We start from the raw sequence: 57,671 nt of genomic DNA, 5'->3' as shown, positions 1-57,671 counted from the left end.
CGCCGGTGCGGGACCAGCAGCATAGTTCTGACCAAGAACGGCATAGGTTGCAAACAGGATCGCAAAGATGAGGCAATCGCTCATCAGATAGATCCAGAAGCCAAGCATCGTCCCCGTTTCCGGGTGATGCTCTTCTTTCAGGTAGAAGACCGGCGCTTCGGTCTGAGAGGCAGTTGTATTCGCCATTGTCATTCCCTTACGCCTGCTGTTTTGCCAGAAGGGCGGTACGTTCTTCTTCGGTCTTCACAACTTCGGATGCCGGGATGTGATAATCGCGGTCATAGTTGAAGGTGTGAGCAATGGAACCGGCAATCAGAACGATGAAGCTTGCCGCAACAAGCCACCAGATATGCCAGACCAGTGCAAAGCCAAGAACGAGCGAGATCGCAGCCAGGATAAAGCCAGCGCCGGTGTTTTTCGGCATATGGATATCCAGGAAGCCCGACGTCGGACGGACGTAACCACGTTTCTTCATGTCAGCCCAGGCGTCCAGATCATGAACAACCGGGGTGAAGGCGAAGTTGTAGGCCGGGGGCGGCGAGGACGTCGACCATTCCAGCGTACGACCACCCCACGGGTCACCGGTTTCATCACGCAGCTTGTCGCGTTTGATCACCGCAACAACGATTGACATGATGAACGAACCGATACCACCGGCAATCAGAAGCGCACCAAAGGCCGCAATGATGAACCAGATCTGAAGCGACGGATCGTCAAACTGGCTCATACGGCGGGTAACGCCCATCAGGCCAAGAACATAAAGCGGCATGAAGGCAAAGTAGAAACCAATCGTCCACAGCCAGAAGGACATCTTGCCCCAGAACTCATCGAGCTTGAAGCCGAATGCTTTCGGGAACCAGTAAACGATACCGGCAAACATCCCGAAGACCACACCACCGATAATCACGTTATGGAAGTGGGCAATCAGGAACAGGCTGTTATGGAGCACGAAGTCAGCCGGCGGAACGGCAAGCATAACACCGGTCATGCCACCGATCACAAAGGTCAGCATGAAACCAATGGTCCACAGCATCGGGACATCAAAGCTGATGCGGCCCTTATACATGGTGAACAGCCAGTTGAAGACCTTGGCCCCCGTCGGGATCGAGATGATCATCGTGGTGATACCAAAGAAGGCGTTCACACTTGCACCCGACCCCATGGTGAAGAAGTGGTGCAGCCAGACGATGTAGGACAGGATGGTAATAACCACGGTGGCATAAACCATCGAGCTGTAACCAAACAGACGCTTGCGGCAGAAGGTCGACACAACTTCGGAAAACACACCAAACGCCGGCAGGATCAGGATGTACACTTCCGGGTGACCCCAGATCCAGATCAGGTTGATGTACATCATGGCGTTACCGCCAAGATCGTTGGTGAAGAAGTTGGTGTCTGCGTAACGGTCAAGACCGAGCAGAACCAGAACCGCGGTCAGAACCGGGAAGGCTGCAACAATTAGGATGTTGGTGCAAAGCGCTGTCCAGGTAAAGACCGGCATCTTCATCATCGACATGCCCGGTGCGCGCATCTTTACGATGGTCACAATCAGGTTCACACCCGAAAGAAGCGTACCGACACCGGCAATCTGCAAGGCCCAGATATAGTAATCAACCCCGACCCCCGGACTGTAGACAATGTCAGACAGCGGCGGATAGGCCAGCCAACCGGTCATTGCGAATTCGCCGACGAACAGCGACGCCATGATCAGCGCGGCACCACAGGTGGTCATCCAGAAGCTGAAATTGTTGAGGAACGGGAAGGCAACGTCGCGCGCACCGATCTGCAGCGGCACAACGAAGTTCATCAGACCGGTCACCAGTGGCATCGCAACGAAGAAGATCATGATCACGCCATGGGCGGTAAAGATCTGGTCGTAGTGGTGCGGCGGAAGGAAACCTTCGGCACCGTTGAATGCGATGGCTTGCTGGGCACGCATCATGAGGGCATCGGCAAAGCCACGCAGAAGCATGATAATTGCCAGAATGATGTACATGATGCCGATCTTTTTATGGTCGATCGACGTGATCCACTCGCGCCAGAGGTATCCCCACAGACGGAAGTAGGTCAGACCACCGACAACGGCGATGCCACCCACAACCACACCCAGAAACGTCACAAGAATGATCGGATCATGGAGAAACGGGAAGGAGTCGAGGGACAGCCGGCCAAATATAAAATGTAAAAGGTCCGGATTGGAGAACATCGGATTACTCTTCTTTCAAATGCAGAATGGCACCGCAACCGATGCCGAAACTGCGAAGGGCCGGTTGGCATTCACCAACCGGCACTGCTTTTAGAACCCTGTCGAAACACCTGCGGGTGCAACACTCATCGCGCGCGAGACCGGCCCGTTGTCAAACAACGGAAGGTTCGCGATTTCGCCAGACAAGCCACCTTCCGGGGTGGTGCACAGCGTCGCAACGAACGACTTGCTATCAGGCAACGGCTGGCTGCCGCGCATCTGCGGAACGTCATAGGTCAGTGACATGACGTTGTAGACACCGGCAAGACCGCCACCGCCATTTTCGTCAATGTGCATCATCTCGTTCATGCACATTTTCGACTGGTCAACGCACATGTTGAGAATGGCCTGATAGAGTTCCGGGTCCACAGAGCTGTAATAGCGGACCGGTTCCTTCACACTCGGCTTTTCAAGTTCGAGATATTGCGAACGGCCCAGGAAGTTCTCGTCGGACTTCACATCATTGACCCAGGCATCAAAGCCGTCCTGGCTCAGACCATGGAACTTGAAGCGCATGTGAGAGAAGCCCTCACCGCTATAGTTCCCGGAGAACCCGTCATACACGCCTTCTTCGTTGATCACGGCATGGAGCTTGGTTTCCATACCCGCCATCGAATAGATCTGCCCTGCAAGGGCCGGAATGAAGAACGAGTTCATGATGCCCGAAGATGTAATCTTGAACTGGATCGGCGTATCAACAGGAGCTGCAAGCTCGTTGACCGTCGCAATGCCCTGTTCCGGGTAGATGAACAACCATTTCCAATCGAGGGAAACGACTTCAACCACCATCGGCTCATGATCTTTGGGCAATGGACGTTCAGCATCAATACGGTCGAGCGGACGATACGGATCAAGCGTATGGGTCGTGACCCAGGTAATCGCCCCAAGAGCAATAATGATCACCAGCGGCGCGGACCAGATGACAACTTCCAGCTTGGTGGAATGGTGCCATTCGGGATCGTATTCAGCATCCTTGTTACCCTGGCGGTATTTCCAGGCAAAGAATACCGTCAGTGCCATGACCGGAACGATGATCAGCAACATCAGGATGGTCGAAACGATAATGAGGTCGGCCTGCTGGGACGCAATATCACCCGATGGATCGATCACAACCAGGTTGCAACCGGCCAGAAGCGAGAACATCGAGGTCAAGGCGACGCCACGTACAAGTTTTGAAAGCATGCGCTTCATACTTCCTCAGTCTCTGGAAGATGTTCTCACAGACAACCATATGCCTGCGAGCCGCATAGCGACCCACCAAAGATCGCCACGCGTCGTACCCTGCCGCACACGCATATAGGAATTATAATTCCAGACATCCACGGAAAGGGCACAAAGAAAGCAATTTTTTTTCAAAAAAATGCCAAATCGGAAATTCGCGGGAATTGCTATAGCTGCGTTGCAGCAATGTCAAGCTACCCGCGGCGCATAGCAGGGTCGTAATGACAATTATCATTCGGATGTAAACCACGCGTTGTGCGGTGCATCACAATAATTGACACTGACGTTTGCAATTCACATGTCTATAATTAGACTCGATCCAAAGTCGTATCGTTCTTTGATCCGAATTTGTGATCCAATCAAAAGCAGTTAGGGCCAAAAGGCCCGACCAGTGAATAAGGGAGAACGGCGTGACCCAAACAACAGAACACTACGCGACCGCCACCTCTTCGGGTTTGGAACGCGATGCGCGGCATCACAATGCCGACGCCACCAATGATCCGGGACAAATCGCGCTTGGCGTGATCATCGGCCGGACATCAGAGTTTTTTGACTTCTTCGTCTATTGCATCGCATCGGTACTGGTTTTTCCACAATTGCTGTTTCCGGGTGAGACCGCACTCATGGGCACCATGTATTCGTTTGCCATCTTCTCTCTGGCCTTTATCGCCCGCCCTGTCGGGTCGCTTGTCTTTATGACCGTTGACCGGCAATACGGACGCGGCGTGAAACTGACGATTGCCATGTTCCTGCTGGGCGGTTCAACCGCTGCGATGGCATTCCTGCCAAGTACGGCTTCGGCCGGGATCCTTGCGATTTACCTTCTGTGTGCCTTCCGGTTCTTGCAGGGTCTTGCATGGGGTGGCGCATGGGATGGTCTGGCGTCGCTTCTGGCCCTCAATGCACCCGATAACCGCAAGGGCTGGTACGCGATGATCCCGCAGCTGGGCGCGCCGCTTGGCTTCATGCTGGCATCTTCGCTGTTTGCTTATTTGCTACTCACACTTCATCCCGACGACTTCCTGGCCTTTGGCTGGCGCTATGCGTTCTTCGTTGCCTTTGCAATCAACGTTGTTGCGCTGTTTGCCCGCCTGCGTCTGGTGGCAACGTCCGAATTCGGCCATCTGCTTGACAAGAACGAGCTTGAGGCGGCCCGTGTCATCGACACGCTCAAACATAATGGTCGTACCGTTGTGCTGGGTGCGCTGGTCCCGATGGTCAGCTACGCGCTGTTCCATCTGGTAACGGTGTTTGCGCTGACTTGGGTCTATCTTTATGCCAATGGCAATCCGGGGCAGTTCCTGCTGACCCAGGGTGTTGGCGCGGTGCTGTGTGCCTTTGGCATCATTGCATCGGGCTTTATTGCCGATCAGCTCGGCCGTCGTCGTTTGCTTGGTTACAGTGCCGGGATCATCCTGCTGGGTGCGATCCTGACACCGCTGCTTTACACCTATAACATCATCAATGAAGGCATGATTGTTCTGGGTGGCTTTGCGGTTCTTGGCCTGTGCTTTGGTCAGGCGGCCGGTACGCTGGCATCGAACTTCAAGCGTGAATACCGCTACACTGGATCGGCCCTGACATCTGACCTTGCATGGTTGCTAGGCGCTGGTTTCGCGCCGCTGATCGCACTTTACCTGTGTGACAAGTTCGGTCTGGCCGGTGTTGGTGCCTACCTGCTTTCGGGCGCGGTTGTAACCCTGCTGGTGTTGCAATTCAACAAGCAGTTCGGGGCAAAAACCACCGACTGATTGTAAAGACATACGCATCAAAGCAAACACCCCGGCCAGATTGGCCGGGGTGTTTTCGTTTGCAGATCCGTTTCGTCGGCTTATGAGTAGTTCGACGGGAACATGGCGCGTTTTGCGTCTTCGTCCATTTCCGTCTTAAAGGTGTGGTCCTTGCCAACCTCGCGCGCACTGACCGCTGCCGGCAGGCGATTGATCGCATCAAACCAGCGTTTGATGTTGGGATACTTGTCCCAGACATCCGGGTTCTTGTGCACGAACGGGGCCTTGTCGATCCAGCCCCAGGCCGAGATATCAACAATCGTCATTTCATCGCCGACGATGAACTGGCGACCTTCCATATGGTCTTCCAGCACCTGATAGTGGCGGGCGATCTCGTTGCGATAACGGTTTACGCCATAGTCACTGCCCTCAGGTGCAACATGCTGGAAATGCACTGCCTGCCCAGAAAACGGACCCAGACCGGTGGCAATAAACATCAACCACGACAGGAACTCACCGCGATCTTCAGGCTTACCCAGGAACTTGCCGGACTTTTCGGCGAGATACAGCAGGATCGCGTTTGAATCAAACACGCGCACTTCCTTGCCCCCCGGCCCGTCAGTATCGACGATCGCCGGAACCTTGCCATTCGGGTTGATCGCGCGGAAGGCCGGGTCATGCTGCTGACCTTTACGGGTATCAACCGGCAGGACCTCATACGGCAAACCGGATGCCTCAAGCATCATCGAGATTTTCTGCGGGTTTGGGGTCGGATGGTAATAGAAGCGGATCATGACACGTCTCCTTGCCTGGCATCGCCGTTACACAATGGCGTGACCGGCTCTTGCATTTTGGAATGATCGTTTTAAATTGACCGATAACAACCTGATTGGCAAGCTTCGATTATCGAATTCGCCATCACGAATAGTTTAAAGGAGCCTTTGGCCCATGATTGATCTGTACTACTGGCCAACCCCGAACGGCCATAAAATCACACTGTTCCTCGAAGAAGCCGGACTGGACTACAAGATCGTGCCGGTCAATATCGGCACCGGCGATCAGTTCAAACCGGAATTCTTGGCCTTTTCACCCAACAACCGCATGCCCGCGATCATCGATCACGATCCGGCCGATGGTGGTGAGGCCATTACGGTGTTTGAGTCTGGCGCCATCTTGCAATATCTGGCCGAGAAAACCGGAAAGTTCATCCCGACCGATGTGCGCGGACGCAAGACCGTGATGGAATGGCTGTTCTGGCAGATGGGTGGGCTTGGCCCGATGGCCGGTCAGAACCATCATTTCGGCACCTACGCGCCGGAAAAGATCCCGTATGCGATCACCCGTTATGTCAACGAGACCAACCGTCTTTATGGCGTTCTGAACAAGCGTCTCGAGGGCCGCAAATTCATTGCCGGTGATGACTACACGATTGCGGATATGGCCTGCTATCCATGGATAGTCAGCCACGAAAAGCAGCAGCAGGACCTGAATGAATTCCCGAACCTGAAACGCTGGTTCGAAGCCATACAATCCCGTCCGGCAACGATTGCCGCCTATAAGGCGGGCGAAGGTCTGCGCGCTGGCGAAATGAGTGAAGAAGACAAAAAGATCCTGTTTGGTCAGACGGCAAAAAGCACCCAGAAATCCTGACCAGATGAACCAAGCCACAAGATCATGAAAAACCGCCAGCCCTGTTACAGGACTGGCGGTTCTGTTTTGCGCGATCGTCTCAGGCTTAGGCGTTACGCACTTCGGCAAGGAACGATTCAACTGCTTCGTTCAGAACAGCTGCCTGACGTCCAAGACCCTCGGCAAGGCCAAGCACCTCGCCCGAAAGCTTTTCGGCGTCATTTGCTGCCGTCGACACGCCCGAGATATTTTCAGATACATCGCGGCTGCCGTGTGATGCCTGTTCAACGTTGCGCGCGATTTCCTGGGTTGCGGCCCCCTGCTCTTCAACAGCGGACGCGATTGTCGTCGTCGCCCCGTCAAGGCTTCGGATGGTTTCGGCAATCTCGGCAATCGCGTTAACGGCATTGGATGTGGCGACCTGGATGTCGCTGACCTGGGAGCGGATATCCTCGGTTGCCTTTGCCGTCTGGTTTGCAAGGTTCTTGACCTCGTTGGCAACCACGGCAAAGCCCTTGCCCGCATCACCGGCACGTGCGGCCTCGATCGTTGCGTTCAGGGCCAGAAGGTTCGTCTGTTCGGCAATGTCGGTGATCAGCGAGACAACTTCACCGATCTGGTTTGCCGCCTCTGCCAGCAATTCGATTTTCTGGTGCGTTTCTTCCGAGGTTTGAACGGCACCTTTGGCGATGGTTGCGGACTGTGCGACCTGATTGCTGATTTCGGCAATAGACGTGCTCAGTTCCTCAGCCGCCGAGGCAACTGTTTCCACGTTAGTCGACATTTCCTGCGATGCTGCCGAAACAACCGTTGAACGTTCGCCGACCTGCTTGGAGGTATCGGTCATCGCATTGGCAGAGCTTTGCATATTGCCCGATGCCTCGATCACCTGGGCGACAACTTGCCCGACACTGGCTTCGAAACTGTCGGCCATTTTGCGAAGGGCCGCACGCTTGTCTTCTTCGGCGATGCGTTCCTGCTCTTCACGCTGGGTGCGCATTTCTTCCATTTCGATGGTTTTCGATTTGAAGATATCCATCGCACGCGCCAGATCGCCGATCTCGCTTTTCTGGTGGGTGTAATTGACTTCGATATTGTGATCGCCCTGCGACAGACGCAGCATGTTTTCCGAAATATCGAAAAGCGGGCGGGTAATGCCGCGACTGATCATCAACGAGACGCCAACAACCGCGACCAGGATCGCCAAGGCAACACCACCCATCACCAGCATGATTTGCATGAAAACAGCGTTTACATCATCGATGTAAATACCGGTGGCGACGATCCAGCCCCATGGCTTGAAATCCTTGACGAATGAAAGCTTCGGACGAAGATCATCCGAATTCGGCACCTTGTAGGTGTAGTCGACAAAACCCTCGCCCTTCTCTTCGGCGACGCGCACGAACTCGCGATAAAGGAATTTGCCCGATCCATCGACATTGTCGGTCAGATTTTTGCCGACAAGATCCTTCTTAATGTCATGGATCAGAAGAACCGGCGTGTGATCAAACACAAAGAAATAGTTCTTCTCATCATAACGAAGGGATGCAACAGCGCCTTTGGCGGCATTTTGCGCCTCTTCGGTGGTCATTTCGCCGGACTGTTCCAGCGCATGATAATGACCAATCAAATTGATTGTGGATTCAACAAGGTTTTTCGTTTTTGTTTTACGGTCTTCAAGCATGTTTTGGCGCAATTCGGTCAGACCGAACGCCCCGACCAGCAACACCGCAAGAACCGCGCCCGCGACAATAATCAGCATACGTGTGCCGATTTTCACCGAACTCAGTGACAACATGGCATTCCCCTTCCCCTTGGATATTCCTTGCCAAGGTAGCGGCAAGGTTTTCTTGTTTTAGAACCACTTCATAAACACTGAAGTCGGCAGCCCGTGACCATGTCACAAATCATCATACCAATTGAATCGCATATATTATGCATTATCTCTTTGCTGTGACGGCCGTCACAGCTGCTTGCCATTTCAGCTTGGCATCCGATAATCTTCCTATCGCTATCCGGGCACACCAACGCACGATAAGACGCCCCAAACAAGTGATCTGCAGTGCGCCGTTTGACGTAGCCATTTCAGTGATTTACATAATTTCTCAGCATCATGGCCAAAGGACATCTCATGCGCCCACTTCGCACAATCCTGTTGGCCCTGATCCCGGCAAGCCTGCTTGCGGCCTGTGCATTCCCGCCGGAAAACGCGCTTTATGATCAGTCACCCGATATCCCGCCCTACATGCAGGATAATTTCGAGGATTACGTATCTGAAACGCGTGACTGGATCGCCTCCCATCGGGTTTTTCTGACCGATGACCACGAAATGGAGATTGCGCGCAATATTCCATTTGAAGTTCGGCCAGAACCAATGGACGCAAATAAGCCCAGCCGTGGGGTTTTGTTCGTTCATGGTCTGGGATCAAGTCCGTGGTACTTCCACGATATTGCAGTGGCAATGGCAAAGGATGGCTGGCTTGCGCGGTCGATGTTGCTGCCCGGCCACGGCACCCGCCCGGGGGATCTCAGCCTGCCCAATTATGATGACTGGACTGGATCGGTCGCGCATCAGGTTGCGCTCCTGGAGCGCGAGGTGGATGAAGTCTGGCTGGGCGGGTTTTCAACCGGCGGCAACCTTGTCACCAGCTATGCTGCGCGAAACCCGGACATTGACGGGCTTTTGCTGTTTTCGCCGGGCATCGAGCCGGGCAGTGACCTGTTGTTCCTGACACCACTGGTCCAGTATCTGTGGGATTGGGTCGATGCCGATCCGGAAGACAACGTGATCAACTATCAGTCCCTGTCGACCAAGGCATCGGCACTTTATTACCGCAGCGTCACCGACGTTAATGATGCGCTTGACGCAAAGCCGTTTGACCGCCCCGCTCTTGTTACCATGAGCGCGGATGACAGTGTGCTCGATCCAATAGCAATGCTTCGTCGCTTTGAGACGCATTTCACCAACCCGGCTTCACGCCTGGTCTGGTATGATGAAGTCAATGCACCAAGCAACGACAGCCGGATTGAGAACCTCAACAGCAATCTGCCCGATCAACAGATCAGCAGTTTCTCACATCTGAGCGCGCTGTTCTCGCCCGACAATCCGTATTACGGTGCAAAGGGAAGCTTTGTCTTCATCGAGAACGGCCAGGAAGACATCGAACGACCAGCGGATCGCGAACTGCTCTGGCGCAGTGCATGGGGATATATGGAGCCGGGCAAGTATCATGCCCGCCTGACCTGGAACCCCTATTTTGATGCGTTGATCGACGCAATCGGCGACGTCACCAACTAGGCCAAAGGACCCGTCAACACCATGACCAACAGCGAACAGGAAACGATGAGTGCAGGGCACATTCATCACCCCAACCATCGCACCCGTGTCTTTGCCCTGATTGCGTTTATAGTGTTGTGTCTGATCATATCGGCATTTGGTGGGGCGGTGACAGCCACCAGCGTCAATGACTGGTATGCGGCACTGAACAAGCCGTTCTTCCGTCCACCCAACTGGGTTTTCGGCCCGGTATGGACCGTCATTTATTTCATGATCGCCTTTAGCGGCTGGCGCGCCTGGCTTAAGGTGGGCATCGCCAATGCCAAAGGCGCCTTTGGCCTTTATGCAGGCCAGTTGACGCTTAACCTTGCATGGTCGTTTTTGTTCTTTGGCGCTCAGTCGCCCCTGCTTGGACTGATTGATATCGTCATCCTGCTTGGCCTGATCATCGCCAACATGGTTGCGTTCTGGAAGATTGACCGTCTGGCCGGGATGCTATTGGTGCCCTACGCCCTTTGGGTGGCTTTTGCCACCCTGCTCAATGCCGCGATCTGGCAGCTTAATTAACTGCTTGGTTCTGCGGCGACATCAATTGCCGTTTCCTTGGCCGCACGATCACTCTTGGGCTCCGAAGCTTCGGTTGTCTGCGCAACACTATCCATGCCCAAGCGACCGATGGAGGGCAAACGCAGTGCCGGACGGTTGAAATCAATCCCGAAGTTCAGACCCAACAGGTTAAGCTCGATCCCCTCTTCCAGACCAAGTGACATACCGAGAACGCCCAGCAAGTTCGCCTGCACGCCCTGCCCGCTTGAAGAAAGCCCAACCGGATTGGTGATCGGGCGATAATCCTTGCCGATCGCATTGGCCGGCATATCAAGGTTAAGCCCCGGCACTTCACGGCCGATATGGGCGATGAAAGTGTTGCTGTTCGGGCCCGGATAACTGCGATATTCGCGCGGGAACGGATAGGATTTGATCGCCTGTTCGATTTCGGGGATCAGCTTTTCGGCCGCCTCGCCCCGATGAGCCGCCAGGAGTTCCGGCTTCGAGCCATACCAAAGACCATCCGGGATCGCGTAATTCTGGCGCACGACATTGCCACTGCCCCACCCCACCACGTCATAGCGGGTGTATCGGGTTTCACCGGCACGCTTATAGATGATCCATGGATGAACCGCGAAATAGGCGCGCCAGCCAAATGTTTCAGCCGCCATCACCATGACAATCGCCTGATCCCGGTTGGCAACCGCATCAGGCGCCACACCCGAAGAATGGCGCGGCGCATTGCGCCACGTATAGCGTTCCTTGGCTTTTTCACCCGGTGGGTCTTCTGCCAGGCTGATGCCAAACGGCAGAACAAGAACGGCCAAAAGACCAAGAAACAGGGTTTTGCCTTTACGCAAGGTCGATCCAATCAAACTAACAGGTCATGACTTTATTGTTACGGTTAAAGCAGACAAGTAGGATCAAAAAAAGGCAACGCAACCTTCTATCCTGAGGGGAATCCATCTGTATTCCGCCTGAGGCGGCCAACGCGGGCCTAAGGCCAGGCAGCAAAAGTATTATCGCGCACACGCTCGTGCGCGCGCCGCAACCGGCGATAGGCGCCGGGTGCCTCCCCCATATAACGTTTGAAAAACCGGCTGAAATAAGCCGGATCGCGAAAGCCCAAACCATAGGCAATCTGCGCCACACCAAGCGGGGATTGCTCCAGACGCATGCAGGCCTCGCGCAGGACACGTTCATGGATAATCGTTAAGGGCGGCTTGCCGGTTGCGCGCAACACAGCAGACCCCAATCTGCGTTCGCTGACACCAAGGGCCTTTGCATAATCTGCAACATTCCAATGTTCGCGAAAATGCAGCTCCAGCACCTGCAAAAATCGCTGAAAGGTGATCGAGCCCGGCCCGTGCTGGTTGCGTTGTGCCATCACGCCTTCTGCCAGACGCAGAACCATGGTCAAAATGATCTGTAAATGCGCGCCAACCACAAGACTGGCACCAAGTGCATTGCCCATCAGCTCAGACCGGATGGCTTCAAAGCTGCGCTCAAGCAACACCAGATTTCCAAGGCCCTCTTGCAGAGTAACATTATGGACGGTGTCCGCAGCAAAGCGCAAAGGCAAGCCACCGCCAGCAGAATTACCACCGGCGATCCCGCTGCCATCACCGCAATGGCGCGCCACCAGATCATCCGCAACTGACAGCAAATAGCCATTGCTGCCAGCACTCACGCCAAAGCGCTGCGTTTCGCCCAACGGCAACCAAACGAGCGCTGGGGCCTTGCAGGTTATCGTTCCCTGACGCAAACCAACCTCGGCTCGACCACCAAGCAACAATATGGCATGGCAACGGTCCCGACGTGCCTGATCATTCATGACCCAGGTCTGGGTCGATAATGGATGATCAAAACGGTCCATAACCGCATGAGTGGTTACGGGAAGCAGATCTTCGAACGGGTTATCGGAAAGCTCAACGGCGCTTGAGACCGGAATCTGACGGGAAGGTTGATCGGTCATGCCTTTTTGTCACACATCTATTCCAAATGGTTATATGTAAAAATGTACAATTTTTTGTCCTAAATTGTCAATTTCAGCATCTTTACATTAGAAACGTTCCATCGCTTACTAGAAACACGGTCAAAGAAACCGTCACAAGCAACAATACATACAAAGAATGCGTTCCTATTATTTTGCATCTGCGAACTAATAGGCGGGAGGTTACGCCGGAGATTTACTTCACACTGTGAAGTAAGTAACACTAAATCTTTGCCTAAACTCCTGAAACTACGCGCAAACGGGAAAACCGTCTCTGCAAAAGAGATCAGGAGGAAAAGCATGCAAATTTCAGCGAAACTGCGCTTCGCGACCATTGCAGCGGCCACAACCGCCGTCATGAGTACCGCGACGCTGTTTGGGGCCAATGCCCAGGAAACATTTCGTATTGGCTATGCCATTTCGAAAACCGGTCCGGGTGCACCGGGCGCGGCCACCAGCACAATTCCGAACTACGAAATGTGGGTTAAGGAAATCAATGATGCCGGTGGCCTTAAGATCGGCGACAAGCAGCTTCCGATTGAAGTTGTCGAATATGATGACCGATCCAGCTCGGAAGAAGCGGTACGCGCGATTGAACGCCTGATCAACCAGGACAAGGTTGATTTCATCCTCTCCCCCTGGGGCACGGGTATCAACCTTGCAGTAGCACCAATCCTTGACCGCGCGGGCTACGCCCACCTTGCGGGCACGGCCGTGACCGACAAGGCACCCCAACTGTCGCAGCGCTGGAAAAACTCTTACTGGCTGCTGGGTACTGGTGAACAATATGCCGTTGGACTGGCTGAATTTCTTAAGGGACTTAAGGACGAAGGCAAAATCAACGACAAGGTTGCCATGATCGCCGTTGCTGACGGATTTGGCATCGAGCTTTCCAAGGCTGGTCGCGAGGCCCTTGAAGATCGTGATTTCGATCTCGTCTATGACAAGACTTATCCGCTGGGTTCCCAGGATCTGGCAACCATCGTCAATGATATCAAATCGCTTGGCGCGGACACCTTTGTTGCCTTCTCTTACCCGCCCGGCACGCTTGGCTTGACCGAACAGTCTCGCGTTCTGGGCTTTAATCCCAAGGTATTCTATGCCGGTGTTGGTACCGCCTTCCCGCTTTACAAAAACCGCTTTGGCGATAATGCCGAAGGTGTCGTCAGCCTTGGCGGCGCAAGCGAGGACGATCCCAAAATTGCCGATTACATCAAACGCCATGTCGCCTTTGCCGAGCGTGAGCCGGATCGTTGGGCATCGATCGTGAACTGGGCGACACTGCAGTCCTTGCAGCAGGCCATCGAGCGTGCCGGCACGACCGACCGCGAAGCGATCAATGCCGAACTGGCCAAAGGCGGTTTTGACACCATTCTTGGCACCTACAAGCCGGGCGATCAGACGTTCTGGCAGGTTGGTCAGTGGCAGGGTGGCAAGTTTGTCGGCCTCGCACCGACCAGCATGGAGGGCGCTGCAGAACTTGTCTTCCCGAAACCTGAGTGGAAAGCCGCGCAGTAAGCGCGCCACATAAGGACGTCGGGGTTCCTAAGCCAACAGAACTCCCGGGAATCCCGACGCCCCTTTTGGATGGAATTAATGTTTAGCTACGCAATTTTTTCCGGGATTACTCTTGGCGGGATGTACGCCCTTGTTGCCATGGGGCTGACCCTGCAATATGGCGTTTCGCGCATCATGAATCTCGCCTATGGCGAGTTGGTGATTGTCGCGTCATTTATTGCCTTTGTTTTCATGACCTCGCTTGGTGTCAATCCGATTGCCGGTCTGTTGATCATCATTCCGGCAAGCTTTGCCCTGAACTGGGTGATTTATCGCATCCTGCTGACCCCGCTGGTCGCACGCGCAAAGAACCGCGGCATGCTTGAAGTCGACAGCATCCTGGCTACCTTTGGCCTGCTGTTTATCGTTCAGGGCGTGCTGCTGGTCTGGTTTGGTGGCAATTATTACAGCTATGATTTCCTCAACAACGCCGTTGACATCTTTGGGGCAACGATTGCAGCAAACCGGCTTGTCGCACTTGGTTTCGCAGTTGTCATCGGACTGGGTTTCTATCTGATCCTGACCCGCACCCGGATGGGCACGGCCCTTCGTGCGGTCGCTGTTGACCCGACCTCTGCCCGTCTGGTGGCAATTGATGTCAATTTTGCATCCTGCTTTGCTTTCGCCCTTGGTGGTGCTATGGCCGCTGTTGGTGGTGTTCTGGTCAGTATGTTTCTGACTTTCTCCACCTCGATGGGTGTTGTCTTTACCATGAAAGCATTGATCGTTGTGATCATGGGCGGGGTTGGCAATATGTTGGGCGCGCTGATTGCGGGCCTCATCCTTGGTGTCGCGGAAAGCCTGGTCGCGACCTATATCGATCCGGGCCTGACCATCGCCGTGACCTATGTGATCTTCCTGCTGGTCTTGCTGATCAAGCCTTCCGGCCTGTTCGGGAGGGCCGCGTCATGAGCATCCTGAAACCCGACTTTATCAAGCCTGTAGGCCTTGGTGCGGTGATCTTTGCAGCTCTTGCCTTCCTGCCGTCACTCGTCGACAGCTATTACATGTCGCTTGGCATCAGTATTGTCAGCTTTGCGGTTCTGGCAACCGCATGGTCGATGTTCTCTGGACCGACACGATATATATCGCTTGCGACCGTGGTGTTCTTTGGCATTGGTGCCTATACGGTGGCAGTTCTGGGTGAAGTTCTGCCCTTCCCGCTGGTGCTCGTTTGTGCCGGGCTTGCGGGCACCGTGATTGCCCTTCTGGTTGGCTTTTCCACCCTGCGTCTGGCAGGTGTGTATTTCGTGATCTTTACCTTTGGCCTGACCGAACTGGTGCGCCAAGTCGTCAGTTGGTACGAGGTCAATGTCACCCGCGAAATGGGCCGCTATGTCTTTCTTGATATCACCCAGAACGACATTTACTGGCAGCTGCTTGCCCTGTTTGCGGTTCTTCTGCTGACCGGCTTCATTCTGGGCCGTTCGCGTCTTGGCTTTGCGCTGCGCATCATTGGCGAGGACGAAACCGTTGCCAAGCATTGCGGCATTGATGTCACGCGTGTGAAAGTCGCGCTGTTTGTTCTGTCTGCCCTGTTCATGACCCTGACCGGGGCCATCATGGCACCGCGCTGGACCTATATTGATCCGGTCATTGCCTTTAACCCGATGCTGTCGTTCCAGGTTGTCATCATGGCACTGCTTGGCGGACCACGTCGCCTGCTGGGCCCTCTGCTTGGCGTTGTCCCATTGACCCTTCTGTTTGAAATCCTGACCGCGAACTTCCCGAACCATTTCAGCATCCTGCTTGGCTGCGTGTTCTTGGTAATTGTCTATCTTCTGCCGGGCGGGGTTGTCGATTTGTATGAAAAATACAGCGCCCCCAAAAAGCGCGTACTTGCAACCGAACAAAACGCCAAACCCGGGGGGAACGCAGCATGACGAATGAAATCCTTTTGTCGATTTCAGGTCTGCAGAAGGCCTTTGGCGGCCTGATTGCCGTCAATCAGATGCAGTTCGATGTCCATGGAGGCGAAATCCTTGGCTTGCTTGGCCCCAACGGATCGGGCAAGACCACGGTGATGAACCTGATTTCAGGTGCCCTTCAGGCGAATGAAGGCAAGATTGTCATCAGCGGCAAGGATATCACCAATCTCCCTGCCCACAAAATCAGCCATTCCGGCATTGCGCGGACTTTCCAGTTGGTGCGTGTTTTACCCGATCTTGATTGCGTGGAAAATATCGAAGCGGGTCTTGCCTACCGGACCAAGCCGCTCTGGGGTGATGCCGCGCATGCCGCTGCACTTGAATTGCTTGAACGGATCGGGCTTGCCAAACAGGCCCATACGCCCGCAGGCGATCTGACCTATATCGATCAGAAACGCCTTGAACTGGGACGGGCACTTGCCCTGCAACCGAAACTTCTGTTGCTTGACGAATGGCTGGCCGGATTGAACCCGTCCGAATTGCAGGATGGTATCGCCCTTGTTCGCAAGCTCAAGAACGAAGGGCTTACGATCATCATGGTCGAACATGTCATGGATGCGATCAGAAGTCTGTGTGATCGTTGTGTGGTAATGAATGCCGGGGCCAAGATTGCCGATGGCACCCCCGACGAAGTTCTTTCTGACCCCGAAGTCGTCCGCGCCTATCTGGGAGACAGCCATGCTTGATATCAAAAAACTGTCTGTGTCCTATGGCAAGCACACAGCCCTTCGCGAAGTCGACCTTGCTGTCGACCGTGGCGAAATCGTTGTCATGCTGGGCGCCAATGGTGCAGGTAAAAGCAGCCTGCTTAAGGCCTGCGCAGGTCTGGTGCCGGCCCACGTTAACACGCGTATCACCCTATCTGGCAGTGAGCTGACCGAACTTTCCGCCCATAAGATCGTTGAGGCGGGACTTGCCCTTGTCCCGGAAGGGCGCGGCATTTTCGGAGAATTGACAGTGCGTGAAAATCTTGCGCTTGGTGCCTTTGCCAAACGTGCAAGGGCAGCTGAACAGCAAAATCTTGATCGCGTGATTGATTTGTTCCCCAAACTTGCTGAACGACTTAATCAAGCGGCTCGCACCATGAGTGGTGGCGAACAGCAGATGGTGGCCATCGGCCGCGCGCTTATGTCCAATCCCGATATTCTTTTGCTTGATGAACCGTCTTTGGGGTTGTCACCAATCATGACCGGGGAATTATTCAAGGCCCTTGCGGCCATTCGCAAAACAGGCGTTGGTGTGCTTCTGGTCGAACAGAATGCCCACCAGTCCCTCGCCATATCAGATCGAGGTTATCTGATCGAAAACGGGGCCATTACCGGGCAAAATACTGCCAAGGCCCTGCAATCCGACCCAGCTGTGCAGAAGGCATTTCTTGGCCTTGGGGCCGCGTGATGCAGTCTTTCGCCAAGGCACAGCAAACTACAAGAAAGTCAGGAGAAACGTCATGAACGACACCAAATTGTTGATCAATAATCAGGACGTCAATGCGTCCAACAACCGCACTTTTGAACGCAAGAACCCGGTCACCGGCGAAGTCGCGACTGTCGCAGCAGCCGCCAATGCCGCCGATGCCCGCAAGGCCGCCGATGCAGCAGCCGCGGCCTTTCCGGAATGGTCGAAAATGGGTCCGGGCGCACGGCGCAAGATCCTGCTTAAGGCCGCCGACATCATGGAAGCCAAAGGCGATCAGTTCGGTCAGCTGGTTCTTGATGAAACCGGCAGCACGCGCATGTGGGGTGGATTTAACGCCCATCTTGCCGCCAATATGCTGCGTGAAGCCGGTGGCATGACGACGCAAATTCAGGGCGATGTCATTCCGTCTGACACGCCGGGCCTGATGGCTATGGGCATTCGTCAGCCGGTTGGTGTTGTTCTGGGTATTGCGCCCTGGAACGCCCCGGTAATTCTTGGCACCCGCGCGATTGCCATGCCGCTTGCCTGTGGCAACACCGTCATCCTCAAGGCGTCTGAACTGTGCCCGGCCCTGCATCGCCTGATCGGGGATTGCCTGGTTGAAGCCGGTGCGCCTGAAGGTGTTGTCAACGTTGTGACCAACGCGCCTGAAGATGCGCCGGAAATCGTTGAAACCCTGATTGCCCATCCGGCCGTGCGCCGCATCAACTTTACCGGTTCAACCCGCGTTGGGCGCATCATCGCCAAGCTTGCGGCGGAACACCTGAAACCGGTTCTGCTTGAACTAGGTGGCAAGGCACCATTCCTTGTTCTGGATGACGCCGACCTTGATGAAGCGGTCAATGGTGCGGCCTTTGGCGCCTATATGAATCAGGGCCAGATTTGCATGTCGACCGAACGCCTGATCGTTGACAATGCGGTTGCCGATGACTTTGTCGCCAAACTGGCGGCCAAGGCGAAAACACTCACCGCTGGTGACCCGGCCAAGGCCGAAAACATCCTTGGTGGTGTTGTCAGTGTCGAGGCGGTCAATCGCATCGAGGAACTGGTCGAAGACGCCGTTTCCAAGGGTGCGAAACTGGTTGCCGGTTCGGGCAAGGCCAAGGACGGCGTTCTGATGGATGCCACCCTGCTTGATCACGTCACCCCGGCAATGAAGATCTATTCCGAGGAAAGCTTTGGCCCGATCTGTGTCGTCATTCGTGCAGGCGACCAGGACGAGGCCGTTCGCATCGCCAATGACAGCGAATATGGCCTGTCTTCTGCGGTCTTCTCGACCAACATTCCGCGTGCCATGGAAGTTGCCAAACGCATTGAAAGCGGCATCTGCCACATCAACAGCCCGACCGTTCAGGACGAGGCACAGATGCCGTTTGGCGGTGTGAAGTCGTCCGGCTATGGCCGCTTCGGTTCACAGGCATCGATTGATGAATTCACCGAAATGCGCTGGATCACGATCCAGAGCGGCAAACGCCACTACCCGTTCTAAGACCAAACGAACACAAGGCCGTTGCGCAGCATCCGCGCGGCCTTAATGGAATTAAAAGATACGCAGGGGGGAAGCCTGATTTCGTGAGAACTGTTCCCTCACCAAATCAGGACCTGTGTGCAGGCCGTCAGATTTTCATCTGGCGGCCTGCGTCTTTTTGGAAAATGAAGTGATCTGATCAGCCGCGCAGAACGGCCTGCACCAGAACTTCCAACGCGCTTGAAAACTTCGATCGGTCTTTCTGGGTAAAGGCGGCATTGCGCCCCTGCTCGCCGGTGACTTCGCGCATGTGGGCGGCAATTTCACGGCCCGCTAAGGCATTGCCAATATTGGCCTCGGTAAATTCCTGACCGTTGGCTTTCAGGACCCGCGCACCGATTTCAATCCCGCGCGATGCCAGCGGAATATCATTGGTGATGATCACATCACGTTCGCGCGCGTTTTCCGCAATCCAGTCATCGGCGGCATCGGGTTCCGGCGGGACAATAACGATTCTGATCAACGGATTACGCGACGGGCGAATGCCGCCGTTTGATACCATGATCATCTCGATCCGGTGGCGTTCGGCCACACGTTCGCACTCCGCCTTCACCGGGCAGGCATCGGCATCAACAAACAAACGTGGGCGGGTATTTTCAGTATTTTCGTTCATGGCGCGATAATCGCCGGGACGCGATCAAAGTCAAGCCATCATGAACCCTGCCCGACCGGCGCAGAATGCTTTGCATCGCGCATGACCGCCAAAACCACCGCCCCGACAAAGGCAAACGCACAGGCCATCAAAACGGTCGTCTGGAAATCAAAGGCACTGGCCACCACCCCGGTCAAAAGATTGCCGATCAGGCCCCCGACAAACAGCGTACTGACATAGTAACTGGTCGCAACACCGGGCTGATCGGGGGCGAAGTTTTGAACGAACGTCATGCTGATACCGGCAAAGATACCGTAATAAAGCCCATCAATCGCGGCGAGTGCCAACACATCGACAAGTGTAGTGGCGTGATAAATCAGGCCAAAGAACACCGCCCCCAGAAGGGCCGCGATCAACATGCCTTTGCGTTCGCCCACCCGTTTGATCAGCGTTGCGCAGAAATAGATCACCACCACTTCAACAAAGCATTTCACCGTTAAGGCAAATCCCGCCGAGGACGCGACCAGCCCCAACTCGGTTGAGAAATAAAGCGGCATTGCCGAAACAAACACCACATTGGCCGCCCCAATGAAAAATACCGGCACACAGGCAGACAACAGGCCAAAGTTGAACGGTACTTTCTGCCCGGTTTTCAGGCTATTGGGATGATGGGTTTTAAATGCGCCCGGCACAATCACCAAACAGGTGACAAACCAGATCGCAGCAAGCCCCGCAATTGCGTAATAGGTCGGCGCAAAACCATAGACGCCATAAAAGGACAAGGACGCCGCCGGCCCCACCATCCAGCCAAGCGATGTCTGGATGCGAAGGAAGCCGTTGAACTTGACGACATCGCGCCCGGTCTGTTCGGCAAACAGGCGCCCGAACGAATACATCACCGAAAGCGCACCGGACCCGATACCAAGCAGGATCGATGCAATGCCAAGATAAACCCAGTAAATCTGAAACAGACCCAGCAGGGTCATACCAATGCCAAAGCACAGAATACTGGTCACCAGCAGGAACTTGACGGGTATGGCCCGATCAATCGCGCGACCAAATGTGCGGTTTACAATCAGGGTCACACACACCTGAACAATCGCCACCAGACTAAGCTTCCAGGGTGCTTGCCCCAAACCTTCGACAACATAAAGCCCGGCCAGGGGTGCCGCACTCGACGAGGCAAAAGCCCCAACGAGGAGTAAGCCAAGCACAAGAAACGGATAGCGATCCAGAACCGTCATGATTGGCGACAGCCCGGCCTTTTGGCCAGCCCCAACATCGCTTACGCCGTTACCTGCCCCATCACCCTGCATCGAAACCGTCCCCTAAGCTGTCATGGCATCACGGGAACCGTTCTAGCGCTTCAACCTGAAATCGTTAAACATTTCCGCGCCTTGCGCATCAGATGTCATAAAAGCATCACGAACGACGCGACATGGATCAGGCAAGACCGCCAACGAAACTTGAAAGTTCTGGCGTTTTTGGATTGGAAAAGACTTCTTCCGGGTCGCCAGTTTCATGAATGCGGCCCTGATGCATAAAGACCAGCTTGTCGCAGACTTCACGCGCAAAACGCATTTCGTGTGTGACCATGACAAGCGTCATGCCTTCTTCGGCCAGTTGGCGGACAACCGCCAGCACCTCGTTGACCAGTTCGGGATCAAGTGCCGATGTCACTTCGTCACACAAAAGAACCTTTGGCTTCATCGCCAATGCACGGGCGATCGCCACACGCTGTTGCTGCCCGCCCGACAATTGATCGGGGTAATGCATCATCTTGTCCGCCAAGCCGACCTTGGCCAGCATTTCCTCAGCGATTTGTTTGGCCTCGGCCTTGGATTGCTTTTTGACGACCTGCGGGGATAGCATGACGTTTTCAAGGGCCGTGTAATGCGGGAACAGGTTGAACTGTTGAAACACCATGCCGACCTGAAGCCGAAGGCCAAGCAGATCCGCATCACGGTCGCTGATCTTTTTGCCGTCAACAATGATCACACCATCGTCAATGACCTCAAGCCCGTTGATTGTGCGCAACAGCGTGCTTTTGCCCGATCCGCTTTTACCGATCAGGGCAATAACCTGCCCCTCGTCGATTGAAAGATCAATGCCCTTGAGAACTTCGAGCTCGCCAAAGCTTTTGTGGATGGCATGTAATTCAACGAGCGACATGGCGGAACTTTCCTTCGAGGTGGCGGGCAAAAAGCGATAGCGGATAACAAATCAGGAAATACATCACCGCCACACAGCCATAGACCGTAAACGGTTCATAGGTGGCATTGGTGATCATGGTCCCGGCCTTGGTCAGTTCAACAAAGCCGATAATTGATGCCACGGCTGTTCCCTTGACCACCTGAACCGAAAAGCCCACCGTTGGTGGGACGGCAATGCGAAGCGCCTGCGGCAAAACGATATAGCGCATCTGTTGGGTAAAATTCATGCCAAGGCTTGCCGATGCTTCCCATTGACCCTTGCCAATCGATTCAACACATCCGCGCCAGATTTCGGTCAGAAACGCACTGGTAAACAATGTCAGGCCAAGGGTCGCCGCCACCCATGGCGACACATCAAGCCCGATCAGTGGCAAGCCGAAAAACACAATGAATAACTGCATCAAAAGCGGCGTGCCCTGAAACAGTTCGACATAACCACGCACCAGTCGGATCACCCACGGATTGCCAGCCGTGCGCACCATCAAAAGCAACAAGCCAACCAGCCCGCCAAGCACAAAGGCCGTAAGCGACAGCAACACCGTCCAGCGCGCGGCAAGCAACAGGTTATAAACAATATCCCACAGGGAAAATTCAGACATGACGCCGCCGTTCAAACAGGAAGTTACCGAGAACCTTCAAGCCCATCCGAAGCAGGATCGACATCACAAGATACAAACCCGTCACCACGAAATAGACCTCAAACGCCCGGAAATTAAGCGCCTGGATATAGTTCGCGCCGAATGTCAGTTCCTCGGCCGCGATCTGCGAACAGACCGATGATCCCAGCATGACAATCACAATCTGACTGGACAGGGCCGGCCAGATTTTCTTGAGCGCGGGTAAAATCACGACATAGCGGAAAATTTGCACCCGGTTCATTGCAAGACTTTGGGCTGCTTCGATCTGGCCTTGCGGGATGGCCTGAATGCCAGCCCGGATAATCTCGGTTGAATAGGCACCAAGATTGACGATCATCGCCAAAACAGCCGCCTGAAACTCCGTCAGCTTCACGCCAAGTGCGGGAAGCCCGAAGAAGATAAAGAAGAGTTGCACCAGAAACGGCGTGTTGCGGATCAGCTCCACATACACGCCGACAATCTGGCTGATCACCGGGGCGCGCGACGCACGCGCCCACGCCCCCATGATCCCGAGCCCGACGCCAACCACAGCACCGATGACTGTTAACTCCGTGGTCAGAATGACCCCGTCAAACAGCAGTTGCCAATGCGGCACGATGGCCCCGAAATCGAATTTATATGCCATTGATCTATAACGATCCTGTCAGTCAGCCAAAAAGCCTAGAGTTTTTCCGGAAGCGGAATACCAAGCCACTTTTCGGCAATCGCATTCAAACGACCATCGGCGATTGAAGCGGCAATGATCTCATTGACCTTGGCCATGAGTTCCGGCTCATCCTTGTTCAGGCCGACATAGCAGGGGGAGTTTTTGATCAGGAATTTCGGCTCCGGCTTGCGCGGCGGGTCGCGTTCGATGATGGCGGCTGCCGTCACGTTCCCAGTCGCGATCAGATCTACCTGACCCGACAGGAAGGCCGAAATCGTGCCGTTATTGTCTTCGTAGCGTTTGATATCAACGTCAGACGGCGCAATCTTGGTCAGTTCAAGATCTTCGATCGCACCACGGGTTACGCCAACCGACATACCCGCAAGGTCGGCTGCCTTTTCGACCGAAAAATCAGCCGGGCCAAAGACGCCGTTATAGAACGGTGCATAGGGATCACTAAAATCGATCACCTTTTCACGGTCCGGGTTCTTGCCAAGGCTGGAAATAACCAGATCGACCTTGCCGGTGTTGAGATATGGGATGCGGTTGCTCGAGGTGACCGGTACCAGTTCAAGCTTTACACCAAGCTCTTCGGCAATCAGGGCCGCCATATCAATGTCATAGCCCTTTGGCTGCATATCGGTCCCGACCGAACCGAATGGCGGAAAGTCCTGCGGCACGGCAACCTTGAGAACACCGGCCTCGGAGATGCTGTCGAGCGCGCTGGCCGACGCTGCCCCAAGCGGAGCGGCAAGCATTGCCACCGCAGCAATCGCAGTTTTGAAGAATTGTTTCATGAGCCTCTACCCGTCTGTCTAATCGTTTCTGAAATTATGTGCGTTATTTTTAGCCTGATTTTGACGCTGCACATTTTTTGATCTTTTGTCTATGAATAATTTTTTCTTCAGCGTAAATTCAGCATGTGATTGATCATAATCCTTTAAAAATCAGCATTTTTTGAATATCAAAACCCATTTAACTGGTCTGACCAGATGCGGGACAATATATGACACGCAGTGAAACCACCCCGGAACGCGCCGCACGTGACATTCGGAACCTGATAAAAAACAAGGGCCTAAAGGCAGGTGACTCGCTGCCAGCCCAGCGCAATCTGGCGAGCGAACTGGGCATCAGTCGCACCAGCCTGCGCGAAGCTCTTGCCACACTCGAAGCGCTTGGACTGATCCACATCCACGCCGGAAAAGGCGTATACATTACCGATCGCCAGAACTTGCCGCCGATTGGTCAGGACCGAAATCGCCAGGCCGGACAGGTTTATCAGTTCCGACTTGCGATCGAGCCCTATGTTGCCGGCCTTGCGGCCCAGATGCGCAGCAAGGATCACCTCGATGCGCTTGAGACCAGCATCACCGATATGCGAAACGCGTTAGAGACAGACGACCTGATTGCCGCCGCCACCGCCGATACGGAATTTCATGAAGTTCTTCTTTTGGCGTCAGGCAATCCGATGTTTGCCAAGGCCATGCATCCCGCAGCCCAGATCATTCACGAGAACCAGATGCTGCCCTTTGCCAACGCCAAGGCGATTGCCGCCCCGCTTGCCGAACATGAACAGGTCTTGCGCTATGTGCGTGAACACAATCCATCCGGCGCGCGCGATGCCATGCATTTCCATGTCCTGAGTGCTGCCACCCGCGCCAAGATCGCCTTCTTGCGACCTTAAGCACAACATTCGGGCAAAACAAAACCCCCACCCGGTTTCCCGGATGGGGGTTTCGTTAATACGGTGCCCTTCACAAGGAAGGACAAGCCGAATTAGGCAGCGGTCAGATCATCTGCCGAAACGCGGCCCGAACGTGAGTCGGTGCGCAGTTCGTAGTTGATTTTGTCGCCTTCCTGCGGGTGGCCCATGCCAGCGCGTTCAACGGCGCTGATGTGCAGGAATACGTCATTTCCGCCTTCGTCCGGCTGAATGAAACCAAAACCTTTAGTTGCGTTGAACCATTTAACGGTACCAGTTGCCATCTTTAGATCTCCTATCGAGTATTGATTGGCGTTTCGACACACCCCGCGTGGGTGCGCCTATAGGGGTTTGAAAAACAATCAGGCGCGTTCACGCCTCGGCTGTTTTCCAGAAGTGTTTTCGCGGCCCGCACCACCCGGCTGCCCGCCGGACTGTGCGCCACGATGATTGCGATTGCGGTTTACACCGCCGCGCTTGCCTTGCGGTCCGGTATTTCGGGCACTATTGCTCCCGTTACCAGTCGCGCGGCGTTCCTCGGCACTGCCCATAAAGGACAAACCGGAAGAAATTGAATTGTCAGCTTTCGCCCCGTCGCGACGATTTCCATTGGAATCAACGCGTTTCGTCGGGCGCTTGCCACCATCATTCTGACGGGGGCCATTTTCAGGGTTCCCGCCACGACCATTGGCAGGTTTCGACTTCAGGCCACCCTTGTAACGGCTTTTGGATTTCTCCAGCGCCGGGTTCGAAGGGGCCTTGTCAGCCGATGCTCTTGAAGCATTGTCTGCGCCATCGCGGCTTTGGGTCGTTTGTTTACGGGCATCGTCACGATCACGACGCGGCGCAGAAGTGCGCGCATCACTGCGATCCGAACGATCATTGCGGGCATTCCGGCCATTGGCCGGGCGACCACCGCGACCATTGCCGCCCGATGCACCACGTCCGCCATTTCCGCGCGACTGACCGCCACCATTGCCACCACTAGTGCGGCGGCCACGGTTGCTTTCACGCGCTTCGTCGGAAAGTGCTTCCTGCTCGGCTGCGGCCTTTGCATCACGGCGATCAATCACCGGAATGCTTTGGCGGGTCGTTTTTTCGATATCGCGCAGCAGACCACGTTCTTCTTCATCACAAAACGCAATTGCCGATCCGCTGGCACCACCGCGGGCCGTACGGCCGATACGGTGAACATAGCTTTCGGGCACGTTCGGGAGTTCGAAGTTCACAACGTGGGTCACGCTATCGACGTCAATACCGCGCGCGGCGATATCGGTTGCGACAAGCACGTTGATCTGACCATCCTTGAAGGCGTTCAGAGCACGTTCACGCTGGTTCTGGCTTTTGTTGCCATGAATGGCAGCCGCGCTGATTTTATTGGCTTCAAGATGGCGCGCGACACGGTCGGCACCGCGCTTGGTCCGGGTAAAGACCAGGGTGCGCTTGAAAGCCGGATTATCAAGAAGCTCTGCCAGCAGCTGACGCTTGCGCGTGCGTTCGATCAAATAGACCGACTGTTCGACACGTTCCTGGGTGGTGGCAACCGGGGTTACCGACACCTTGACAGGATCAGACAGCATGTCCCCTGCCAGCTGACCAATCTGGGTCGGCATGGTGGCAGAGAAAAACAGGTTCTGGCGATCACGCGGCAACATCTTGATGATGCGCTTGATCGGCGGCAAGAAGCCAAGATCAAGCATGTGGTCGGCTTCATCAAGCACCACCACTTCAACATGTTTAAGGCTGAGCTTGCCGCTATCAACATGGTCGAGCAAACGACCAGGTGTTGCGACAAGAACCTCGACGCCGGGGGTTATTGCCTTGATCTGCGGACCAGGGGCAACACCACCAACAACGACAGCCGTGCGCACATTGAGAAAGCGGCCATAGGCACGGAAACTTTCGCCAATCTGGGCGGCAAGTTCACGCGTCGGCGCAAGAACAAGTACACGGCATGCCCCTTTGGGCGTGCGGGTTTGGGATTTGGAAAGGCGGTCAAGGATCGGCAATGCGAACGCTGCCGTCTTGCCGGTACCGGTCTGTGCGATACCAAGTAGGTCCTTACCGTCTAGAAGAGAGGGAATGGATTGTGCCTGGATCGGGGTCGGCGCGTCGTAGCCTTCTTGGGCAAGCGCGCGAAGGACCGGCTCGGCGAGGCCGAGTTCGGAAAACTGGGTCAAATAAGGGTAACTCGTAAATTGGAGGCTGCAGACAGCTGGGACTTCGCCCGGTGAAAATTAGTAATCAGGTCTGCGCCTTGCAGTTCTGGAAGCACCCGCGTAGCTGGATACTTCAATGCGTTCTTGGGTTAACCACTCGACAGTAGGGGCGTTAATTCCCCTCTACGCTTCTGGAGCGATCAAATAACAGCCACACCATGCGCAGAGTTTTATCCCCTTGTCAAACAGCTTATTTTTGACAGCCCCGCGTTTTACGCACAACGGCACAGCAGAATTGCGCTGCCATGCCGTTGTGATTTCAAATGCATACTGCCTTTGGCGACATCAATACGCCGCACACGGGTTCCCTGCCCCGCACGGATTATAGGCCGCACACGGATTGCTGGCAGCACATGGGTTACTTGCCGCTGGCGCGCACGGAGACGCAGCACAGGGCGACGCAGCACACGGGTTATAAGCGGCACACGGATTTCCTGCCGCACATGAGTTGGAAGCGCCGCACGGATTGAATGCGGCGCAGGGATTGGCGCTGCATGGTGCAGCGGCGCAAGGGTTAGCCGATCGCACACCACAGGGATTAAAACCACCGCACGGACTGGAAGGACTGCAAGGGTTTCCTGCCGCACACGGGTTGTAGGCCGCACACGGATTGGCACCACACGGGCTTGCGGCACAAGGATTATAGCCTGCACCACATGGATTCGCACTGCACGGGTTGTAGCCAGCCGCGCACGGGTTGGCTGAACACGGGTTTGCCGCACATGGGTTCGCAGCACACGGGTTCGCCCCACAGGGATTTGCACCGCAAGGATTGGCAGCGCACGGATTACTGCCGGCCGCCGGAAGTTTGGCCGGGGCCGGATTGGCAACGGCCGGGATGTTTGCGGTGTGGCTGTAGTGATCAAGCGCAACAGCACCGGTTGCCGCAAGGAAGACCGCACCAAACAGGAGTGTGTTTTTCTCGCTCATTTCCGGAAACCATCCATTCCAAAGACAGGACGCAATGCAATGCCGATCCAACTGCCGGCAAAGGCCAGCACAAACCACAGCCAACCATGCACACTGCCCGAGGCGATCCCGCTAAAGAACGCGCCGATATTGCAACCAAACGCCAGACGCGCACCATACCCCATCAAAAGCCCGCCAATGGCGGCCGCGATAAGGGAGGCAACCGGAACAGAAACCCTGGGTGCGAACTTGCCGGCAAGGGCCGCGGCAAATGCTGCCCCGATCACGATGCCGAAATTCATCACCGACGTATTATCCTGCAGGACCGAATTGCCAAGCGCACGCGCCGGACTAGCCCAGTTCCAGAATTCCCAGGTTTCAACCGGAATCCCAATGACCTGCGCGATCTTTGCACCCCAAAGGCCAAAGCCAAAAGTGATTGACCACGGATGGCCCGCAATCAGAAGCGTCGCAACATTAAGCCCGGCCAAAAGCAGGCCGGTCCAGATCATCGGCCATGGGCCATGGATGAAACGTGCCACACCTTCGCGCGGTGCCGTTGAAACAACTTCCAAACCGCCATGGGCGCGCTTTTCAACCCAAATGGTCAGCAACGCCACCAGCGCAAGGCCACCAAAGGTCACGGCAAGCCCGCCACCAATGCCATATTCACGCCCAAGGCTCATCGGCGGCAAGGAGGGCAGCTCAAGCCACATCGGCAGATGGGCCGTGCCGATCACCGCACCGATAATAAAGAAGACAAGCGTGACCAGCATGCGCGCACTGCCACCGCCAACGGTGAACAACGTGCCGGAGCCACAGCCCCCACCAAGCTGCATGCCAAGCCCAAACAGAAACGCCCCGATCAGCACCGACATGCCGACAGGCGCAACCGCCCCAACGACCGATCCGCCAAACGGATTGCCAAGCGCCAGCAACGGGATAAAGGCCGCCGCCGCAACCCCGATCATCAGAAGTTGCGCACGCAAGGCACGGCCGCGCTTTTCAACAGAAAAGCGGCGCCAACCGCCGGTGAACCCAAAGGACGCATGATAAAGCGCAATGCCAAGCAATCCGCCAAGGCCATAAAGCACGGCCTGTTTAAGATCGACGGCCTGCGAAATTGCGATACCGACAAGGACAAACAGGACAGCGGTGATGGCAGCCGGTCCTTTGTCAAAGGTGAAACCCGGTGTTGCCGGATTTGCTTTTAGGGTCGTCTCAGACATGGTGAGGCTCAATAACCTGAAATCAGATATCTAAATGAAAACGGAACCGGCTGCCCGGTTCCGTCCAGAATGTTCGCGGCTTGGTGGAAGCCGTATGGTCATCCGGTTATTCCGGGATCACCATTTCACGGTTCGGATCCGCCGCCCATTCGGTCATGGAGCCATCATACATCGCCGTGTTCTTGTTGCCCATCACTTCGGAAAGGCCAAACCATGCGACCGATGCCCAGTGACCGGTGTTGCAATAGGTGATTTCCTTGCTGTCCTTGGAAACACCCGCATCTGCCACAAGGTTTTCGATCACGTCAGCGGCAACAAAGGCACCATCCTGATCGTTATAAAACTTTGACTGCGGAATGTTTTTCGCCCCCGGAACGGCACCCGGACGGGCAACAACGCCGCTTTTTGCTTCGCCCTTGAACTGCGAAACCGGACGGGCATCGACAAGTGCAACACCCTCTGCCCGCGCCTTGGCAACATCATCGGCGGTCGCAACAAGTTCAGGACGGAAATTGGCATTAAAGGCAACGGCCTTTGGCACGACCGGATCGGTCGAGACTTCCTTGCCCGCGGCAAGCCAGGCGCGCTGACCACCATCAAGAATGGTGACCGCGTCATGACCAAGCACCTTGAAGGTCCAGTAAACCCGGGTGGCAGAACCGAAGTCCGAGCTGTTCTGGCCGGCCGGAACGACGACAACCTGTTTGTCATTGTCGATGCCAAGTGCACCGATGCGTTTGGAAATCACATCAACCGGCGGCAGCATGCCAACCACATCATTGACCTTGGCCCGCCAGCCAAACTTGCCATAGGGCGCAAAGACGGCACCCGGAATGTGGCCAGATTCATAAGGGTTGCCGTCCTTGGTCAGCGAGCGGATATCAACAACAACCATCGACGGGTTATCAAGATTGTCCGCAACCCAGTTGGCATCAACCAGCGGCTTTTCGGTAAGACGTTCCGCCTGCGCAGCACTGCCCGCAAAGGCAAAAGTGACCGCCGCAACGGCAGAAAGGATAAGGGAACGCATGGGGCTGTCTCCAATGATCAATTCATCATGATTTTGTGCAATATACCTAATTCATCACAAATAAATGTCAATACAATCCATATTACATTTATGGTTTGTATTAATGGCTGACAGCACAATAATCTACGTGCCGCGCAATTCAGAACGAAGGGCTTTAGCGATTAAGTCTGATCAAGGCCGAAGATTATTGAGATAGCGGGCAAATTCGCGCGCAAATGAATCCTGGGTTTCCAGATTGCGCAAGGCGGGCGGGCGGGTCAGGAACCCGTGCAGGGCGGCAATGATGAATTCCGCAACGGCCGAGGGTTCGATATCGGTACGGACGGTTTTGTCGAACTGCGCCTTGCCGATGCGGGACGCAAGCCCGCGCCGCCAATAACGGTAAACACCATCAATACGTTTGCGCAGGCTTTCATCAAGTTCACCGGCACCGGATGCCAGACGCGCCAGGGGGCATCCGCCGGCCAGCATTGCCGGTGCATTTTCGCTACCCAACCGATCCACCTGCCCCATCAACACGGGCAATATATCTTCTGCCCCTTCAAGGTCGTCCAACCAGACCTCGTCAACATAGCCCGGCAGGCATTCCTCGATGACGGCGTTGATCAGGTTGGCCTTGCCGGAAAAGTGGTGATAAAGCGCACCTTTCGTACAGCCGCTTTGTTCAAGGATGTTGCTGATTGACGCCCCGCCGAACCCGGCCCGGCGGATTTCACCAAACGCCGCGTCCAGAAGCTTCTGACGGGTGGCATCCGGATTGCGGATCCGTTTGGGAACGAGTGCTGTTTCGGACGCACCATCAAGCTCCATGCTTTCGCCGACTTCAAGCACATCATCGTCATGACCTTCATCAGGACGTGAAATGCGGGAAAGGGCGGCAGAGAAGCTGAATGGTTCTTTTGACATCGCGCCGTTCTGTTTTTTTGATTTGAACCGGGGATCGGAACCCGTAACTTTCAGGTTCCACTGTTTTTTTCGTGCCGTCAATCATACTGGTGTTTAGTCAAAACATCTGCATGGGGACGAACATCACGCAGCCCCTTGCAATTCAGTGCAAAGCGTACTCTATTGTTCGGCCATGCCCTTTCGGGCGAGCCCCAAACATCCGTTGGATCGAAGATGCAGCTTGATTCCATCGCCTTCGTTGCAGCCGAAACCAAAATCGCACAGGATGCGATGTATCGGCTAAAACACAGATACGGCCACATTGCGCCCGACAAGGCCGACGTGATCGTAGCCCTTGGCGGCGACGGGTTCATGCTCGAAACCCTGCACCGCTATATGGGCCGCAAGGTGCCGATCTATGGCATGAACCGGGGCACGGTCGGATTTCTGATGAATGAATTCCGCGAAATGAATTTGACCGACCGCATCGCAGAGGCCCAGACGGTCGAGCTTCACCCGCTTCAGATGGAAGCCCACACTGTTTCGGGCGAAAGCCTGTGTGCGCTGGCGATCAACGAAGTGTCGCTATTGCGTGAAACCCGTCAGGCCGCCAAATTGCGCATCAAGGTCGATGGCGTCGAACGCTTGGCCGAACTGGTTTGCGATGGCGCGCTTGTCTGTACGCCGGCCGGCAGTACGGCCTATAACCTGTCGGCACATGGTCCGATCCTGCCGATGGGAAGCGGATTGCTCGCGCTCACACCGATCAGTCCGTTTCGCCCGCGTCGCTGGCGTGGCGCGCTTTTGCCCCATGGCGCAGAAGTCGTTTTCCAGATCGAGAACCCCGAAAAGCGCCCGGTATCCGCCGTTGCCGACTATACCGAGGTTCGCGATGTCTCGAGCGTGAAAATCCGCGAAGACCGCAGTATGAAAATCAAGCTGCTGTTTGATCCGGAACACAATCTTGAAGAACGTATCCTCAAGGAACAATTCGTCGAATGACCACCGCCGCACTTGCCCCGTCAGAAAATACCATTGAATGGTGCCGCAAACTGATCCGCCACCAATCCGTCAGCATGACGCCCAATCTGGCACTGATTGACGAGGTGAAGGCATTCCTGGACGGTTTGGGCTATGACATGCTGGTTGTGCGCGACCCGACCGATACCAAGGCCAATCTTTATGCCACCATCGGCCCGGACGTTGCGGGTGGCGTGATCCTGTCAGGCCACAGTGACGTGGTCCCGACAGAGGGCCAGAACTGGGCATCCGATCCGTACGAGATTGATATCCGCGACGACAAGCTTTATGGCCGCGGATCGTGCGACATGAAGGGTTTTCTCGCCTGCCTTCTGGCCAAGGCGGAAACCTTTAAGAACGCCAACCTTCGGGTGCCAATCCATCTGGCTTTCACCTATGACGAGGAAGTCGGCTGTCTGGGTGTGCCAAGCCTGGTCGAGGCGATCAACAATCTGCCACACAAACCGGCCATGTGCATCGTCGGTGAGCCGACTGAAATGAAGGTCATCACCCAGCACAAGGGCAAGTTTTCCGCGCGCGCACATTTCACCGGTCGTTCCGGGCACTCGTCGTTGCCGCGCGAAGGGGTCAATGCGGTTGAATTTGCCGCCGAACTGGTGGTGTTCCTGCGTAAGCTTGGCCACGAATGCCGCGAAAACGGCCCGCATGATGACGAGTTTGAGCCAAACCACACCACCTTCCATACCGGTGTGATCAAGGGCGGTACGCAGCTCAACATCATTCCGCAGAATTGCTTTGTCGATTTCGAATTCCGCAATCTGCCCAACGATGACCGCGAAGCGCTTAAAGCCAAGATTTACGATTACATCGAAAATACCCTTCAGCCCGAAATGCGCGAGATTTACGACGATGTCGGCATCGAGGTTGAAGTGATTTCCGATATGCCGGGCCTTGCCACCGGCGATGACGAAGAAGTAACCAAACTTGTCATGGCGCTCACGGGTGCCAACACCACCGGCAAGGTCAGCTTCGGCACAGAGGCCGGCGCATTTTCGGCCCTTGGCGATATCCCGACCGTGGTCTGTGGCCCGGGCAGTATCGAACAGGCCCACAAGCCCGACGAATTCATCGAGCTTGATCAGTTGGGCCGTTGCGAAGTGTTCCTCGACAAACTTCTGGCTGTATTGGTCAAGTAACCGAACGCGCGAAAATCCCACTTTTTGGCCGGTACTTCATCCCGGTACTTTATGAAGTAGATCGTTTGAATGCCGTGGCACCGGCATCAAGGATCAATTCGCGCGTTACGACATCATCGACAAGCCGGGCCAAGGTTATTGTACCGACAAGCAAGGCAAGTTTTTCGTATCCTTCCTGCTTGTCATCCCCATCCGCAAGCAATGCCGCAACCCGATCAACGCTGGCTGCGGCCTCTTTCTTTGCCGCGCCATCGCCACGTCCAAGCTCCGCACCCAGTGCGGCAATCGGACAGCCTGTCCCCCTGCTTTCAACATGCTCCTGTGACAGGTATGTCGCGACGTACCTTTTGCGCGCCTCTTCCCGAGCGCCTTCGGTTTCAGGAACGTCCATTGCCCCAACCGATCTGTCGACCGCTTCCAGAAACGCGGCGCGAACCAGTTCGTCCTTGTTGGCGAAATGGCGATAGAACCCGCCATGAGTCATCCCGGCTGCTGTCATGACATCTGCCACACTGGTTGCTTCAACACCGTTCTCACGGATAAGGCGTGCGGCCGCATCAAGAATGCGTTTGCGGGATTTCTTTTTTTCCGCTTCGGAAACACGCGGCATAGCGAACTCTCAAATTCGGGATTGACATTATAGATTTCGTATATCATCTAAATAAAAAGATGACAATCATCATCTATAATGGCGCGTGATAGCAAACGTAACCGTTGCGGCACCAAGACAGACAGCGCGCAACGGTTTCTGACGTTCGGAATAATTTGCTGGCATGCACCACAACAAAACGGAGTTACCAAAACCATGTTCGGTTTTTATGAGTTCTATGTGCATGCATTCGGGATCGGCATTCCACTTCTTGCTGTCGCGATTGCCAGCATGGGTGCATTTCGCGCTTCCCTGACAGCCAATCAAATCGCTGTATTTGTGACTGCCTCTGCAGTTGTCCTTGGGGCGTGGTTTGCTGTTGCCCTCCCGTTCTCTCGGTCGGGGGTTTTCAATGTCCCCGCCGAAATTGGCGACCCGCCCTATGTCCTGATGTTTCTGTTCGGCGGCGCGACCCTGATCTGGGGCCTTGCGTGGCTGACACCGCTTGGCAGACGCATCACCGAAGCCACACCCCTGAGTGCAATCGCCGCGTTTCAAATCCCGCGCATCATGGGTGGACTGTTCCTGATCGGATGGATCGTCGGGGATATTCCAGCACTGTTTGCTTTGCCTGCGGGACTGGGGGACATTCTTGCCGGGATTGCCGGATGGCAAGCAAGTCGGGCACTTGCCAAAGGGGAACCGAATGCAAGATCCCTTCTGGCGCGCGCGATCTTCATCGGGATCGCCGATTTCTTCTTTGCTGTCCTGTTTGGGATTATTACGTCACCGGGATTTGCCCATCTTTATGCACTGGATGCACCAAACATCATCAATGCCTATCCGCTTGCAATGTTCCCGGCGTTTTTCGTTCCGATTTTTCTTGGCTTCCATTTCATCGCAATCTCCCGACTACGTCAGGAATCTGCAACGGAATCAAAAGCGCACGCCTGACCGCGCGCAAATAAATTGATCACACCACAAACGGGCGGAGCACTTAAATGCTCCGCCCCTACCGTGTTTTGTTTGAACCGAAACGCCGATGAACGAACACACCCCCGCGATGTCCATTCAAGGGTGGCAGAACTCTGCGGCCATATGTTGCAATTCATCCCACAGGGTGCTCGCAAAGCTGCGCAAAACAATAAGCTCGAAACTGTCATCCGCAGTACGGGTGATCATTGCGCCGATATGCCCGATCTGGGTCATGGCCGACCTACCAATTGCAAACATCTCTGGCGATAGATCAACCATGGTGCCCTTGGCCAACACGATCCGCGATGAAGCGCCGGAAAGCACCATGCGTAATCGCCCATGCGTCTGATCGGCCAGTGCAAATTCGCTGGGTAACCCCGCCTGAATTTCTGTCAGCCGGTCAGAAGAAACATCCGCATCCCCCACCCATAACCACTGATTTGGCGCGGATTTGCGCAAATCGGTGCCGAGATCCGGAGCGTTTTTTGTGATTGCCTTGCTTAAGGCAGCTTCATCGCTTTTGGCATCGCCCAGCACATGGATCACAAAGCCACCTGTCACCGGGACGAGATTGATCGATGCACCCGCGCCCGTCGCGACGTGGGGCGGAAATGCGCTACGGATTTCGATTGGATAATCACGCATGGAGCTTCTCATTTTCCGGGTCGACAAAGGCAGGATTGCACAGGATGCCGGTGACAGTTGTTCCGGCCAGTCCATTCCAGATGACCACTTCCTCACCAACGCGGCTCGGGCCGTTTTTCACCAGCGCCAAGCCAATCGCATGACCCAATGTCGGTGAATGACACATCGAGGTGACATAACCCTGATCATTGGCAAGACTGACGTCATCCCCGGGATTAAGAATGTGCGATCCGGTGGCGAACTTGTCAGACGGTGATTTCGGTTTGATGCCAACAAGTGCTGGGCGATCTGGATCGACCAGCCCTTCGCGCAGGTTCATGACCCGGCCGATGAAATCATCCTTCCTGGCTGACACCATCCTGCCCATGCCCAGATCGGCTGCCGTCACCGTACCGTTGATTTCTGCGTGGGTGACATGGCCCTTTTCGATCCGCATGACGCCAAGCGCCTCGGTCCCGTATGGCGTGATACCGAATTCTTCCCCGGCAACCATGATCGCATCAGCAACGCTTTCGCCATATCCGGCTGGCACCGCGATTTCATAGGCGAGCTCGCCCGAGAACGAAATTCGGAACAACCGGCCCTTCAGACGTCCACCAAACATCGATACTTCGCGCGCCGCCAAAAACGGGAAGGCCTCGTTCGAAATATCGTCATCAATGATTTTGGACAGAACATCACGTGATTTGGGTCCGGCAATTGCCATCTGCGCCCACTGATCGGTTGCCGATGCCATACGCACATCCAATTCCGGCCACAGCACCTGCGCACAGAATTCCAGATGGGTCAAAACCCCGGCGGCAAGCGCGGTTGTCGTCGTCATGAAGTAATGATTTCCGCCAAGGCAACTGGTCGTGCCGTCATCATACACAAAGCCATCCTCGCGCAGCATGATGCCATAGCGCGCCTTGCCCACCGGCAGCTTCAGGAAAGCATTGCAATAAACCCGGTTCAGGAATTCTGCCGCATCGGCGCCAAAAACCTCGATCTTGCCAAGGGTCGACACATCACAGATACCGACCTTGGTTCGCACGGTATTGACTTCACGATCCACGCTATCACGCCAAAAGGTCTCGCCATCCTTGGGGAACCAGCTGGATCGGTACCAAAGCCCGGTTTCTACGAACTTTGCACCATTGCGCTCTGCCCAACCATGCAGCGGTGATTTGCGCACCGGCTGAAAATCCATTCCCTTGGATGCGCCGACCAGCGCACCAAACGATACCGGCGTGTAGAACGGGCGGAAGGTGGTGGTGCCGATTTCACCGGGCGAAACACCTTTATTCTCGGCCAGAATGCCAATGGCATTCACATTCGATGTCTTGCCCTGATCGGTCGCCATGCCGTTGGTGGTATAGCGTTTGGCAAGTTCGACATGATCATAGCCTTCGCGCATGGCGAGCGTGATGTCAGACGCCGCAACGTCATTCTGAAAATCGACAAAGGCCTTACCCTTACTTGATGCCACCCGCCAGACCGGCTGAATAGGGTCGACTTTTTCCTCGCTCTGTTCGACACCCGGAAGTGATGCGGCCTCGCCCATCACACCAAGTTCCGCCAACGCCTTGACCGCGGCAACACCGCCGTCGGCGAAACAGGTCGCAATACCGGCTTTTCCGGTAACCGCCCCGCACGGCGTCATGCCATCGGTATTTTCCGGAGGCATGAAACCGACATGCGCGTCTGACCAGACAGGTTTGCCACCGCGATGACAGGCCAGATGCACAATCGGGCTATACCCGCCTGATACGCCAAGGGCATCCACCTCGATAACTTCATCACGGCCATCATCATGGCGCACCGTGATCGACTTGATCGCCTTGCGACCCGCAGTATCGCGCACCATCGCACCGGCAATCAGGCGTGCCTTACCGTCATAATCAATATTTGGGCAGGTGCGCGGATCAATAATCGCGGCGACCTCGATACCACGTGCCTCAAGATCAATCGCGGTTTGATAGGCCTGACTGTTATTGGCAAACAATGCCACCCGTTTGCCCGGTGCCACGCCATAGGCATTCAAATAGGTGCGCATGGCACCCGCCATCATGACACCCGGGCGGTCATTGCCACCAAAGACAATCGGGCGTTCTTCCGCCCCGGTCGCCAGCACCACCTGTCGGGCGACAATCCGCCACAGGCGTTCCATGGCGCGATGGGGGTTGATCTCGTTCTCTGGCAGATGCTTCTGCACCCGTTCGACCGCGCCAAATACCTGATCGTCATAGGCGGCAAAAACGGTGGTGCGTTTCTTGATCTCGACATTGGGAAGGGCGTGCAATTCGCCAATGATATCGGCAAGCACCGCGTCGGCCGGCTTCCCACCCACCGGGCTTCCCTCGGCGATTAAACCGCCGCCAAGTTGCGCCCCTTCATCGGCAATGATCACGCGCGCCCCGGCCCGACCAGCTGTAAGCGCCGCCGCAAGCCCAGCTGGCCCCGCCCCGATCACCAAAAGATCACAATGCGCCCAGCATTTTTCGTAATAGCCGGGATCGGGATCATAGCTTGCCCGCCCCAAACCGGCAGCCTTGCGGATCAGTGGCTCATAGACCTTTTCCCAGAAGGCAGCCGGCCACATGAAGGTCTTGTAATAGAACCCGGCCCCCAAAAGCGGCCCAAGCAACCCATTGGCCGCCCCGATATCAAATTTGACATTCGGCCAGCAGTTCTGCGATCGCGCCTCAAGCCCGTCAAATAGTTCTGCCATGGTCGCACGGGTATTGGGATCGCGCCGCCCGTCCCGCCCGATGGTCAGGAGCGCGTTGGGTTCCGCCGCCCCGGCGGTCAGGATGCCGCGCGGGCGGTGATACTTGAAACTGCGCCCGACCAGTTGCTTGCCATTGGCCAACAGGCTTGATGCAACCGTATCGCCACCAAAACCACTGAGCGCCTCGCCATTAAAGGTAAAGCGGCGCACATCATTGCGATCAATCAGGGTGCCGCCATCAATCCGGAAACTGGTCATGCCCCGGCCTCCGTTTTGAGGGTACTTGCATCAACCACATCAGACGTTTCGTGGGTAAGGGTATTGCGCGTCAACACCAGCCAGCGACGACACCCGCCCGCATGATGCCAGTATTCGCGATGTTCACCGCGCGGGTTATCGCGCAGGTAAACATGATCAAACCAAAGGGCTTCATCCGCACCGGCATTTGGGCGCGGGGTGGCGACTTCGCCGCGGATTGTGAATTCCTCGCGTGGGCGCAAACCGCAATGAGGACATTTGACAAGACTACTCATTTCCAAATTTCCTCAATGCAGGTTGGCCTGGGCGCCAACGCCCTTTTCATCCAGAAGATACCCGCGTGCAAAGCGGTCCATACGAAACGCGGTTGCGGTTTCATGCGGCGCATCGGTCGCCAGCAAATGGGCAAAGCAATATCCCGATGCCGGGGTCGCCTTGAACCCGCCATAACACCAGCCGCCATTGAAATAGAGATTGCCAAGATGGGTACGATCCATGATCGGCGATCCATCCATGCTCATATCCATGATCCCGCCCCAACTGCGCAGGATCCGCACCCGCGACAGTGCGGGGATCATCGCCATGCCGGCCTCGGCCACATGTTCCACGCACGCTAGGTTTCCGCGCTGGGCGTAGGAGTTATAACCTTCGATATCCCCGCCAAACACCAGCCCGCCCTTATCGGATTGCGACACATAAAAATGCCCCGCACCAAAGGTGACCACGGTATCGATGAACGGTTTCAATCCTTCGGACACAAAGGCCTGCAAGGCGTGGCTTTCAATCGGCAGGCGCATATCGACCATTTTCGCGACATGGCTTGAACTGCCGGCCACCGCCATGGCGAGCTTGTTACACGTGATCGCGCCCCGTGTGGTTTGAACCCCGGTGATTTGATCACCATCGCGGTCAATGCCGGTGACTTCGCAATTCTGGATGATATCAACGCCGTTCTGATCGGCCCCGCGCGCAAAGCCCCACGCAACAGCATCATGGCGTACCGTGCCGCCGCGCGCCTGCATCAGGCCGCCCATAATCGGGAAGCGGGCATTTTCATAATCCAGAAATGGCAGCTTTTCACGCAGCTGATCACGGTTAAGAAGTTCCGCATCCACCCCGTGCAGGCGCATGGCATTGCCCCTGCGCGTGTAGGCATCGCGCTGGGCATCGGAATGAAACAGATTGATCACGCCACGCTGGGACACCATGGCGTTGAAATTGAAATCCTGTTCAAGGCCTTCCCACAGCTTCATCGAAAATTCGTAGAACGGGTTGTTGCCTTCAAGCAGGTAGTTGGATCGAATGATTGTCGTATTCCGCCCGATATTTCCCGATCCAAGATAGCCCTTTTCAAGCACGGCAACATTGCGCACGCCAAAGACCTTGGAAAGGTAATAGGCGGTTGCCAATCCATGCCCGCCACCGCCGATGATGATGACATCGTAATGCGGTTTCGGGTCCGGGTTGCGCCAGGCCGGCTTCCAGTTCTTGTTCTTGGAAAACGCATTGCCAAGCAATGACAGGGCTGAATAACGCATCATCGATCTTTCGCTGTTGCCCACATCGGGTACCTAGCAATCTTGACAGAGGTGCGAATTGCAGCTTGTCTATTAAAGACATCCAATAACACAAATGCGACATCGCGATATTATTGTCGCCCAACGCAGGATACCGGCGTCATGAGCTCAGACACCCAAAACAGAACAACACGCACCCCGCGTACCGGGCAACTTGACGCCAAACCGGTTCCGGCCACCCAGCATATCGGTTTCATGTTGCTGCCCGATTTTGCGTTGATGTCTTATGCCTCGGCGATTGAGCCCCTGCGCGCCGCCAACCTTCTGGCGGGTCAGCCGATCTACAAGGTTTTGAATTATTCGGCGGCAGGCGGAAACGTTTTGTCGTCTTCCGGCACCATGGTTCCGACCACCCCGCTGTCGCAGGCCCCGACCAGTTTGCACACCCTGTTTATCTGTGCCGGTGGACATCCGTCGCAATGGCAGGCACCGGGCATGCTTGGCAATTTGCGCAAACTGGCACGCTGGGGTGTGCGCATGGGCGGTATATCCAGTGGGGCTTATGTTCTGGCCGCCGCCGGGCTTCTGGGGCAGCGTCAATTCACCATTCACTGGGAACATGCCCCTGCCCTGATCGAAGCCTTTCCGGATCTGGAACCCCAACGCGCACGGTTTGTCATTGACGGGGATCGCATCACCTGCGGCGGCGGGGTGGCACCGCTTGACATGATGCATGCCATGATCGCCGAAAACCTTGGGGCGGATTTCGCAACCCGGGTGTCGGACTGGTACCTGCATACGCAAGTCGGACAATCGGGCGGCCCACAGCGGGCATCGCTTGCCGAACGCTATAACGTGCATCATGCCGGATTGCTTCGGGTTCTGGAAAAGATGGAAACCACCATCGAAGATCCGAAAAGCCGCGACGAAATGGCGCGCTTTGCCAGGCTTTCAACCCGGCAGCTTGATCGCCTGTTTGACCAGCATCTTGGCAAGTCGTTTCTTGAAACCTATCGCCAGGTCCGGCTTGAACATGCCCGCAAGCTTTTGACGCAAAGTGCCCTGACCATTTCCGAGATCGCCTTTGCCACCGGCTTTTCCAACAGCAGCCATTTTTCACGCAGCTACAAAGATGCTTATGGCGTGAAGCCAAGCGAAGCGCGCGGTCTCTGACCCGAACCCTCTCCACATCAAAAACCCAACCCAAAGATGCATTTCCCACCCCGGGAAATAGACGGAATCGGCACGACTCCGACGATCTGCATATTTGATATGCATTGAATTTTAGCGTCTATTTTTTGTTCAAATTTTCTCTTGATCGATTCTATATTTTTTTAGATCATTGATTTTCCTGTAATTTTTGCGACGCACAATAAAAAACACATTTGCGCTTGTTCACTACAGGGAATTGAATTTTAATAAAAGGAATGTCCATCGGGGGGCATTTTGTGATGGAGAGACTAAAATGGAACAATCCGTACCAGAGTTGATGGCGAGGCTGGACAGCCTTGAAGCATCGCTCAGCATGGCAACGACCATCAATTCCGAAGTATTCTATTGGTGGTGTACTGCACTGATGCTTGCAATTCACGCAGGCTTCCTTGCGTATGAAATGGGTGCATCGCGTGCGAAGAACGCACTGGCATCCGGTATGAAAAACCTGATCGCTTTCGCATTCCTGATCCCGGCCTTCTATTATATCGGCTGGTGGATCTATCTTGCGTTCCCGACCGGCTTCACCATTTCCGACGGTTCCGAGGCAGGACTGCCCTGGAGCGAATATATGGGTCCGAACTTGACGGATAACGCGTCGGGTATTTTCTATGCGGCCTTCACGCTGTTTGCAGCAACCACCGCCTCGATCATGTCGGGCTCGGTGATCGAACGTATCCGTATTTCCGGCTTCACCATCCTCGCCCTGTTCCTCGGCGCTGTTGTCTGGGTCTTCGGCGCATCCTGGGGCTGGCACCCGGATGGTTGGCTCACCACCGAGTGGGGCCTGCATGACGTTGGTGCGGCGGGTGCCGTTCACACTATCGCTGGCTTCTTCACCCTTGGTGTTCTGATCAACCTCGGCCCGCGTATCGGTCGCTTCAATGCCGATGGTTCGGTCAACAACATCGACGGTCACAACATGCCGATGTCGCTGATTGGCCTGATGCTCATTGTTATGGGCTTCTTCGGCTTCCTTGGCGGCTGCATCATCTATACCGGCGATACCTGGATGACCATTTACAACACCCCGGCAACCCTGTCGGCATTCGCATTCAACACCCTGATGGGCGTTGCAGGCGGCATGATCGGTGCGTATCTCGTCACCCGTGATCCGTTCTGGATGATGTCTGGTGCCCTGATCGGTGTTATTTCGTCTGCACCGGCACTTGACCTTTACTATCCGGGTCTTGCCTTCCTCGTCAGCTTCGGCGGCGGTTGCGTCATGCCGAAACTCAACGACATCCTTGTCGAGAAATTCAAGATCGACGATGCGGTCGGCGCGGTTGCCGTCCACGGCTTTGGCGGTGTCTGGGGTCTGGTCATGGCCGGTATCTTTGCGTCTGGCTACCAGAACGTTGCCGGTCCGGAGATCTCGTTTGTTGGTCAGCTTTCAAGTGCTGTCGTCTTCATGATCCTTGGCTTCGCACCGGGTTACGTTCTGTCCCTGGTGCTGAAGCTTGTTGGTCTGCTGCGTGTGTCTGAACAGGCAGAAGTGGCTGGCCTTGACAAGGCAGAAGTACCGGTCCGCGCATATCCGGAAAGCACCGTTCCGGCAGCGTTTACCAACGATCCGACTTCGCCGACCCCGGCTGAGTAAGATCGTTCTGACACATCGAAACAAGGAAACTGAAACATGAACACAGCTCCGATTACCAGTTGGGAAGGTGCAGAGGCTTACTTCACCTTTGCTGACAAACCGGCTCTGCTCGTGGCGCTTACGCTTGTTGGTGTTGGCGTGTGCATCTGGACCATCGCCTCGATGGCCATTCACGAGAACAAAGCATACAAAGACATGTAATCTGATTGATGCAACGCAATACAATGACGCCCTGAACCCTTGGGTTATTGCTTTGCTCAACCGACACAGCGAGAGGCCAGTGTCAAAACTGGCCTCTCTGCCTTTTCCCGATAAAGTAAAAACACCAAATACCCCTCAGGCCCGCCGCTTTCAGATCATTCACCGCACACGAGGCCACAATGATCGACCTTGCCCGAACACCGGAAACCTATCCGCACGCTGTCCGCGCTGCTCGTCCCAGTCGCATCATCAATGCCGGACGCACCGCGATGGCGCGCAATCGCGAACGCTATGAAATTCCCGGACGGGCCGCGATCATGATTTCGGTGCGCGAGGGCGATCAACTCGCACTGCGCAATTGTGAAGGCATGCAATCGGTCGAGCTGATCGGCCTGACACCATCTGGCGCCGCACGGCCCGAAATTTTTGAACCTTTGGCACATGGCGCGCCAAAAGGTCTGATGGATCTACTGTCTGATCCGTTTGATGACAGCCTGACGCGCTTTGCCAAGACCTTGCGCAAACGCGATATCAAACTTGAAACCTGTCTTGCCCACAGGCTTTTTGGCAATGCCAGCCCACCCGGTGATACGGTCGAACTGACCATCCAGCTTGACGGGTTTGCCATCATTGCCACCCCGGCACCGCTGATGCGGATCGATGCGCATAATACCGCAACACCGATCACAGCCCTGATCAAACGCGCCCATCATTCTGATACCTACAGCTTCGCCCTGCCCGATCCGTTGGCAGATCCGGTTGTGGATTTACGCGTGCATTCCGCCACTGCCGAGGCTTATGAAATCAAGGCAGGCGACTACATCCAGATTCTCGATGTTGATGGACGGCAATGCACCGATTTTCAGTGTTTTGATGCGCGCAAACTTGATCGCGGCATTCAGAACCCGCTGGATGTGACCACCACACGCACATTGATGGGCCATGCCTATCCGATGCCGGGCCTGCACGGAAAATACTATGATCAGGACATGGATCCACTGGTCGAGGTCATTCAGGACACCTGCGGGCGTCATGATGCCTTTGCCATGGCCTGTGCGGCAAAATATTACGATGATATCGGCTATCCCGGTCATGTGAACTGCACGGACAATTTCAACGCGGCCCTTGCCAAACATGGCGTTGATCCGCGGGCGGGCTGGATGGCGATCAATTTCTTTTTCAATACCGGTATTGATGATCACGGCGTGATGTATGCCGATCAGCCCTGGTCGCGTCCCGGCGATTATGTGCTGTTGCGCGCAATGACCGACCTTGTCTGTGTGTCATCGGCCTGCCCGGATGACACGTCCGCGGCCAATGCCTGGAAACCGACCGACATCCATATCCGAAGTTACGATGGTGCTGAAAAATTCAGCCACGCCGTTGCCTGGCGCCCGACTGCAGAGGCCGAAGCAAAAATGACCAAAGAAACCGCCTTCCACCCGCGTTTAAGCGAACTGACCCGCAACTTCGTCGAATATAAGGGTTTCTGGCTGGCCCATGAATATACCGGCCACGGCATGATCGAAGAATATTATGCCTGCCGGGAAAAGGCCGTGGTCATTGATTTGTCTGCCTTGCGCAAGTTTGAAATCACCGGCCCGGACAGCGAAGCGCTGATGCAATATTGCCTGACGCGCAATGTCAAAAAACTTGGCATCGGACAGGTCGTCTATTCCGCGATGTGCTATCCGCACGGCGGGATGATTGATGACGGCACGTTGTTACGTCTGGGGCAGGATAATTTCCGCTGGATTTGCGGCGATGATTACAGTGGTGTTTGGCTGCGTGAACAGGCCGAAAAGCTTGGCCTTCAGGTCCTGATCCGCTCATCGACCGATCAGATGCACAACATCGCCGTTCAGGGCCCCAAAAGCCGCGATATCCTGCGCGAAGTCATCTGGACTCCGCCGCACCAGCCTTCCATAGATGAAGTCGACTGGTTCAAATTCACCATTGGCCGGATTGGTGACGCCAAAGGCGCGCCTGCGGTCGTGTCCCGCACCGGCTACACCGGCGAACTTGGTTATGAAGTCTGGTGCCAGCCCAAAGACGCCCTCACCGTCTTTGATGCCATTTGGGAGGCTGGCAAACCACACGGCCTGACGCCGATGGGGCTAGGAGCCCTTGATATGGTGCGGATTGAAGCCGGATTGATCTTTGCCGATTATGAATTTTCCGATCAGACCGATCCGTTCGAAGCCGGGATCGGCTTTACCGTGCCGCTTAAATCCAAGGAAGATGACTTTATCGGCCGTGATGCCCTGATCCGGCGCAAGGAACATCCATCGCACAAACTGGTTGGGATCGAGATTGATGGCAATGTCACCGTCGGCCATGGCGATTGCGTCCATATAGGACGTGCGCAGATCGGCGTGATCACCAGTGCGGTGCGATCGCCCGTTCTGGGCAAGAATATCGCGCTGGCGCGGGTTGATATCGCGCACGCCGATATCGGCACCGAGGTCGAAATTGGCAAGCTTGACGGCCATATGGTCCGCCTGCCCGCCATCATCACCGCCTTCCCGCATTATGATCCCAAAAAGGAAAAGCCGCGGTCCTGAAACCCGCGGCTTATGCCCCCAAAAGAAACCCCGCAGCCATATCGACTGTGGGGGTGACTGCGAGTTTGGTTAAGGGAGACGGCGGGCTTGCGCCCGCTTCTTTGAAAGTCCTGAAAGTTCGGCTGCCTATTCGGCAGCCGTTTTCTTTTCAACCTGCAAATAGGCTTCAAGGCTGTCATCAAGCTCGTCCAGCCAAGGTGTGTGATGGGCAGGTGACATATTGCCCGTCATCAGCGAGCGGTACGACTTGTTGCGATAGCCCATGATGTCGTCGGCCTTGTCATGTTCCCATTCCTCGAAGGTCTTGTTCACCCCTTCAATATCGAACATCGGATAGTCCGTCATCTCGATCAGATGGGCGGTGTAATCGCCCTGGAACCAGATCATGTCGTGATCGTCCTTAAGACCTTCTTCGCGATCCCGCCAGGCTTTGCTGTCGGCCTTCATCTCATCCTTGGATGGCAAGGGAATGCGGCCCATGATCACATCACGGGCAAACCAAGCCTGCGCATCAAACATGTTGAAGGTATAGAACTGGTCCTGCATGCCGAGATACATCATCTTCGGATTTTCTTCCCAGACGACACCTTTATAAAGACCAAGCGGCCACAGGCGGTTATCTGTCTTCAGACGCAGATCATCGGTCAGGAACGGGAAGTGGTGCTGATAGCCGGTGCACAGAATGATCGCATCGACGTCGCGTGATGAGCCATCCTTGAAATAGGCCGTATTGCCATCAACCTTGGTCAGAAGCGGGACCTCGGCCCAGTTATCGGGCCAGTCAAAGCCGATCGGGTTGGTGCGGTGGCTGACCGTCACCGACTTGCAGCCATACTTGTAACATTGCGATCCGATATCCTCGGCCGAATAGGACGTACCGATGATCAGGATATCCTTGCCCTTGAATTCCAATGCATCGCGGAAATCATGGGCATGCAAAACACGCCCGCCAAAGGTATCAAATCCGGGGAATTCCGGCACATTCGGGGTCGAGAAATGACCATTGGCAACAATGACATGATCAAATTCCTCGGTCGAAACCACATCATTTTTCAGATCGTGCGCGGTCACCAGAAATGTTTGGCTTTCTTCATCAAACTCGACACTGCGGACCGGGGTTCTGAAACGCACCCACGGGCGGACATTGGCCTTTTCAACGCGGCCCTTGATGTAATCCCAGATCACCGCACGCGGCGGATAGGATGCGATGGGTTTACCGAAATGTTCCTCAAACGTGTAATCGGCAAATTCCAGGCATTCCTTGGGCCCGTTCGACCACAAATAGCGATACATTGATCCGTGGATCGGTTCGCCATATTCATCAAGACCGGTGCGCCAGGTGTAGTTCCACAAACCACCCCAGTCTTCCTGACGTTCAAAACACACAATCTCGGGGATTTCGGCCCCTTTGGCGGCAGCAGATTGAAATGCACGCATCTGCGCCATGCCTGACGGACCGGCGCCAATAATCGCAACACGAAGTGTCATAGCCTTAAATCCCCAATAAAAGCGTTGTGCCGTTTATGCGTCTCCTCTGCCCGGCTTATGCCGGTTCGTTCTTTGTTAATCGGGGAAGATCCCCGGTGACGTCGGCGCCCCGTCGTCAAATTGTGAAAGCCACTCGACCAGGATCGGGTGGTAGCGTGACAGCCCCTTGTAATCGACAAGTTCGGGCCGCAAATCACGCATGACACGATGCAGGCGACGGCCCCATTTCGGCTGGGTCACCACTTCGTTCATCGCCATCAAATAAGTCCGGATCGGAAACAGGATCGCGTTGGATCGCGGCAAGCGCCAAAACGTCTGAAGCTCCACACGCAGATGGACTTTTTCGCCGATATTTTCCGGCGTCACAGTCATGCGGTCCGGGCCCCATTTGGGATAGTTTTCCGGGCTGGTATCGAGACGCGGATTAACCGTCAGCGTCCAGTTCAGGCGCCGCGATGGTTGCCCCTGTGGCAGGGTCAAAAGGAATTTCAGCGCACGCTGGAACACACCCAGTTCGTGGGCCAACGGCACAGGCGCATGCCATTCAAAGAAATTCATGCCAATGTCGAAATCAAGCGACCAGTCGGCTTGGGCTGTAATGATCCCGGCATCCATCCAAAGATTGCCATCGTGCTGATCAAGGATGGCGTGATCGCCTTGTACCTGACGTCCGATATATTCCATCGGGTGGCAGGGCAGTGTCGAACTGTCGCCAAAGGTAAAGGTATCGTCGATCTGAAGCGGTTTGTTGATCCAGTGCCAGCGATCCCCATCCATGGTCAGTCTGAACAGATCGGGATAATCGCGCGCCTTGGATACCATCACGAGTTCAAGGAAATCCCACCCGGCGGTTTCCATGTGCGGCAGGGCCTGACACCGACCGGGGTCATCTGCCAGAACAAGGGCGCGGTCCTTCATTTCCGCGACATAATGTTCATCAACATCAAACGCATTTTCAAACGGGCTGCCGGCACGCGCAGCATGATGCGGTTCGATATTGGTCGAATACATATATTCGTCTTCCGGGAACGGGAACGGAAAACGCGGGATGTTTGACGGGCTGTTGGCGTAGGTGAAATCACCGCGGAAGCTCTCGTCCTTAAACTGGATGGTCATGACTGAAATCCCCCTTACAGATCAAGTTCAAGGCGTTTGCCACGGAACCGCGAAACACAGGGCATGATCCGTTGTTTTGCCGCGCGCTGTTCTTCATCAAGCCAGTGGTCGTTGTGCATGATCTCGCCGTCGCAGGCGACAACCACCGTTTCGCACTGACCACACGCCCCGCCCCGGCACATGCAATTGATCGGGGTCCCGGATGCCTCGACCGCTTCAAGCAGGCTTTGTTCTGCACCCACGGTGATATCAATCCCGGCCTTGGCCAGATGCACATCAAAGGGTTCGCCAACCGGCGGAGCAAGGAAGTGTTCGAAATGAACGTGTGCTGCGGGCCAGCCAAGACTTGTCGCGGTTTGGACCACCCGTTCGATCATGCCCTTTGGGCCGCAGACATAGACATGCGTCCCAAGGGGCTGATTGGATAAAAGCGTTTCCAAATCAACACTTTCGCCCTGATCATCGCAATAGCACGACACGTGATCACCAAAACGATCAGCAAGGCTGTCCATATAGGCCGCCTGAGATGCTGATCGCGCGGCATAGTGCAGTTCAAACGGCACGCCGAGCTTATCGGCCTGGGCCATTTGCGCGATGAACGGCGTAATGCCGATGCCGCCCGCAATCATCAAGTGCTTTCGCGCCCGCAGATCCAACGCGAACAGATTGACCGGGGCAGAGATTTTCATCTGCATGCCAGGTCGCACCTGTTCATGCATGAATTTCGATCCACCGCGCCCGGTATCGTCACGGCGCACCGAGATCGCATATTGGTCGCGCTCGAACGGGGAACTCATCAGCGAATAGGGATTTTTGCGTTTCGTGCCGTCATCAAGCATTTCGACAACGATATGTGCCCCACCCGAAAAGGCGGGCAGTTCATCACCATTCACATGCTTGAATTCGAACCGTTTGATGATCGGGTTGACCTCGACCACGTTGCTGACAACCACCGGAATCAAATGATCGGACGCACTCATTTGAACACCTCCTTGATTTCGATTTCTACAGACGGGTCTTCGGCATTGATACAGACACCCTGAAACGCCGCCAGACGACGGGAATAGTGATCACGCACGAGCAACAGCAAATCACAAGACGGACATTTGACCGGCTGGGTGGTGACCTCCTCGATCATGGTTTTGCAGTGAACACACTGAACGCGCCGCGCCAGACTACCGCGATGCTCACACTGCACGGCGGTGTGATCGAGGCCGCATGCCTCGCCCTTGGCAACGCCCTGCCCCACAAGGCCCTCGGTCCCGGCGAGATAAAGCTGGCTGCCCATCTTGGCATCCGATAGCCAGTCGCCGAGTTTTGCGACGGCTTCTTCGATGGTCGGGAAATGTCCGAACCGCTTGGCACCCAGCGCATAAAGCGACGTGATAAGCGCGGCTTCACCCGGGGTCGGCACATACAGGATATGCACCTTATCCATCATGTCGCGCGGCAGTTCCTGCACGACCCGGATAACGCATTCGGCACCAGATGCATCGGCCAGAAAATAATGCGCCAGACCGGGCACGATTTTAAGCGTGCCATAGGTCGGACGGGAAAGAATGCTTTCTTCGATAAGACTCTCAGACATGGTAGCGGGTCCCATTCTGTCAGAAACCTCAAGGATCAGGTGCTTGATCCGGGGGCCTCTGACAGCCCCCGGTCGTTTGCTTAACCCTTGGCTGTTCTTTTCAATTTTTTGGGGTCGTCAAATGGCATGGTATGGGCCATTCCGCCGAGCATGCCTTTTTCACCCGTCACTTCGAGCTTCACACCCTGTTCGGCGCAATCGACCGCCAGACGGGCGATGGCCATGGTCTGATCCTTAAGCGGTGAATACATCGCACAGGTAACGACACCGACCTTGGCCCCGTCCTTGAACACTTCGGCCCCTTCGGCCGGGACTTCCTTGCCATCAAACAGGATGCCAAAGATCTTGAAGCGTTCCTTGCCTTTCAGACGATAATGTTCCTCGGCACCGCGGAAGCCGGTCTTGCCCGGGCTGACGGTGAAATCAAGGCCAAGCTCCCACAGGGTATCGCCCGGCCCTTCGTTTTCGAACGGATACATCTGCGAGTTATCATAAGGGTAAAACAGCAGGTAGCTTTCAACACGCAGCATATCAAGCGTGGTAAAGCGGGTCGGGATGATGCCTATATCCTTGCCCTCGGCAACGATGCGATCCCAGATCATCCCGGCATCCTGCCCACGACAGAAAATCTCATAGCCGCGTTCACCGGTATAGCCGGTGCGCGAAATCATTACTGGTGCGCCAAACAGCTGCGTCTGGGTGTGATGGAAATAGGGCAGATCGCGAATACCCGGCACATATTCCGCCAGATAATCGACCGCAAGCGGCCCTTGCAGAGACAAATCATGAAGGTTGTCATCAAAACGAACCGACACATCACGGCCCATGGCCGCCTTGGTCAGTTCTTCATGCCCGGTGCCCGATCCGTGCACCACCATCCATGAATTCGGCCCCATGCGATAAATCACGCAATCATCGGTAAACTTGCCCTGATCATTAAGCATGCAGGCATAGACCGATTTGCCGGGATAGATTTTTTCGACATTGCGCGTGGTGGCATAGTCGATCACGTGGGATGCATGCGCGCCGGTGATATGAACCTTTTTCAGGCCTGAAACATCCATGATCCCGGCCTTGGTGCGGATCGCGATATATTCCTCGTCCCAATCCTTGTCATAGGTCCAGGCGGTGCCCATACCGCTCCAGTCTTCAAGATTGGAACCAAGCGCGCGATGCCGATCGGCAAGGGCTGAAAATCTCCAGCTTGCAGTCATAGTGATGGCCTCCTGATATGATTGCCTTTGCGCACAATCAGCGCGCTATTATCGGCTTATTTTGTTCCATATTTTGGCGACATCTTGTTCGCGAACGCAATAATTATTTTTCATATTATTCAATTTTTATTCCTTAAAGGCTATTTTCTACGGCATTGCAGCAACTTCCATCCCCACCCCTCATATCGCCTTTCCGGAAATTTATTTTCCCTGGAGTTGATAAATATTTCCTGCCAGTGTAAGTCATGCCTATGGCGTATTGCCGACCAATAAGGGTAAAAGCCCGGGCACATACGACCGATAAAAAAGCAGGCCGCATCAAGTGGCCGTTCGAGGAAACCAGAAACGAGCGGACCCGCACCGGGACAAAACCGGTGACGGAGGACAAGCCAGCATGGCAAATGGCAAATAGCAAAACAACACAAGCACCGCATACCACCGCCAATAGCGAGCAAGGATCAGGCATGGACACCAAGAGCAAACCCGCCGCCCTCACCCAGGACCCGCACGCACTCCGTGAACCCAAGGAAAACAATCTGGAAATTGCCATCGGCCATGAAGTCCGAGCGCTCCGCAAGAAGCTTGGCATTACGATTTCCGATCTGGCGTCGGCAACCGGAATTTCGATGGGGATGCTTTCCAAGATCGAAAACGGCGTGACCTCGCCGTCGCTGACCTCGCTTCAGGCACTGGCAAGTGCGCTGGGTGTGCCGGTTACCGATTTCTTCCGCCGTTATGAAGAACCGCGCAATGCTGTGTTCGTGAAATCCGGCGAAGGTGTTGCGATTGAACGCCGCGGCACGCGCGCGGGCCATGAATATAACCTGCTGGGCCATATTGATAACAACACCAGCGGTGTCGTGGTCGAACCCTATTTGCTAACGCTTACCGAGGAGTCGAGCAGCTTCCCCGCCTTCCAGCATGAAGGTATGGAATTCATCTATATGCTTGAGGGTGAAGTCCGTTACCGCCATGGCGATCAGCTGTACTACATGAAAGAAGGCGACAGCCTATTCTTTGATGCCGATGCCCGCCACGGACCGGAAGAACTTCTTTCATTTCCAATACGTTACCTATCGATCATCTGCTATCCTGCCCGGGGATAAGCATTCACTCCGGTGAAAGCATCAATTCACTGAGAAGAAATTTTTATTCTTCATAGTTGATTCCGCATTCGCGAACAGGTAGTCTCCGTTTCAGAAACAGAATGGAGACTGTCCTGCCATGTGCGGCATTGTTGGTTTATTCCTTAAAGATAAAAGTCTGGAACCACAGCTCGGCGCGTTGTTGTCTGAAATGCTGGTGACCATGACCGACCGTGGCCCCGATAGTGCGGGCATCGCAATTTATGGCGCAGATCAGAATGATCTGGTCAAACTCACGATCCAGTCTCCGGAACCGGAAACAGATTTTGCCGGACTGACCGAAGACCTGCGCAAAGCCGGGATCAAAAACGCATCCATCCTGCCCAAAAACACCCATGCGGTGATCACGGTTTCAAGCGATCAGATCGATGCAACACGAAGCGCACTTGAAGACCTTCGTCAGAATGTCCGCGTCATGGGAACGGGCACGGCGATGGAGATTTACAAGGAAGTCGGCCTGCCCAAGGACGTGCTTGAACGCTTCAAGATTTCAGACATGAGCGGCACCCACGGGATCGGCCATACCCGCATGGCAACCGAAAGTGCGGTGACGACCCTTGGTGCGCACCCGTTTTCGACCGGTTCGGACCAATGCCTTGTCCATAACGGTTCGCTGTCGAACCATAACAACCTTCGCCGTGAACTGACCCGCGAAGGTATTCGCCTTGAAACCCAAAACGACTCAGAGGTCGCAGCCGCCTATCTGACCGGCGAAATGGCCAAGGGCAAAAACCTGGGCGAGGCCCTGACAAGTGCGCTTGATGACCTTGATGGGTTCTTCACCTTTGTGGTTGGCACCAAATCGGGCTTTGGCGTTGTGCGTGATCCGATTGCCTGCAAACCGGCCGTGATGGCGGAAACCGATGCCTATGTCGCGTTCGGGTCCGAATACCGCGCACTGGTCAACCTGCCGGGCATCGAAGACGCCCGCGTGTGGGAGCCGGAACCGGCCACGGTTTATTTCTGGGAACACTGATTAACACGAACCCTGTCGGCTGCTGCGCTGCGCGCGCCGACCCGACTGCACTTACCCTGCAGTCCTATGAGGAAGGAACACAAATGCCAGTGTTTGATCTTGCAACCACCGAACTGCGCGCGCTCAATCAGGCGCTTCATGCGCTTGATAAAAGTGGTGTGCCTGAGGATTTCGAAATCACCAATCCGCGCGGCGCACATGCCGTGGCTGTCGGCATCGACGCACCGGTCAATGTCACGATTAATGGCAGCGTCGGTTATTACTGTGCGGGCATGAACGAACAGGCCACTGTCACGGTCAATGGCAATGCCGGCCCGGGTGTGGCCGAAAACATGATGTCGGGCAAAGTCGTGATCAAGGGCGATGCCAGCCAGTATGCCGGGGCCACCGCACATGGCGGGTTGCTGGTGATCGAAGGCAACGCGTCTTCACGTTGCGGCATTTCGATGAAAGGTGTCGATATCGTCGTTAAGGGCAATATCGGCCATATGTCGGCCTTCATGGCGCAGTCGGGCAACCTTGTTGTTCTGGGTGACGCCGGTGATGCGCTGGGTGATTCGCTTTATGAAGCACGCCTTTTCGTGCGCGGCACGGTCAAAAGCCTCGGTGCCGATTGCGAGAAAAAGGAAATGCGGGCGGAACATATCGAGCTTCTGACCAAGCTTCTTGCAGATGCAGGCATCACGGATGTGAAGCCCGAGGAATTCACGCGATATGGCTCGGCCAGAACGCTTTACAACTTCAGTGTCGATAATTTCGACGCCTATTGATGCGGCACGCTGAAAGCTGCGCAGCACCCCAAAATTGCGCATTTCAGCCCAAAGACAGGATCAGACCATGACCTACAAAAATCCCGTTACGACGCCGCGTAAATCGGCAACCTTTGATGACTACACCCTTTCGGAAATCCGCCGCGCAGCCGCGACCGGCATTTATGACATCCGCGGTGGTGGCGCGAAACGCCGGGTCCCGCATTTCGATGACTTGCTGTTCCTTGGCGCATCGATGTCGCGCTATCCGCTCGAAGGCTACCGGGAAAAATGCGAAACCGCTGTCACGCTGGGCACCCGTTTTGCCAAGAAACCGATTGAGCTTAAAATTCCGATCACCATTGCCGGTATGAGCTTTGGCTCGCTTTCCGGTCCGGCCAAGGAGGCGCTTGGACGCGGTGCATCGGCGGCGGGCACATCGACCACGACAGGCGATGGCGGCATGACCGAGGAAGAGCGCGGCCATTCCACACAGCTTGTTTATCAATACTTGCCGTCACGTTACGGCATGAACCCGCGCGATCTGAAACGTGCCGATGCGATTGAAATCGTTATTGGTCAGGGCGCGAAACCGGGCGGCGGCGGCATGTTGCTGGGCCAGAAGATCTCGGACCGTGTGGCCGAAATGCGCAACCTGCCGATGGGCATTGATCAGCGATCCGCCTGCCGTCACCCGGACTGGACCGGCCCTGACGATCTTGAGATCAAAATTCAGGAAATCCGCGAAATCACCGACTGGGAAAAGCCGATCTTCATCAAGGTCGGTGGCGCACGCCCTTATTATGACGTGGCTCTTGCGGTCAAGGCCGGTGCCGATGTGATCGTGCTGGATGGCATGCAGGGTGGCACAGCCGCGACCCAGGAAGTCTTTATTGAACATGTCGGTCAGCCGACCCTTGCCTGCATTCGCCCGGCGGTAAAAGCATTGCAAGACATGGGCATGCACCGCAAAGTACAGCTGATCGTTTCGGGTGGCATCCGCAACGGAGCGGACGTTGCCAAGGCGCTCGCCCTTGGTGCGGATGCGGTTTCCATCGGGACCGCGGCCCTGGTTGCGATTGGTGACAACGACCCGAAATGGGAAGCAGAATATAACGAACTTGGCACCACCGCTGGTGCCTATGATGACTGGCATGAAGGTCGTGATCCCGCAGGCATCACGACACAGGATGCCGACCTGATGAAGCGGGTTGACCCGATTGCCGCCGGACGGCGACTGGCCAACTATCTGAAGGTCATGACCCTTGAAGCGCAAACAATTGCGCGCGCCTGCGGCAAAAATCATGTGCACAACCTCGAACCCGAGGATCTCTGCGCACTGAATATCGAAGCGGCTGCCATGGCTGGTGTACCGCTTGCCGGAACCAACTGGGTTCCGGGTCAGGGAGGATTCTAGAACAGCTAACCTACCACCGGACCGGGTGCGCCCCAAGGCGTGCCCGGGGAACCGATGGTTATTGATAAAATTCGTCAGGGGACTTCGATGACCAAGGATCTATCAGCCTTTGCCCGGGAACGCGGCATCAAATACTTCATGATCAGCTTTACCGACCTGTTTGGCGGTCAGCGCGCCAAACTTGTCCCGACCCAGGCAATTGCCGACATGCAGGAAGAAGGTGCAGGCTTTGCAGGTTTCGCCACCTGGCTTGACCTGAGCCCGGCCCACCCCGACATGTTCGCCATTCCTGATCCTAGCTCTGTCATCCAGTTGCCTTGGAAACCGGAAGTCGCCTGGGTTGCCGCCGATTGCATCATGGAAGGCACACCGGTCGAACAGGCCCCGCGCAACGTTTTGAAAGCCCAGATTGCCAAGGCCGCCGAACTTGGCCTCAATGTCAAAACCGGGGTTGAGGCGGAGTTTTTCCTTGTCACTACTGATGGATCGGAAATTTCTGATCCGGCCGATACGGCGGAAAAACCCTGTTACGACCAACAGGCGGTCATGCGCCGTTATGACGTGATTGCCGAGATTTGCGATTACATGCTTGAACTCGGCTGGGGTGCGTATCAGAACGATCATGAAGACGCCAATGGCCAGTTTGAAATGAACTGGGAATTCGATGACGCGCTTAAAACCGCCGACAAGCATTCCTTTTTCAAGTTCATGGTCAAATCAATCGCCGAAAAGCACGGCCTTCGCGCGACCTTTATGCCCAAACCCTTCCCGGGCCTGACCGGCAATGGCTGCCACTGCCACGTATCAGTCTGGGATAATGACGGCGCCAATGCCTTTGCCGATAATGACATGCCATTTGGCCTGTCAGCGAAGGGCAAGCATTTCCTTGGCGGCATCATGAAGCATGCCTCTGCCATGGCGGTGATCACCAACCCGACGGTCAATTCCTATAAGCGTATCAATGCACCGCGCACCATGTCGGGTGCGACCTGGGCCCCGAACACCGTGACCTGGACGGGCAACAACCGCACACACATGGTCCGCGTTCCGGGGCCTGGGCGCTTTGAACTGCGCCTGCCAGACGGGGCAACCAACCCCTATCTTCTTCAGGCCGTGATCATTGCGGCCGGTCTTGATGGCATGGCAACCAATGCCGATCCGGGACCGCATTACGATATCGACATGTACAAGGAAGGGCATTCGATCAAGGATGCACCGCGTCTGCCACTGAACCTGCTCGATGCCCTGCGTGAAATGGGCTCTAACGAAGAGCTCCAGCTTGCGATGGGCAAGGAATTCTCAAGTGCCTATCTCAAACTCAAACAAACCGAGTGGAATTCTTACGTTTCTCACTTTTCCCGCTGGGAACGTGAGAACACACTTGATATTTAATGCTTCTGCCCGGCCTTATCTCATTCCCCGATGGACGGGGCCGGGCAATTTTTGATTATTCCAAACGAGAAAGCCAGACGCGATGAAAAGCTACGTTCTGACTGTTTCCTGCGATTCTCAGCGCGGGGTGGTTGCTGCTATTTCGACCTATTTGGCAGATAACGGCTGTAACATTACCGATAGCTCCCAGTTTGACGACCAAGAAACCGGCTTGTTCTTTATGCGGGTTGCCTTCGTCAGCGAAGAAGGTGTTGATCAGGAAACCCTGATTGCAGGCTTTGAGGGTCCGGCAGCAGAACTTGGCATGAAGTACGAAATCCATGACAGCTCCGAGAAGATGAAGGTTCTTCTGATGGTGTCGCGGTTTGGTCATTGCCTGAACGATCTGCTGTATCGTTGGAAAATCGGGGCACTTCCGATTGATATCGTTGGCGTGGTGTCAAACCATCTTGATTATCAGAAGGTTGTCGTTAATCACGATATTCCCTTCCACCACATCCCGGTTACCAAGGAAAACAAGCCCGAAGCCGAGAAAAAGCTTCTTGATGTTGTTTCTGACTATAATGTCGAGCTGATCGTTCTGGCCCGCTACATGCAGGTCCTCTCTGACAGCCTGTGCAAGAAAATGAGTGGCAAGATCATCAATATCCACCATTCCTTCCTGCCAAGCTTCAAGGGTGCCAACCCGTATCAACAGGCCTATGTGCGCGGGGTCAAACTGATTGGCGCAACAGCGCATTATGTCACCGCCGACCTTGATGAAGGTCCGATCATCGAACAGGACATTGCGCGCATTACCCATGCCCAGAACTCGGCCGATTATGTGTCGATTGGCCGCGATGTCGAAAGCCAGGTGCTGGCGCGTGCGGTGCATGCCCATATCCATCATCGTTCGTTCATCAACGGCAACCGCACCATCGTCTTCCCGCCAAGCCCGGGAAGCTACGCATCGGAGCGGATGGGTTAAATTTAGCACCTCCAACAATCAAAAACGCCCCGGCCAAT

The 57,671-nt window shown here is 55.2% G+C and carries 52 protein-coding genes (1 of these 52 only partly in view); 24 read left to right on the top strand and 28 right to left on the bottom strand.

Annotation, left to right across the window (positions count from 1 at the left end):
* The 3 genes from cyoC to cyoA all read right to left on the bottom strand — a co-directional run.
* Nucleotides 1-186, bottom strand: the 5' portion of a protein-coding gene (gene cyoC, locus WBY09_RS19165; protein ID WP_197145409.1) for a cytochrome o ubiquinol oxidase subunit III. The gene continues 435 nt to the left of window position 1, outside the view; 186 of the gene's 621 nt are visible here — the first part of the coding sequence; it begins with the start codon at nt 184-186; its stop codon lies beyond the left edge, outside the window.
* Nucleotides 187-196: 10 nt separating this feature from the next.
* Complete coding sequence (gene cyoB, locus WBY09_RS19160; protein WP_210520496.1) at nt 197-2,206, bottom strand: cytochrome o ubiquinol oxidase subunit I; 2,010 nt, start codon at nt 2,204-2,206, stop codon at nt 197-199.
* Between the two features lie 90 nt (nt 2,207-2,296).
* On the bottom strand, nt 2,297-3,427 hold the full coding sequence (gene cyoA, locus WBY09_RS19155) for a ubiquinol oxidase subunit II (RefSeq protein WP_246879228.1): 1,131 nt from the start codon (nt 3,425-3,427) through the stop codon (nt 2,297-2,299).
* Between the two features lie 449 nt (nt 3,428-3,876).
* Between cyoA and WBY09_RS19150 the strand changes: the two genes are divergently transcribed.
* Entirely contained in the window at nt 3,877-5,217 is a 1,341-nt protein-coding gene (locus WBY09_RS19150; RefSeq protein WP_063090329.1) for an MFS transporter, read from the top strand.
* A gap of 80 nt (nt 5,218-5,297) precedes the next feature.
* On the opposite strand, the gene WBY09_RS19145 is transcribed toward WBY09_RS19150, so the two are convergent.
* Nucleotides 5,298-5,990: a glutathione S-transferase family protein gene (locus WBY09_RS19145; RefSeq protein WP_336233623.1), complete on the bottom strand. Its 693-nt coding sequence runs from the start codon at nt 5,988-5,990 to the stop codon at nt 5,298-5,300.
* A gap of 154 nt (nt 5,991-6,144) precedes the next feature.
* Between WBY09_RS19145 and WBY09_RS19140 the strand changes: the two genes are divergently transcribed.
* A complete protein-coding gene (locus WBY09_RS19140; protein ID WP_336233622.1) occupies nt 6,145-6,846 on the top strand; it encodes a glutathione binding-like protein in 702 nt (233 codons plus the stop codon).
* A gap of 85 nt (nt 6,847-6,931) precedes the next feature.
* Here the strand turns inward: WBY09_RS19140 and WBY09_RS19135 are convergent, their stop codons facing one another.
* Nucleotides 6,932-8,623 (bottom strand): methyl-accepting chemotaxis protein, encoded by a 1,692-nt coding sequence (locus WBY09_RS19135; protein ID WP_063090335.1) that lies wholly within the window; start codon nt 8,621-8,623, stop codon nt 6,932-6,934.
* A 333-nt stretch (nt 8,624-8,956) separates the two neighbouring features.
* Between WBY09_RS19135 and WBY09_RS19130 the strand changes: the two genes are divergently transcribed.
* Nucleotides 8,957-10,123, top strand: a complete 1,167-nt coding sequence (locus tag WBY09_RS19130) for an alpha/beta hydrolase (RefSeq protein WP_336233619.1) — start codon at nt 8,957-8,959, stop codon at nt 10,121-10,123.
* Between the two features lie 21 nt (nt 10,124-10,144).
* Entirely contained in the window at nt 10,145-10,669 is a 525-nt protein-coding gene (locus WBY09_RS19125) for a TspO/MBR family protein (protein WP_336233618.1), read from the top strand.
* Here WBY09_RS19125 and WBY09_RS19120 read toward each other — a convergent pair.
* Together WBY09_RS19120 and WBY09_RS19115 are read right to left on the bottom strand one after the other, a co-directional pair.
* Nucleotides 10,666-11,508 (bottom strand): DUF3750 domain-containing protein, encoded by an 843-nt coding sequence (locus tag WBY09_RS19120; RefSeq protein ID WP_336233616.1) that lies wholly within the window; start codon nt 11,506-11,508, stop codon nt 10,666-10,668. The genes WBY09_RS19125 and WBY09_RS19120 overlap by 4 nt on opposite strands.
* 137 nt (nt 11,509-11,645) lie before the next feature.
* Nucleotides 11,646-12,623, bottom strand: coding sequence for a helix-turn-helix domain-containing protein (locus tag WBY09_RS19115; protein WP_336233615.1), 978 nt, complete (start codon nt 12,621-12,623; stop codon nt 11,646-11,648).
* Nucleotides 12,624-12,941: 318 nt separating this feature from the next.
* On the opposite strand from WBY09_RS19115, the gene WBY09_RS19110 reads away from it, so the two are divergent.
* The 6 genes from WBY09_RS19110 to WBY09_RS19085 all read left to right on the top strand — a co-directional run bounded on the left by WBY09_RS19110 (nt 12,942) and on the right by WBY09_RS19085 (nt 19,031).
* Nucleotides 12,942-14,159: an amino acid ABC transporter substrate-binding protein gene (locus WBY09_RS19110; protein WP_336233614.1), complete on the top strand. Its 1,218-nt coding sequence runs from the start codon at nt 12,942-12,944 to the stop codon at nt 14,157-14,159.
* A gap of 78 nt (nt 14,160-14,237) precedes the next feature.
* Nucleotides 14,238-15,110, top strand: a complete 873-nt coding sequence (locus WBY09_RS19105) for a branched-chain amino acid ABC transporter permease (protein ID WP_197145418.1) — start codon at nt 14,238-14,240, stop codon at nt 15,108-15,110.
* A complete protein-coding gene (locus WBY09_RS19100) occupies nt 15,107-16,081 on the top strand; it encodes a branched-chain amino acid ABC transporter permease (protein WP_336233613.1) in 975 nt (324 codons plus the stop codon). Before WBY09_RS19105 ends, WBY09_RS19100 begins: the two co-directional genes overlap by 4 nt.
* Nucleotides 16,078-16,812 carry an ABC transporter ATP-binding protein gene (locus WBY09_RS19095; protein WP_286791848.1) on the top strand — a complete coding sequence of 245 codons (735 nt, stop codon included), beginning with the start codon at nt 16,078-16,080 and terminating at the stop codon, nt 16,810-16,812. The genes WBY09_RS19100 and WBY09_RS19095 overlap by 4 nt, the downstream gene beginning before the upstream one ends.
* Entirely contained in the window at nt 16,805-17,521 is a 717-nt protein-coding gene (locus WBY09_RS19090; protein WP_286791849.1) for an ABC transporter ATP-binding protein, read from the top strand. The genes WBY09_RS19095 and WBY09_RS19090 overlap by 8 nt, the downstream gene beginning before the upstream one ends.
* A gap of 52 nt (nt 17,522-17,573) precedes the next feature.
* A complete protein-coding gene (locus tag WBY09_RS19085) occupies nt 17,574-19,031 on the top strand; it encodes an aldehyde dehydrogenase (protein ID WP_336233612.1) in 1,458 nt (485 codons plus the stop codon).
* 178 nt (nt 19,032-19,209) lie between these two features.
* Here WBY09_RS19085 and WBY09_RS19080 read toward each other — a convergent pair whose 3' ends face one another.
* The 6 genes from WBY09_RS19080 to WBY09_RS19055 form a co-directional block, all read right to left on the bottom strand.
* A complete protein-coding gene (locus WBY09_RS19080; protein ID WP_336233611.1) occupies nt 19,210-19,683 on the bottom strand; it encodes a YaiI/YqxD family protein in 474 nt (157 codons plus the stop codon).
* A 38-nt stretch (nt 19,684-19,721) separates the two neighbouring features.
* Nucleotides 19,722-20,978: an MFS transporter gene (locus WBY09_RS19075; RefSeq protein WP_336233610.1), complete on the bottom strand. Its 1,257-nt coding sequence runs from the start codon at nt 20,976-20,978 to the stop codon at nt 19,722-19,724.
* Between the two features lie 127 nt (nt 20,979-21,105).
* On the bottom strand, nt 21,106-21,834 hold the full coding sequence (locus WBY09_RS19070; protein WP_064781928.1) for an amino acid ABC transporter ATP-binding protein: 729 nt from the start codon (nt 21,832-21,834) through the stop codon (nt 21,106-21,108).
* Nucleotides 21,821-22,474 (bottom strand): amino acid ABC transporter permease, encoded by a 654-nt coding sequence (locus WBY09_RS19065; protein ID WP_008892038.1) that lies wholly within the window; start codon nt 22,472-22,474, stop codon nt 21,821-21,823. Before WBY09_RS19065 ends, WBY09_RS19070 begins: the two co-directional genes overlap by 14 nt.
* Nucleotides 22,467-23,138, bottom strand: a complete 672-nt coding sequence (locus WBY09_RS19060) for an amino acid ABC transporter permease (RefSeq protein ID WP_287444394.1) — start codon at nt 23,136-23,138, stop codon at nt 22,467-22,469. The genes WBY09_RS19065 and WBY09_RS19060 overlap by 8 nt, the downstream gene beginning before the upstream one ends.
* 35 nt (nt 23,139-23,173) lie before the next feature.
* On the bottom strand, nt 23,174-23,956 hold the full coding sequence (locus tag WBY09_RS19055; protein ID WP_064789896.1) for a transporter substrate-binding domain-containing protein: 783 nt from the start codon (nt 23,954-23,956) through the stop codon (nt 23,174-23,176).
* A 209-nt stretch (nt 23,957-24,165) separates the two neighbouring features.
* Here WBY09_RS19055 and WBY09_RS19050 point away from each other — a divergent pair, with 209 nt between their 5' ends.
* Nucleotides 24,166-24,843, top strand: coding sequence for a FadR/GntR family transcriptional regulator (locus WBY09_RS19050; protein WP_064789897.1), 678 nt, complete (start codon nt 24,166-24,168; stop codon nt 24,841-24,843).
* A gap of 92 nt (nt 24,844-24,935) precedes the next feature.
* Here the strand turns inward: WBY09_RS19050 and WBY09_RS19045 are convergent, their stop codons facing one another.
* From WBY09_RS19045 to WBY09_RS19025, 5 genes are all read right to left on the bottom strand, one after another.
* On the bottom strand, nt 24,936-25,145 hold the full coding sequence (locus WBY09_RS19045; RefSeq protein ID WP_008892034.1) for a cold-shock protein: 210 nt from the start codon (nt 25,143-25,145) through the stop codon (nt 24,936-24,938).
* Nucleotides 25,146-25,223: 78 nt separating this feature from the next.
* The gene (locus WBY09_RS19040; RefSeq protein WP_336233609.1) at nt 25,224-27,041 is read right to left on the bottom strand and encodes a DEAD/DEAH box helicase; all 1,818 of its coding nucleotides are present in this window, start codon (nt 27,039-27,041) and stop codon (nt 25,224-25,226) included.
* A gap of 965 nt (nt 27,042-28,006) precedes the next feature.
* The gene (locus WBY09_RS19035; RefSeq protein ID WP_336233608.1) at nt 28,007-29,218 is read right to left on the bottom strand and encodes a YeeE/YedE family protein; all 1,212 of its coding nucleotides are present in this window, start codon (nt 29,216-29,218) and stop codon (nt 28,007-28,009) included.
* A gap of 106 nt (nt 29,219-29,324) precedes the next feature.
* Nucleotides 29,325-30,248, bottom strand: coding sequence for a sulfurtransferase (locus WBY09_RS19030; protein ID WP_336233607.1), 924 nt, complete (start codon nt 30,246-30,248; stop codon nt 29,325-29,327).
* Between the two features lie 171 nt (nt 30,249-30,419).
* Nucleotides 30,420-31,154 carry a TetR/AcrR family transcriptional regulator gene (locus WBY09_RS19025; RefSeq protein ID WP_197145426.1) on the bottom strand — a complete coding sequence of 245 codons (735 nt, stop codon included), beginning with the start codon at nt 31,152-31,154 and terminating at the stop codon, nt 30,420-30,422.
* Nucleotides 31,155-31,367: 213 nt separating this feature from the next.
* Between WBY09_RS19025 and WBY09_RS19020 the strand changes: the two genes are divergently transcribed.
* Together WBY09_RS19020 and argE are read left to right on the top strand one after the other, a co-directional pair.
* Nucleotides 31,368-32,135 (top strand): NAD kinase, encoded by a 768-nt coding sequence (locus WBY09_RS19020; RefSeq protein WP_040824675.1) that lies wholly within the window; start codon nt 31,368-31,370, stop codon nt 32,133-32,135.
* Nucleotides 32,132-33,310 (top strand): acetylornithine deacetylase, encoded by a 1,179-nt coding sequence (gene argE, locus WBY09_RS19015; protein WP_336233606.1) that lies wholly within the window; start codon nt 32,132-32,134, stop codon nt 33,308-33,310. Before WBY09_RS19020 ends, argE begins: the two co-directional genes overlap by 4 nt.
* 49 nt (nt 33,311-33,359) lie before the next feature.
* Here argE and WBY09_RS19010 read toward each other — a convergent pair whose 3' ends face one another.
* The gene (locus WBY09_RS19010) at nt 33,360-33,920 is read right to left on the bottom strand and encodes a TetR/AcrR family transcriptional regulator (RefSeq protein ID WP_197145428.1); all 561 of its coding nucleotides are present in this window, start codon (nt 33,918-33,920) and stop codon (nt 33,360-33,362) included.
* Nucleotides 33,921-34,115: 195 nt separating this feature from the next.
* On the opposite strand from WBY09_RS19010, the gene WBY09_RS19005 reads away from it, so the two are divergent.
* Complete coding sequence (locus WBY09_RS19005) at nt 34,116-34,853, top strand: hypothetical protein (protein WP_197145429.1); 738 nt, start codon at nt 34,116-34,118, stop codon at nt 34,851-34,853.
* A gap of 117 nt (nt 34,854-34,970) precedes the next feature.
* Here the strand turns inward: WBY09_RS19005 and WBY09_RS19000 are convergent, their stop codons facing one another.
* Genes WBY09_RS19000 through WBY09_RS18985 form a run of 4 tightly spaced genes read right to left on the bottom strand, consistent with a single transcriptional unit; the run spans nt 34,971 to nt 40,028 of the window.
* Entirely contained in the window at nt 34,971-35,519 is a 549-nt protein-coding gene (locus tag WBY09_RS19000) for a sarcosine oxidase subunit gamma (protein WP_197145430.1), read from the bottom strand.
* Complete coding sequence (locus tag WBY09_RS18995) at nt 35,512-38,487, bottom strand: sarcosine oxidase subunit alpha family protein (protein ID WP_197145431.1); 2,976 nt, start codon at nt 38,485-38,487, stop codon at nt 35,512-35,514. Before WBY09_RS18995 ends, WBY09_RS19000 begins: the two co-directional genes overlap by 8 nt.
* Complete coding sequence (locus WBY09_RS18990) at nt 38,484-38,762, bottom strand: sarcosine oxidase subunit delta (RefSeq protein WP_197145432.1); 279 nt, start codon at nt 38,760-38,762, stop codon at nt 38,484-38,486. Before WBY09_RS18990 ends, WBY09_RS18995 begins: the two co-directional genes overlap by 4 nt.
* A 12-nt stretch (nt 38,763-38,774) precedes the next feature.
* Nucleotides 38,775-40,028 (bottom strand): sarcosine oxidase subunit beta family protein, encoded by a 1,254-nt coding sequence (locus WBY09_RS18985; protein WP_443082669.1) that lies wholly within the window; start codon nt 40,026-40,028, stop codon nt 38,775-38,777.
* A gap of 138 nt (nt 40,029-40,166) precedes the next feature.
* Here WBY09_RS18985 and WBY09_RS18980 point away from each other — a divergent pair, with 138 nt between their 5' ends.
* The 4 genes from WBY09_RS18980 (at nt 40,167) to WBY09_RS18965 (ending at nt 45,581) form a co-directional block, all read left to right on the top strand.
* Nucleotides 40,167-41,177: a GlxA family transcriptional regulator gene (locus WBY09_RS18980; protein ID WP_197145433.1), complete on the top strand. Its 1,011-nt coding sequence runs from the start codon at nt 40,167-40,169 to the stop codon at nt 41,175-41,177.
* Between the two features lie 292 nt (nt 41,178-41,469).
* Complete coding sequence (locus WBY09_RS18975; RefSeq protein ID WP_336233605.1) at nt 41,470-42,816, top strand: ammonium transporter; 1,347 nt, start codon at nt 41,470-41,472, stop codon at nt 42,814-42,816.
* Between the two features lie 36 nt (nt 42,817-42,852).
* Entirely contained in the window at nt 42,853-43,017 is a 165-nt protein-coding gene (locus WBY09_RS18970) for a hypothetical protein (RefSeq protein ID WP_167351229.1), read from the top strand.
* 179 nt (nt 43,018-43,196) lie between these two features.
* Nucleotides 43,197-45,581: a DUF1989 domain-containing protein gene (locus WBY09_RS18965; RefSeq protein WP_336233604.1), complete on the top strand. Its 2,385-nt coding sequence runs from the start codon at nt 43,197-43,199 to the stop codon at nt 45,579-45,581.
* A 126-nt stretch (nt 45,582-45,707) separates the two neighbouring features.
* Here WBY09_RS18965 and WBY09_RS18960 read toward each other — a convergent pair whose 3' ends face one another.
* From WBY09_RS18960 to WBY09_RS18940, 5 genes are all read right to left on the bottom strand, one after another.
* Nucleotides 45,708-47,069: an NAD(P)-binding domain-containing protein gene (locus tag WBY09_RS18960; protein WP_120225313.1), complete on the bottom strand. Its 1,362-nt coding sequence runs from the start codon at nt 47,067-47,069 to the stop codon at nt 45,708-45,710.
* Nucleotides 47,070-47,144: 75 nt separating this feature from the next.
* Nucleotides 47,145-48,185 (bottom strand): heme-dependent oxidative N-demethylase family protein, encoded by a 1,041-nt coding sequence (locus WBY09_RS18955; RefSeq protein WP_336233602.1) that lies wholly within the window; start codon nt 48,183-48,185, stop codon nt 47,145-47,147.
* A gap of 14 nt (nt 48,186-48,199) precedes the next feature.
* The gene (locus WBY09_RS18950) at nt 48,200-49,165 is read right to left on the bottom strand and encodes a PDR/VanB family oxidoreductase (protein WP_336233600.1); all 966 of its coding nucleotides are present in this window, start codon (nt 49,163-49,165) and stop codon (nt 48,200-48,202) included.
* Nucleotides 49,162-49,773, bottom strand: coding sequence for a dimethylamine monooxygenase subunit DmmA family protein (locus WBY09_RS18945; RefSeq protein ID WP_336233599.1), 612 nt, complete (start codon nt 49,771-49,773; stop codon nt 49,162-49,164). Before WBY09_RS18945 ends, WBY09_RS18950 begins: the two co-directional genes overlap by 4 nt.
* Before the next feature lie 80 nt (nt 49,774-49,853).
* A complete protein-coding gene (locus WBY09_RS18940) occupies nt 49,854-50,987 on the bottom strand; it encodes an aminomethyltransferase family protein (protein WP_336233598.1) in 1,134 nt (377 codons plus the stop codon).
* 464 nt (nt 50,988-51,451) lie between these two features.
* On the opposite strand from WBY09_RS18940, the gene WBY09_RS18935 reads away from it, so the two are divergent.
* From WBY09_RS18935 to purU, 6 genes are all read left to right on the top strand, one after another.
* Nucleotides 51,452-52,093 carry a helix-turn-helix domain-containing protein gene (locus WBY09_RS18935; RefSeq protein WP_063090471.1) on the top strand — a complete coding sequence of 214 codons (642 nt, stop codon included), beginning with the start codon at nt 51,452-51,454 and terminating at the stop codon, nt 52,091-52,093.
* A 118-nt stretch (nt 52,094-52,211) separates the two neighbouring features.
* Nucleotides 52,212-53,108 carry a class II glutamine amidotransferase gene (locus WBY09_RS18930; RefSeq protein WP_336233596.1) on the top strand — a complete coding sequence of 299 codons (897 nt, stop codon included), beginning with the start codon at nt 52,212-52,214 and terminating at the stop codon, nt 53,106-53,108.
* A gap of 83 nt (nt 53,109-53,191) precedes the next feature.
* The gene (locus tag WBY09_RS18925) at nt 53,192-53,878 is read left to right on the top strand and encodes a GXGXG domain-containing protein (RefSeq protein ID WP_336233595.1); all 687 of its coding nucleotides are present in this window, start codon (nt 53,192-53,194) and stop codon (nt 53,876-53,878) included.
* A 67-nt stretch (nt 53,879-53,945) separates the two neighbouring features.
* Nucleotides 53,946-55,274, top strand: a complete 1,329-nt coding sequence (locus tag WBY09_RS18920; RefSeq protein ID WP_063090379.1) for an FMN-binding glutamate synthase family protein — start codon at nt 53,946-53,948, stop codon at nt 55,272-55,274.
* A gap of 87 nt (nt 55,275-55,361) precedes the next feature.
* A complete protein-coding gene (gene glnT, locus WBY09_RS18915; protein WP_063090381.1) occupies nt 55,362-56,666 on the top strand; it encodes a type III glutamate--ammonia ligase in 1,305 nt (434 codons plus the stop codon).
* Between the two features lie 82 nt (nt 56,667-56,748).
* Nucleotides 56,749-57,633, top strand: coding sequence for a formyltetrahydrofolate deformylase (purU, locus tag WBY09_RS18910; RefSeq protein WP_008892009.1), 885 nt, complete (start codon nt 56,749-56,751; stop codon nt 57,631-57,633).
* The last annotated feature ends 38 nt before the right edge of the window (nt 57,634-57,671 follow it).

The organism is Thalassospira sp. CH_XMU1458, from assembly GCF_037027205.1.
Taxonomy (GTDB): domain Bacteria; phylum Pseudomonadota; class Alphaproteobacteria; order Rhodospirillales; family Thalassospiraceae; genus Thalassospira; species Thalassospira tepidiphila.
The sequence above is the reverse complement of the archived record's forward strand: the minus strand, read 5'-3'. Positions and strand labels throughout refer to the sequence as shown.

Coding starts and splice junctions, on each gene's coding strand:
- glnT (WP_063090381.1), top strand. CDS start 55,362: ATGACCAAGGATCTATCAGCCTTTGCCCGGGAACGCGGCATCAAATAC.
- WBY09_RS19145 (WP_336233623.1), bottom strand. CDS start 5,990: ATGATCCGCTTCTATTACCATCCGACCCCAAACCCGCAGAAAATCTCG.
- argE (WP_336233606.1), top strand. CDS start 32,132: ATGACCACCGCCGCACTTGCCCCGTCAGAAAATACCATTGAATGGTGC.
- WBY09_RS18970 (WP_167351229.1), top strand. CDS start 42,853: ATGAACACAGCTCCGATTACCAGTTGGGAAGGTGCAGAGGCTTACTTC.
- WBY09_RS19085 (WP_336233612.1), top strand. CDS start 17,574: ATGAACGACACCAAATTGTTGATCAATAATCAGGACGTCAATGCGTCC.
- WBY09_RS19005 (WP_197145429.1), top strand. CDS start 34,116: ATGTTCGGTTTTTATGAGTTCTATGTGCATGCATTCGGGATCGGCATT.
- WBY09_RS19125 (WP_336233618.1), top strand. CDS start 10,145: ATGACCAACAGCGAACAGGAAACGATGAGTGCAGGGCACATTCATCAC.
- WBY09_RS19075 (WP_336233610.1), bottom strand. CDS start 20,978: ATGCAGGGTGATGGGGCAGGTAACGGCGTAAGCGATGTTGGGGCTGGC.
- purU (WP_008892009.1), top strand. CDS start 56,749: ATGAAAAGCTACGTTCTGACTGTTTCCTGCGATTCTCAGCGCGGGGTG.
- WBY09_RS19130 (WP_336233619.1), top strand. CDS start 8,957: ATGCGCCCACTTCGCACAATCCTGTTGGCCCTGATCCCGGCAAGCCTG.
- WBY09_RS19080 (WP_336233611.1), bottom strand. CDS start 19,683: ATGAACGAAAATACTGAAAATACCCGCCCACGTTTGTTTGTTGATGCC.
- WBY09_RS19035 (WP_336233608.1), bottom strand. CDS start 29,218: ATGTCTGAGACGACCCTAAAAGCAAATCCGGCAACACCGGGTTTCACC.
- WBY09_RS18965 (WP_336233604.1), top strand. CDS start 43,197: ATGATCGACCTTGCCCGAACACCGGAAACCTATCCGCACGCTGTCCGC.
- WBY09_RS19140 (WP_336233622.1), top strand. CDS start 6,145: ATGATTGATCTGTACTACTGGCCAACCCCGAACGGCCATAAAATCACA.
- WBY09_RS19100 (WP_336233613.1), top strand. CDS start 15,107: ATGAGCATCCTGAAACCCGACTTTATCAAGCCTGTAGGCCTTGGTGCG.
- WBY09_RS18955 (WP_336233602.1), bottom strand. CDS start 48,185: ATGACCATCCAGTTTAAGGACGAGAGCTTCCGCGGTGATTTCACCTAC.
- WBY09_RS18935 (WP_063090471.1), top strand. CDS start 51,452: ATGGACACCAAGAGCAAACCCGCCGCCCTCACCCAGGACCCGCACGCA.
- WBY09_RS19095 (WP_286791848.1), top strand. CDS start 16,078: ATGACGAATGAAATCCTTTTGTCGATTTCAGGTCTGCAGAAGGCCTTT.
- WBY09_RS19010 (WP_197145428.1), bottom strand. CDS start 33,920: ATGCCGCGTGTTTCCGAAGCGGAAAAAAAGAAATCCCGCAAACGCATT.
- WBY09_RS19045 (WP_008892034.1), bottom strand. CDS start 25,145: ATGGCAACTGGTACCGTTAAATGGTTCAACGCAACTAAAGGTTTTGGT.
- WBY09_RS18995 (WP_197145431.1), bottom strand. CDS start 38,487: ATGACCAGTTTCCGGATTGATGGCGGCACCCTGATTGATCGCAATGAT.
- WBY09_RS19090 (WP_286791849.1), top strand. CDS start 16,805: ATGCTTGATATCAAAAAACTGTCTGTGTCCTATGGCAAGCACACAGCC.
- WBY09_RS18950 (WP_336233600.1), bottom strand. CDS start 49,165: ATGAGTGCGTCCGATCATTTGATTCCGGTGGTTGTCAGCAACGTGGTC.
- WBY09_RS18920 (WP_063090379.1), top strand. CDS start 53,946: ATGACCTACAAAAATCCCGTTACGACGCCGCGTAAATCGGCAACCTTT.
- cyoA (WP_246879228.1), bottom strand. CDS start 3,427: ATGCTTTCAAAACTTGTACGTGGCGTCGCCTTGACCTCGATGTTCTCG.
- WBY09_RS18990 (WP_197145432.1), bottom strand. CDS start 38,762: ATGAGTAGTCTTGTCAAATGTCCTCATTGCGGTTTGCGCCCACGCGAG.
- WBY09_RS19055 (WP_064789896.1), bottom strand. CDS start 23,956: ATGAAACAATTCTTCAAAACTGCGATTGCTGCGGTGGCAATGCTTGCC.
- WBY09_RS19135 (WP_063090335.1), bottom strand. CDS start 8,623: ATGTTGTCACTGAGTTCGGTGAAAATCGGCACACGTATGCTGATTATT.
- WBY09_RS19000 (WP_197145430.1), bottom strand. CDS start 35,519: ATGCGTGATTATCCAATCGAAATCCGTAGCGCATTTCCGCCCCACGTC.
- WBY09_RS18985 (WP_443082669.1), bottom strand. CDS start 40,028: ATGATGCGTTATTCAGCCCTGTCATTGCTTGGCAATGCGTTTTCCAAG.
- WBY09_RS18945 (WP_336233599.1), bottom strand. CDS start 49,773: ATGTCTGAGAGTCTTATCGAAGAAAGCATTCTTTCCCGTCCGACCTAT.
- WBY09_RS19020 (WP_040824675.1), top strand. CDS start 31,368: ATGCAGCTTGATTCCATCGCCTTCGTTGCAGCCGAAACCAAAATCGCA.
- WBY09_RS18960 (WP_120225313.1), bottom strand. CDS start 47,069: ATGACACTTCGTGTTGCGATTATTGGCGCCGGTCCGTCAGGCATGGCG.
- WBY09_RS19060 (WP_287444394.1), bottom strand. CDS start 23,138: ATGGCATATAAATTCGATTTCGGGGCCATCGTGCCGCATTGGCAACTG.
- WBY09_RS19105 (WP_197145418.1), top strand. CDS start 14,238: ATGTTTAGCTACGCAATTTTTTCCGGGATTACTCTTGGCGGGATGTAC.
- cyoB (WP_210520496.1), bottom strand. CDS start 2,206: ATGTTCTCCAATCCGGACCTTTTACATTTTATATTTGGCCGGCTGTCC.
- WBY09_RS19115 (WP_336233615.1), bottom strand. CDS start 12,623: ATGACCGATCAACCTTCCCGTCAGATTCCGGTCTCAAGCGCCGTTGAG.
- WBY09_RS19050 (WP_064789897.1), top strand. CDS start 24,166: ATGACACGCAGTGAAACCACCCCGGAACGCGCCGCACGTGACATTCGG.
- WBY09_RS19025 (WP_197145426.1), bottom strand. CDS start 31,154: ATGTCAAAAGAACCATTCAGCTTCTCTGCCGCCCTTTCCCGCATTTCA.
- WBY09_RS19070 (WP_064781928.1), bottom strand. CDS start 21,834: ATGTCGCTCGTTGAATTACATGCCATCCACAAAAGCTTTGGCGAGCTC.
- WBY09_RS18925 (WP_336233595.1), top strand. CDS start 53,192: ATGCCAGTGTTTGATCTTGCAACCACCGAACTGCGCGCGCTCAATCAG.
- WBY09_RS19110 (WP_336233614.1), top strand. CDS start 12,942: ATGCAAATTTCAGCGAAACTGCGCTTCGCGACCATTGCAGCGGCCACA.
- WBY09_RS18980 (WP_197145433.1), top strand. CDS start 40,167: ATGAGCTCAGACACCCAAAACAGAACAACACGCACCCCGCGTACCGGG.
- WBY09_RS18975 (WP_336233605.1), top strand. CDS start 41,470: ATGGAACAATCCGTACCAGAGTTGATGGCGAGGCTGGACAGCCTTGAA.
- WBY09_RS19065 (WP_008892038.1), bottom strand. CDS start 22,474: ATGTCTGAATTTTCCCTGTGGGATATTGTTTATAACCTGTTGCTTGCC.
- WBY09_RS18930 (WP_336233596.1), top strand. CDS start 52,212: ATGTGCGGCATTGTTGGTTTATTCCTTAAAGATAAAAGTCTGGAACCA.
- WBY09_RS18940 (WP_336233598.1), bottom strand. CDS start 50,987: ATGACTGCAAGCTGGAGATTTTCAGCCCTTGCCGATCGGCATCGCGCG.
- WBY09_RS19030 (WP_336233607.1), bottom strand. CDS start 30,248: ATGCGTTCCCTTATCCTTTCTGCCGTTGCGGCGGTCACTTTTGCCTTT.